We start from the raw sequence: 57,671 nt of genomic DNA on the forward strand, positions 1-57,671 counted from the left end.
CAAATATGGATATACATTAGGATTTGCAGGATCTAAGTTTGACTTTGATGATGGCGGATCAAAAGAGGATGTATACTCATTAAGAGTAGGAGCACATAGAGTTAAAAATCTGAGTGATGAATATAAAGTATCATGGCTGTCAAGAATAGAACTTGGATATAACAGACATATTGCTAAGAGAAAACTTAACCTTCAAGAAACATTTGAAAATAAGGGAGAGTACAATACTTACTCTGTAGCACTTGACAACAGACTTACAAAGGTTATCTATACAGATCTGTCTAGACAGTTGGATGTATATGCTGATTTAGACTTAGAGTATGGAAAAATAGATGACTTTAAAGAAAGCGCTGGAAGCAAAGGCGGACTTGAAGTGCAGATTAAAGATAATGATTATCTAAGCGCACAGGCAGGAGCTGGAGTGAAGGCATCTCAAAGAATCTATGCAGGAAATGATATCTCAGTAAAAGTAACAGCAGATGTAAAATATGCATATGAATTTGGAGACAACTATGATGGAAACAAAGCAAGACTTAAAAATGGAGAGGAAGGATATTACAGCCTGATCACTCCAGAAGAAAGAGAAGGAAAACTAACAGGAAAAATTGGACTTACAGTAGAAAAAGCCAACCACATGGGAGTAACATTTGAAGTAGAAGCAGCAGATGAAAGCAATAAAGAAGATTCATCAATCAAATATGGAGTAAGATTCAATTACAAATTTTAATTAAATTGATTATTAAAATATTAGACTGCCTTTGAATGAGGGTAGTCTAATATTTTCAAAAGAAATTAAAAGGAAGAAAAAATAATGGATAAATTTAAAAATTATTTAAAAAGCTTTTTCTTATTTTGGATTATTGTAACACTGTCTATAGGAAGTTATCACTATTGGAAAGTAAATGGAAGATATCATAAACCAGAATGGTATCGAAATTATGAAATTCTAGAATTAAATGGAAGAAAATATGCAATAATAAATTATGATAAAAAAAGTGATAAGTTTTTAATAGTAGAAGCAATAATTCAGGATAATGAATTAATATTGGACATGAAAAAAAGAGTTTTCAGTGATTTGATAAATGTTCCAATATGTCATAAAAAATTTAAAGCAGTAAAGGCCATAAAATAACCTTGAGCTAATTTGGAAGATGGGAAATATGAGTGAAAAGATTAAAAGAATAGGAGGATCTTTTAGAAGCAGGAATAAAAATAAGATTATTTTAGGTATAAGAATCACTGATGAAGAATTTAAAATCATTTAAAAAGAGCTTAGAAAATTAAAAAATAAATTTAAAATAAATAGAGAATCATTAAAAGATAAAAATGTAGTAGAGATACAGAAAACTTTATTTAATCAAAAACTTAGAGAAAAAAAGTAATAAATGAAGTAGTTAAAAATTATGAGATAAATAATGTAGTGAAAGAATATATACCATTAAAAGAAAAAATAGAGGTGGAGTTATGAGAAAAATCCTAATAGGATGCTTTTTAATAATAACAGCAGCATCATATTCATCAACAGATGTATTTTCAACATTAAAACAACTTGAAGCTAATTTTCATCAACTAGAGGTTAAAGAAGGAACTGTGGATAATCAAAGGGAAGTAGCAATAGATAAAGCACTAATATCTTCAAGAGAAAAATATCAGGAGCTATTAGCAATAGAAAAATATATAACTGAAGTGGAACCATATAGATATTATCAAGAAGACTATAAAGAATTATTAAAAAAATGTAAAGAAGAAAAACAAAAAATAAAGAGGGAAATTGAAGAAAAAGAAGAAATAATAAATATTTATCAGGCAATTATGTAAAGGAAGGATATGGAAGGAAGAAAAGAAAAAAAGAAAAAATTACAAAAATATCGTTTATATGGATGTCATTTTATCAAAGAAGAATATATTTTTATACAAAAGAAAATAAAAAAATTAAGTCATATTAATGGTCAAAAAAGGAATAATACTCAAATATTAATAGAGTTATTTAAACTTGCATTAAGAGATGAAAATGAAATGAAAGGATAGAAATCATGAAAGAAACAGAATTTATAAGAGAATATAAAAGAGTTAGGGAATTAAAAAATTTGAAGATAGCTAAAGAAAGAGTAGAGATTTTTTGGGAAACATTATTAGATATTTTAAAAGAAGAAAAAAAAGTTATTTTTAAAGGCTGGGGAAGCTTTGAAGTAAAAGAAAGGAAAGCAAAGATATTTAATAATCCAAAAACAAAGAAAGCAGAAAGAATACCAGCATGTAAGAAAATAATATTTAAGCAGGGAAAACTTCTTAAGAAAAGATTTAATATAATAGAGGAAGAATAAAATTTTTTTATTCAAAAAGTCCATGGAGGAACTTGTATATACCCAGTTTAAAATTTCCTATAGTGAGTATGTAGTAAAAATAAGGTTATAAAGAAGCAAAATTATGTGATGAATGTTGTAAAAATAAATTTTTATATTTAATTGGAAAAATAGAAAACTTTATTAGAAAACAAACATTTATAGCAAATAATACTTTAAATTAGGTTAAATGAATTAATTCCCATTAAATATGAAAATATATAAGGATTTTACTAGAATAATTATAAAATGAAATATCTCTATAAAAGAAAAAAACAGAGAAGAAAGACATAAAGCAGTGTATGAAATTTTAGGGTTAAAAAGGTTAAATATAAATAATATGGAAATGTGGGTAGGGGAAGATTCTATGGAAAAGCATATAAAAAATTACATTATAAAAGAATCTTTTTATTCCAATGAGATTATTTTCAGAAAAGAAATATATAATGAAGAAACAAAAGAAGAAATTAGTCAATATTTTTCTAAAATAGGAGAATTTATTGTAGAAATAAAAAATAATAGAAAGATCTATTTAGAAAAATGAGAGAAAAATTAATTAAGAGGAGTGTTTAAATAAGAGAAAAGTTTGATAAAGTATATGAAAGTTTAAAAAAATAACAATGGAATTGAAATTCTTTTAATGGAAAAACGAAATGTAGAAAAAACTTTAAAAATTTTTTAAGTGAAGAAAATAAAGTATTTAGTATCACTACCAAAGGAGGAAAAAGGAACCTTATGGAACGAAAAAAGGGAAGGCCTTTAGGAAGTGGAAGTAAAAATAAAACTATTCTAGGGGTAAGAGTTACTGATAAAGAATTTGAAATAATTCAAAAAGGAATTAAAAAATTAAAAACTAAATTTAAAACCAATAGAGAAATAATTATATATTTATTTAAAAAATATAATAAATTCGAAATAAATGAAAGGATAATAGAAGATAATCTACTTCTTAAATTAATAAGTGAAGAATTGAGTAAAAATAAATATACAAAAGAAGAAAAAATGCTGTTAAAAAGGGTCTATAAAGAGATTCAAAAGAAAGGAATAACAAGTATTTTTTACATATAGCATAAAGTAAGGAAAAAGATATAAAAATAATACTAACAAAGGAAGAATTAAAAAATGGCTGTCAACTGGCAGCCATTTTTGTTAAAGATCTAATTTAAAATACAATACATTATCTAAAGGATTCTCATAATAAGCTTCAACTTCATGAAAACCAGATTTTTTATAAAGAGCAACAGCTCCGTGTAAATTTGAAAGAGTATCTAATACCATATGTTTATATTTTAATTCATGAGCATCTGTTATTATTTTATCTACTAATTTTTTTCCTATTTTGAGATGTCTGTATTCAGGTCTGACAAAAAGTCTTTTCATTTCGCAGCCATCTTCTCCAAATTTTCTTAAAGCTATACAACCAGCAGCTTTGTTGCCACAATATGCAATGTATAATCTTCCAGAGGGCATAGCATATTTTCCAGGAAGATTTTTGATTTCAGCATCATATCCCTGAAAAGCAAGGTTGACTCCAAGCATAGCAGTATACTCATTAAAAAGAAGTTTTACATTTTCTAAATCATCATAAGCCAATTTGATATCTATTTCCATTTTTTCCCTCCTGAATGTGTTTATGATATTTTAACGCAAAAGGATTTCAAAGTCTATAAGTTTAATGAAAAAATAGGTTTTTTATTTTTTTTATGATATAGTTTAATTATTATAGAAAACAGGAGGAAGAAATGAAGAGATTTGTTATTGAAGAGAATGTATTTGAAATGTTTCCCAATTTAGAAATAGGAGTATTGTCTTTTAAAAATGTTGATAACAGTGGAACTGGAAAAGCAGATATGCTGGAATCTGTATGTAAATCTCTTTGTGAAAGATTAGCTTCTGGTGATGAGGCAGAGGGGTATATAAAAGAATACAGCCTTGCTATGAAAAAATTTAAAACTAAAAAAGGAGCTAAAGCTTCAATTGATGCAATGGCTTCGAGAATTGCAAAGGGACATATATTAGGAACAATAAATCCTCTTGTAGATATATATAATGTAATATGTTTGAAAAATCTCGTTACATGTGGGGGAGAGGATCTGGACAAAATAGAAGGGGATATGGTATTGTGTTTTGCTAAAGGAGATGAGGAATTTATTCCTTTAGGCAAAGAGCAGAATAAGCCTCCTAAAGAAGATGAACTTATATATAGAGATGATAAGGGAGCAGTGGTGAGAGGGTGGCTCTGGAGAGAAGCTGACAGAACTAAAATAACTGAAAATACTAAAAATGCTCTTCTTTATATGGAATTAATAGATGAAAATAGAAAAGAGGAATTTAAAAAAATAGTCAGTGAATTAGAAGAGCTTGTGCTTCAAGAATTAGGAGGACAGTGTAAAGCGACTATAATAGATAAAAATAATCCTGTGTGTGAAATAGGATAATATAAAAAAAGCTTGACTTTATTTATGTTTCTGATATAATAATAAAGGAACTAAATAAAAGTTGGATAAAGAAGAAACGCCTGTTTCTCACCTTTTGGGTCTTAGGGCTTACATTAGGTATAAAAAAAGATTTAATAGAGTACGAGATTTTAATCCTCTATATTTCAATTTTAGGAGTAATAACAGGGCGTAGTATTGTCCTGTTTTTTTTATTGTGTAACTAAATGGAGGTGTTGAATTATTTCTGAAAAAATTAGAATCAACGAAAAAATTAAAGGGAGAGAATTTAGAATTATCTCTTCGACAGGTGAACAATTAGGAGTTATGTCAGCTAATGAAGCATTGGAATTAGCAAGACAGGAAGATTTAGATCTAGTTGAGATTTCACCTACTGCGAAGCCACCAGTATGTAAAATAATGGACTTCGGAAAATACAGATATGAACAAACAAGAAAAGCTAAAGAAGCTAAGAAAAATCAAAAACAAGTAGTAATAAAAGAAGTAAAAGTTACTGCTAGAATAGATACTCATGACTTAGAAACTAAAATGGGTCAAATTGAAAAATTCTTATCTAAAGAAAATAAAGTAAAAGTTACTTTAGTTTTATTTGGAAGAGAAAGAATGCATGCTACACTTGGTATAGATACTCTAAATGAGATTGCAGAAAAGTTTGCTGAAGTTGCAGATGCAGATAAAAAATATAACGAAAAGCAGAAACACATTATATTAACACCTAAAAAGAGTTAATAATTATATTAATATTTATATATTCGAGAGGAGGGTATTATTATGCCAAAAATGAAGACTCACAGAGGAGCAAAAAAGAGAATTAAAGTAACAGGGACTGGGAAATTTATAGTTAAACATTCTGGAAAAAGCCATATCTTAACTAAAAAAGATAGAAAAAGAAAAAATAGCCTAAAGAAAGATTTAGTAGTTACTGACACTTTAAAGAAACATATGCAAGGGTTACTACCATACGGAGTAGGAAGATAATAAACAATTCAAATTATTGAGATTTATATTTAGGAGGAAAAAACAATGAGAGTTAAGACTGGTATAGTTAGAAGAAGAAAGCATAAAAAAATATTACAAGCTGCAAAAGGATTCAGAGGAGCGTCTGGTGACGTTATAAAACAAGCTAAACAAGCTACAATGAAAGCAGCAGCTTACTCAACAAGAGATAGAAAAGTTAACAAAAGAAGAATGAGATCACTTTGGATCATCAGAATCAACTCAGCAGCTAGAATCAATGGATTAACTTATTCAACTTTAATCAATGGATTAAAAAGAGCTGGAATCGTATTAGACAGAAAAGTTTTAGCAGATATCGCTTTAAACAATGCAGCTGAATTCACTAAATTAGCTGAAACTGCAAAAGCTGCTCTATAATTAATAAAATTATGAGAGTATAAGGGAGTATTTTTGATACTCTCTTTTTTTATTTTTTGAAATTTTTTTATATCTATTTTTAGAAAGTATTTGACAACTTGTATTTTTTTATGTTAAGATTAAAACATGAATACGTATATAAGAATTATGTACGAATATACGAATAAAAATATAAGAAGGGGGATAAAATGATTTACTACATACCACCAATTAATCTATTAGGAAGAGGATGTCTTGCTGAGCTTAAACAGCCATTATCAACAATGGGATGTAAAAAAGCTTTAGTTGTAAGTGATAAGTTTCTTATGGGGAATGGAACTGTAAAAAAAGTTACTGATATATTAAAGGGAGCAGGAGTAGATTTTGTTGTTTATGATGAACCTAAACCAAATCCTACAGTAAAAAATGTGGAAGATGGATATAGAATATTAACTGATGAAAAATGTGACCTTGTTGTAAGTATTGGAGGAGGATCACCTCAAGACTGTGGAAAAGCTATTGCTGTACTTGCAACTAATGGAGGAAATATAAAAGATTATGAAGGAGTGAACAAAACTAAAAACAAATCACTTCCTATAATAGCTATAACTACTACAGCTGGAACATCTGCTGAAGTAACTATTAACTATGTAATAACAGATGAAGAGAGACATGTAAAAATGATTATGGTAGATACAAACTCTCTTGCAGCAATAACAGTAAATGATCCTGAGCTTATGATGAGCAAGCCAGCTCCTCTTACAGCAGCAACAGGAATGGATGCTTTAACTCATGCAATAGAAGCAGTAGTAGCTAAAGGAGCTATGGATGTTACTGATTGTACAGCTCTATATGCTATAAAAGAAATTTTTGATTATCTTCCAAGAGCAGTAAAAGATGGAAGTGATATAGAAGCAAGAGAGCAAATGTGCTACTCTTGTTTCTTAAATGGAATAGCATTCAGTAATGCTGGACTTGGAAATGTACATGCAATGGCACACCAACTTGGAGGATTGTATGACCTTCCTCATGGTGTATGTAATGCTATGCTTCTTCCAATAGTAGAAGAAGAAAATGCTAAAAATGCTCCTGAAAAATTCAGAGTAATAGCTCAAACTATTGGTTATGATGCAGCTGATAAAACTGATAAAGAATGTGTAGACTATGTAATTGGTAGAATAAAAGCACTTTCTGAAGAAGTTGGAATACCTAAATCACTAAAAGAAGTAGGAGTAGACAACCCAGACTTTGAACTATTAGCTGAAAATGCTATGAAGGATGCTTGTGCTGGAGCAAACCCAGTATTCTTTGATAAAGAAAAACTTGTAGAGTTATTCAAAAAAATATCTTAATAAAAATCTTTCCACCAAATAATATTTAAATTAAAAAACACTAGAGGAGAAAATTCCTTTAGTGTTTTTTATAATTCAGTGAAAATCTTAAGTATTTTTAACAGGAATTTTATCATTGGTGTAGAATAACACATCATACAGAATAATTACTTTTCTATAAAATGATTGAAAAAAATTAAAATATATGCAATAATATTTCTACATGTTGTGAATAAAACAACATGCTATACAATATGTTGTACTGAGGAGGAAAAATGATAAAAGTATTTGGTAAAGAAGGATGTAGTAAATGTGAGTCTTTAAAAAGGACTTTAGATAATAAAGGAATTGAATATGAATATATTCAGGATTTAAAAACTTTAATGACTGTAGCCAGTAAAAATAGAATTATGAGTGCTCCAGTTATTGAAAAAGATGGAGAATATTACACAATGGAAAAGCTTTTAGAGGTTATATAATGAGAGAAGTTATAAATAGAGCTGGAATAAGAGAAAATTTAGATATAACAAAAATAAGAGAGAAATTGGTAAGAGCCTGTGAAGGTCTGGAAGTTAATATGGTTGAGCTGGAAAGCTATATAGATTCAATATATCAGGAAAATATAACAACAAAAAAAATACAGGAATCTCTTATAAATCAAGCAGTTGCAATGACAAGTTTTGAAGAAAGCGACTGGACATATGTTGCTGGAAGGCTTCTCATGATGGAAACAGAAAGAGAAGTTTTTCATAAAAGAGGTTTTTCATATGGTGATTTTTATAAAACAATAAAAACTCTTACAGAAAAAGGAATATATGACAGCAGGCTTCAGGAATATACAAAAGATGAGATCAAAGAACTAGAAAAGGTTATTGATATATCAAGAGATATGATGTATGACTATGCAGGAGCTAACATGTTTGTGAATAGGTATCTTTTGAAATTCAAGGGGAATATCTATGAACTTCCACAAGAAGTATTTATGTGTATAGCCATGCTGTTGGCAATAAATGAAGAAGATAGAGTTGCAGTAGCCAAAAGATTCTATAATGCCCTGTCTCTGAAAAAAATATCTTTAGCTACACCTATTCTTGCAAATTTGAGAATACCAAAAGGAAATCTATCATCATGTTTTATCACTGCAATGGATGATAATATAGAATCTATCTTCTATAATATAGACACTATTGCTAAAATAAGCAAAAGCGGTGGAGGAGTAGGGCTTAATATTTCAAGAATCAGGGCTAAAGATTCTATGGTAAATGGATATTATAATGCAAGTGGTGGAGTAGTTCCATGGATAAAAATAGTAAACGATACTGCTGTAGCTGTAAATCAGCAGGGGAGAAGAGCAGGAGCTGTAACAGCAGCCCTTGATTCATGGCATCTGGATATTGAGCTGTTTTTAGAGCTTCAGACAGAAAATGGAGATCAGAGAGGAAAAGCTTATGACATATATCCTCAGGTTGTATTATCTGATTTGTTTATGAAAAGAGTGGAAGAAAATTTAGAGTGGACATTAATAGATCCATATGAAGTACGTAAAAAGTATGGAGTTGAATTATGTGAACTTTATGGAGAAAAATTTGAAGAGATTTATGAAAAGTTGGAAAAAGATACTTCTTTAGAGCTTAAAAAAGTGATAAAAGCTAGGGAATTATTTAAAGAAATAATGAAAGTGCAGATAGAAACAGGAATGCCATATATTTTTTTCAAGGATAGGGCAAATCTGATGAACCATAACAGCCATAAAGGAATGATAGGTAATGGAAATCTGTGTATGGAGAGTTTTTCTAATTTTTCTCCAAGTAAAAACTTTGCAGAAGAAACTGTAGAAGAAAAAGGAGTAAGAACTGTAAATCTAGGAGAAGTTCATACATGTAATTTGGTATCTCTGAATTTGGCTGAAATATTGAAAGAGGAACTTGAAAATATAGTTGATACTGCTGTAAGAATATTGGATAATACTATTGATTTAACTAAAACCCCTATAAAAGAATCGGATAAACATAATGTCTCATATAGAACTATAGGGGTAGGAACTATGGGGTTGGCAGATTATTTGGCAAGAGAATTTATGATTTATGATGAGTCTATGAATGATATAGATGAACTTTTTGAAGAGATTGCTCTATACAGCATAAAATCATCAGCATTACTGGCTAAAGATAGAGGAGAATATCCAGCCTTTAAAGGTTCTTTGTGGGATAAAGGATTGTTTTTCCAAAAAGATAGAGAATGGTATATGAAGAATTCAAAATATGCAGACAAATGGGGAGAAGTATTTGAATTGGTAAAAAAATATGGAATGCGTAATGGAGAACTTACTGCTATTGCCCCTAATACTTCAACATCTCTTCTTATGGGAGCGACAGCTTCAGTTAATCCAACATTTTCAAGATTTTATATAGAAAAAAACCAAAAGGGAGCAGTACCAAGAGTAGTAAAATATCTTAAAGACAGAGCATGGTTTTATCCAGAATTTAAAAATGTAAATCCACAGACATATGTAAAAATAATGAGTAGAATAGGAAAGTGGACTACTCAGGGAGTTTCTATGGAGTTAATTTTTGATTTGAATAAAAATATAAAGGCAAAGGATATTTATGATACTTTTATGACAGCATGGAAAAATGGCTGCAAATCAGTTTACTATATAAGAACAATTCAGAAGAATACTAATATAATGAATGAAAAAGAGGAGTGTGAAAGCTGTAGTGGATAGAAAAAAACTTTTTAATCCTCTGGGAGATGATTCTCTGTCTAAGAGAAGAGTGATAAAAGGAGACAGTACAAATATATTTAACCTGAATAATGTTAAATATCAATGGGCAAATCAACTTTATAGAACAATGATGGGAAACTTTTGGATACCAGAAAAAATAGATTTAACACAGGATAAAAATGACTATAAAAATCTGACAGATCAGGAAAAAGAAGCTTATGATGGAATTTTATCATTTTTAATATTTCTTGATAGTATTCAAACTAATAATATTCCAAATGTCTGTGATTATATAACAGCTCCTGAAATAAATTTGATACTTTCTATACAGACATTTCAGGAAGCTATACATTCCCAATCTTATCAATATATAATAGAATCTATACTTCCCAAGGAAATAAGAAATTCTATATATGATAAGTGGAGAGAAGACAAGATATTATTTGAAAGAAATAAATATATTGCTGAAATGTATCAAAAGTTTTTGGAAGAACCTAATGATAAGAATTTTTCAAAAGTTATAATAGCAGATTATCTTTTAGAAGCAATATACTTCTATAATGGATTTAATTTTTTCTATCTTTTAGCAAGCAGAAACAGAATGATGGGAACTTCAGATGTAATAAGGCTTATAAATAGAGATGAACTGTCTCATGTAGTTATTTTTCAGCATTTATTAAAAGAAATAAGAAATGAAAATCCAGATTTCTTTAATGATGAAGAAATTTATAGCATGTTTAGAAAAGCAGTGGAGCAGGAAATAAATTGGACTAACCATATAATAGGAAATCAGATTCTGGGAATAACAGAAGAAACAACTGAACAATATACAAAATGGTTGGCTAATGAGAGATTAAGAAGTATTGGGCTAAAGCCAATATATGAAGGATTTAATAAAAATCCATATAAGCATCTTACAAAATTTGCAGATACAGAGGGAGAAGGAAATGTTAAAGCAAACTTCTTTGAAGGTACTGTAACAAGTTACAATATGAGTTCGTCTATAGATGGATGGGATGAAATATAGATAAATAATTTTTGATTAAAAGGTTTCAATGAATGTTGAGACCTTTTTTATTTTGAAAAATAAAAAACATACAAGTTTATACTTGTTAAGACGTGTATGAAATACGGTTTTACATTTTTATGAATTTTTAATACTATATAGCTATAAGAAGAGGGATGAAATTTTAAAGCTATAGTTTTAAATAATTGGTACATTTTTAAGAAGATTTTTAAATTTTTGATTGATCTTGGAGGGATGAAAATGAAAGAAATGACTAACTTGGATATTATATTTGAAATGTATGAAAAACCTTATATGAAAAAAGAAAATAAAGAGAGAGGTTATCATGAAATAACTAATTTTGATATCATACTTTATGTATCTAAAAAACTTGAAGAGAGAACTAAGAAAATAAAAGAGACAAAAGAAAATAACTCTGATAAGGTAAAACAAGTTTTTGTTAATGGCAAATTGGAGACAATTAAATAATTTTATAAATTAGATCTAATATTGATATGATGTTAGATCTTTTTTATTGAATTTATAAAAAAAATATATAATTGAAAATACATAAATTGTATAAATCAAGAATAAAATCTCCAATTTAACTTAAGTTAGCGAGAAAAAAAGGTCTCAAATTCTTGCGTAATAATTTTTCAAAAAATACATAAATGAAATTAAAATTCTATTTGAATAAAATAATGGTTGACATACATCGTTTAAAGGAGTATAATCCTAACAATATCAAAAAGTTTTGTAACTCCTGTACTTAAAAAATAGTACTTTTTTTATTATGTGCATATATTAAGTATAGAAATTATAAAGAAGATAATAAAATTGTAAGGGGGAACTTATGAAAAAATATTTTGTTGGACTTTTTATGTTTTTATTTTCAGTGTTCAGCTTTGCTGCTGATTACCATATTGGAGTGGTAAGTGGAACAGTATCTCAATCGGAAGACAGTCTTCGTGGAGCTGAGGAACTAGTAAAAATGTATGGAGCAAGTGATAAAGGTGGAATGGTAACTCATGTTACTTATCCAGATAACTTCATGCAGGAAATGGAAACTACTATTTCTCAAATGGTAGGATTAGCAGATGATCCTCAAATGAAAGTTATAATAGTAGCAGAAGCTGTTCCAGGAACTGTTGAAGCTTTTAGAAGAATAAGAGAAAAAAGACCTGATATATTATTAATAGCTAATGCTCCACATGAAGATCCAGAGATCATCAGTGATGCAGCTGATTTGGTAACTAATCCAGATAATGTGGCAAGAGGATATCTAATAGTAAAAGCTGCTAAAGAAATGGGAGCTACTAAATTTATGCATATATCTTTCCCAAGACATTTAAGCTATGAGTTATTATCAAGAAGAAGAAATATAATGGCTGAAACTGCTAAAGATCTTGGAATGGAGTTTATTGATATGTCTGCTCCAGACCCAGTAAGTGATGTTGGAGTAGCAGGAGCTCAACAATATATATTAGAACAAGTACCTAACTGGTTAGAAAAATATGGTAAAGACACAGCATTCTTTGCAACAAATGATGCTCATACAGAGCCATTATTAAAAAGAGTAGCTGAGGTTGGAGGATACTTTGTAGAAGCAGACTTGCCATCTCCTACAATGGGATACCCTGGAGCTTTAGGAATAAAATTCTCTGAAGATGAAAAAGGGAACTGGCCAAAAATATTAAAGAAAGTTGAAGATACAGTAGTAGCAAAAGGTGGAGCTGGAAGAATGGGAACATGGGCTTATTCATATAACTTTATTTCAGTAATTGCTTTAGGAGAACATGCAAGAGCAGTTGTGGAAAAAGGTGTAGATGCTACTGACTTCGATTCTATCATGGATTCATTGAAGAAATTTACTCCAGGTGCTGGATGGAACGGAAGTAACTATACAGATGTTAATGGAGTAGAGAAAGAGAACTTCTACTTATTATATCAAGATACATATGTTTTAGGGAAAGGTTACATGAATATGACTAATGAAACTGTTCCTGAAAAATATTTCAAAATAAAATAATAAGGGAGGGGTAATCCCCCTCCTTTAATTTTCAAGGGGTGAAAATGTGGATAAAGTATTATTGAAAATAGAGGGGCTTTCAAAGTCTTTTGGAGAAAATGTAGTATTAAAAGATATAAATTTGGAGGTTAAACCTGGTGAAATAGTAGGACTGGTAGGAGAAAATGGTGCTGGAAAATCTACTTTGATGAAGGCTATTTTTGGTATGCCGGTTATTTCTGAAACAGGAGGATATGGAGGAAAAATAATCTTCGATGGTGAAGAAACAAATTTTAAATCTCCATTTGATGCTCTTGCTGTAGGGATAGGAATGGTTCATCAGGAATTTTCTTTAATACCTGGGTTCAAAGCAAATGAGAATATAGTTTTAAATAGAGAATCTACTGCTAATAGTTTTTTAGAAAATCTTTTTGGTGAAAGAATAAGAAGAATAGACTCGAAAAATATAGAGGAAAGAGCAGGTAATGCTATTTCTCAACTAGGTATTGAGATAGATCCTAATACTGTTATTAATGAAATGCCTGTAGCACATAAACAATTTACAGAGATAGCTCGTGAAATAGAGAGAGAAAAAACAAAACTTCTGGTATTGGATGAACCTACTGCTGTTTTAACAGAGGAAGAAGCAAAGGTACTGCTTGAAACTATGAGAAGATTATCTGAAAAAGGAATATCTATAATCTTTATTACGCATAGGCTGGAAGAAATAATGAATGTATGTGATACAGTAGTAGTTTTGAGAGATGGACTTTTAATCAATGCTGTAAATACAAAAGATACAAATGTAAACCAGATAACAGAATGGATGATAGGAAGAAAAATGGGAGAGTCTGAAGAGAAGGTTGAAACTTTGGATGAAACTAAAGAAACTATTCTTTCTGTAAAAAACTTCTGGGTAGATATGCCAGGAGAAATGGTAAAAGGTCTAAACCTTGATATTAAAAAAGGTGAGATATTAGGACTGGGAGGTATGGCTGGTCAGGGTAAAATAGGGATTGCCAATGGAGTAATGGGACTGTATGATGCAAGTGGAAAAATAGTATTTAAAGGTCAGGAGATAAAGTTAAATAATCCAAATAATCCATTGGAAAAAGGAATATTTTTTGTTTCAGAAGACAGAAAAGGAGTAGGACTCCTTCTTGAAAGTTCTATTGAAGAAAATATAGCCTATCCAGCTATGCAGATACAAAGAAAATTCTTTAAGAAAAGATTTGGAGGTTTATTCAATCTTGCAGATGAAGAAGCAATGAGGGAAAACGCTCAGGACTATATAAAGAAACTGGAAATAAGATGTATGAGTGAAAAACAGAAAGTTCAGGAGTTAAGTGGAGGAAATCAGCAGAAAGTATGTCTGGCAAAAGCGTTCACTATGGACCCTGAAGTTTTATTCGTATCAGAACCTACAAGAGGAATAGATGTAGGGGCTAAGAAATTAGTTTTAGATACTTTGAAGGAGTATAACTCAACTAAAGGGACAACTATAATAATAACATCTTCTGAAATAGAGGAACTAAGAAGTATATGTGACAGAATTGCAATAATAAATGAAGGAAAAGTTGCTGGAATACTACCACCTACAGCAGATATATTAGAGTTTGGAAAAATGATGGTAGGAGTGTCAAAGGAGGGAAACAATGAATAATATCAAGACTATGCTAAAGAATGCAGGGTGGCCTAGAATAATAATAACTCTGTTTCTTTTATCAATGTATATAGTTTCTCCCTTTATAGGAATAAATTTAAAATCAGCTTTAGGGGATACATTAGTAAGATTTGGAATGAATGCTATACTGGTTTTATCTCTTGTACCAATGATACAGTCTGGAACTGGATTGAACTTTGGAATGCCTTTGGGAGTAGAAGCTGGACTCTTGGGAGCAGTAATAAGTATAGAGATGGGGCTTAGCGGATTTGTAGGATTTGCAGGGGCAATAATAATATCAATTCCTTTTGCTATTTTATTTGGATGGATATATGGACATATCCTTAATAAAGTAAAAGGTGGAGAAATGATGATTGCTACATATATTGGATTCTCATCAGTTGCTGTCATGTGTATAATGTGGCTTGTTCTTCCATTTAAAAGTCAGGATATGATCTGGGCTTATGGAGGAGAAGGGCTTCGTACTACTATCAGTGTTGAAAGTCATTGGCATAGAATTCTTGACAAGGTTCTCCATATGCCAAGTGATATGCTTCCAGTAGGAGAAATAGTATTCTTTGGGATACTGGCTTTTGGAATGTGGATATTCTTTAGATCAAGAACTGGGTATGCGATGAAAGCTGTAGGAACTAATGATAAATTTGCAAAAGCAACTGGAATCAATATAGACAAAATAAGAATAGAGTCTGTTGTTATGTCCACAGTATTAGCAGCAATTGGAATTGTAGTGTATCAACAAAGTTTTGGATTTGTACAGTTATATCTTGCACCATTTTATATGGCATTCCCTGCTATAGCAGCAATACTTATAGGGGGAGCATCTGTAAATAAAGTTACTATTGTCAATGTTATAGTTGGAACATTTTTATTTCAAGGAATATTGACAATGACACCTACAGTTGTTAATAATATAATCCAGACAGATATGTCAGAAACGATAAGAATCATAGTATCTAATGGAATGATATTATATGCTTTGACAAGAAAGGAAGGTGCTGGAAGTGGAAAATAAAATCAAAAAATTCTTAGTAAATAATGTAGTTCCTATTTTTATGGTGATAATAATACTTCTGTCTATACCAATTTCTGGATTGAGTATAGAATATCTTATTCAGGAAATAATTCTGAGATTGTCTCGTAATCTTTTCCTTGTACTGTCTCTTTTGATACCTATAATAGCAGGAATGGGATTAAACTTTGGTATAGTACTGGGAGCAATGGCTGGACAGATAGCTCTTATATTTATAACTGATTGGAATGTAGTTGGGCTTCAGGGATTTTTTCTTGCAGTGATAATTACTCTTCCAATAGCAGCCTTTATGGGTTATATAGGTGGAGTTGTTTTAAATAGAGCAAAAGGTAGAGAAATGATTACTTCTATGATACTTGGATTTTTTATAAATGGAGTATATCAGCTTTTAGTTCTATATGGAATGGGAAAAGTTATCCCTATAAGAAATGAAGCTATACTTCTTTCAAGAGGACATGGAATAAGAAATGCAATAGATCTTAAAAATATAAGAAGAGCTTTAGATGATGGAATAGTTTTTAATATAGGACAATATTCTATTCCTGTATTAACTATCCTTGCTATAGTACTTTTATGCCTTTTTATAGTTTGGTTCAGAAAAACTAAACTTGGTCAGGATATGAGAGCAATAGGACAGGACATAGAAGTATCTAAATCTTCTGGAATTGCAGTTGACAGAACAAGGATATTAGCTATTGTTATTTCAACTATTCTTGCAGGGATAGGGCAACTAATATTTCTTCAAAATATTGGAACTATGAATACATATAACAGCCATGAGCAAATAGGAATGTTTGCTATTGCTGCTCTTTTAATAGGGGGAGCAACTGTATCTAAAGCCAGTATTCCAAATGCACTTAGTGGAGTAATCCTTTTTCATACTATGTTTGTTCTGGCTCCAAGAGCGGGAAAAGAACTTATTGGTTCAGCACAGATAGGAGAATATTTCAGAGTATTTGTATCTTATGGAATAATTGCTTTGGTTCTTATTCTTCATCAATGGAGAAGAGAGAAAGAAAAAGAGGCAGAAAGAAAAAGAATACTTGAAATGAATTCTAGTCAGGTAGGTGGTAACTAATGAAAATAGTTAGAAACTGGATAATTTTGATAGTTGTACTTGTAGGGATTGCTGCTGCTCTCTTTGTCAGTGGAAAACAGCATAAAGTTTTCATAGATAATAAAAAAGTTGGTGAATATGTAGCTGTAGATGTTTCATATTCTGTAAATGGAGAAAAAGCTAAAAAAATCAGAGTAAATAAAAAAGCTATGGTATATGTAAAAGGACCTAAACATAAATTAATTATTGAATTTAAAGACACTACTGGAAAAAATGTAACATTAGAAAATGAATTTAAACTTACACCAACTGAAGATGCAACTATTTATCTTCCTCTGTTGATAAACGGAGAAGAAAACTGGATAAAAAGCGACAATTAAATTAATCTTAAATCTAATAATAGAGCTCTCTTTCTTTAGAGAGCTTTTCATTTTTTTTAACTAAAAAATGTCAAAAAAAGTTATCTTTTTTTCAATTAGTATGGTATAATATATTGTTATTTAATTAAAAAAAATATGTCTTTTTTGAATTATGATAAATAATATTTAAAAAGATGTATTCTGACGCTGATATGGGGATAAGCAGAAAAATGATCACCAGTAATAGTGGTCAATATAACAGAGATGTATTAGGAAAATCAATGGGATTTTCTGCGGACTTTATTAACTCGGAGGAAAAAATGAGAAAAAAAATATTTGTATTATTAATTTTTCTTTTTTCTTTTACTGCTTTTTCAGGAACTACAATAAACGAAAGTGAGCTAAAAAATAAACAGTTTTATCTAAATAAAAGAATTGATTTTAGTGCAATACAAGGAAATGAAAGAAAAAAATTATTCATACAAACACTTGTACCAATAATTGAAAACATAGAAATGGAGATAAAAACTGAAAAAGAGCAGGTAAAGAAAATAATAGAAAAAGGTGTAAGAACCCAAGAAGAAAAGGATATTTTAAATAATGCTTTTGCAAAATACAAAGTAAAAAACATGAATACTGATGAACTTTTGAATAAAATGATAGTTCCACCTACTTCATTGATAATAGCTCAAGCTTCATTAGAAAGCGGGTGGGGGACCTCAAACGTAGCTAAAAAAGGAAATAACCTTTTTGGAATGAAGTCTTTTTCAAAAGAACAGGAGAAAAGTGTCAAGGTAGGAAAAGGAACTTATTATAAAAAGTATAATACTATTGATGATTCTGTAAAGGATTATATAATGACATTAGCAAGACATGGAGCTTATAAACAACTTAGAGCTGCAATAGTTAATGGCGAAAATTCATTAAAGTTGGTAAAACACTTGAATAATTATTCTGAAATAAGAGAAGAGTACGGAAGAAAACTTACTACTATAATAAAAGCAAATGATTTATTAGAGCATGATGCCTAGTTTAAAAAGATGAAAAAGAATATTAAATTATTTGATTTTCAAAATATAAGTGTTTGAAAATAAAACATTTTTTTTAAATTACACTTGACAAGATGCGAAAAATAATATAAACTTTAAGTAGTTAAAAAATTTTATGAATATTAGGAGGGATTTTAATGTACGTAATAGATAAAGACGCTTGTATAGGATGCGGAGCTTGTGAAGGAACTTGTCCAGTAGGAGCAATATCATCAACTGATGATGGAAAATATGGAATATCAGATTCATGTGTTGACTGTGGAGCTTGTGCAGGTGGATGTCCTGTTTCTGCTATAGCAGCTGAGTAATTAAGTTAAATTAGAAAGAGCCTATTCAAGGCTCTTTTTTTTGTCTTTTTGTAAAAAAAAATTAACTGACAGTTAACAAAAAAATAATTGTTTATTATTGAAACACTCTTGTTGAGTTTTTCTTAAAAACTATAGAGATAGAGAGTGGATATGATTAAGCTGGGTAGAGGCAGGAAAAGAATTATATTAAGCAGATAAGAAAAGAATATAAAAAAGAGAGTAATCAAAGCTAAAAATTCTATTTTGCTTCTAAATTACTCTCTCTTAATTATATATAGTTTAAAAATTATCTGGGTTTTAAATAAAGTTGTTAAAATTTATTGTCTATAGATTACAGCTAAGAATATCTTTAATTATTTGTTCTTTAGTAATACCATTTTCTTCCATAATTTCATTTACCTCATATCTATCAATAAATTCTTTTTTGAATCCATAATTTTTAACTTTCATATCTGTTGTTCCATAGAAAGATGCTATCTTTTCTCCAAATCCACCATTTAAAATACCATCTTCTAAAGTGATAACTATATCATGATTATTTTGAAGTTCTGTGAGCATTTCTTTATCAAGTCCTGTAATATATCTTGGATTAATTAATGTTGGTGTAAATCCAAGTTCTTTTTCTATTTCTCTTAAAACCTCTTCTCCTAATTGATAAAAATCCCCTAAAGCTAATATTGCTACTTTACTTCCTTTTACATCCATTTGATATTTGTTAATATTACTGTAATCAGTGTCAACATGTCTATTATCTGATATGACATCATTACTTGGAATACGAATAGCTACAGGATACTGAGTTTGTTCTATACTCCAGTCCAGCATGGCAAGATATTCATCTTTAGAAGTAGGTGCCAGATAAATAATATTAGGGATATTTGAAATCAATGGAATATCAAAAATACCTAAGTGTGTAACATCGTTCATGCTGTAAATAGATGCTCCATTTACCAGAATAGTTGCAGGATTATTATTGATACATAAATCTTGTGATATTTGATCATATGTTCTTTGAATAAAACTTGAATATGTAGCAAATACCGGCTTACAACCATTTTTAGCAATTCCTGAAATCATGGCAACAGCGTGTTCTTCAGCAATTCCAACATCAATAAACTGTTTTCCTGCTTCTTTTCTTTTTTCAGAAGTAAATCCAATATTAGTTGGAACTCCTGCAACAACAGCAGTTACTTTAGGATCTTTTTTCATTTTATTCAATAGATATTCTCCAGTTATTGAACCATAATCTTCACCAAAAGACAGAGATACCTTTCCTGTTTCTATATCAAATGGAAAGTTCCAGTGCCAGTTTTCTTTATTCTCTTCAGCAAATTTAAATCCTTTACCTTTTTGAGTATTGATATGAACTACAATTGGGTGATTGATATCTTTTACCTTTGTAAATACTTCAATTAGGTTTTCAATATTATTTCCTTCATTTTCATAGATATAGTCTAATCCCATTGCTTTAAAGAGATTGCATTCATGAGTTCCATTGCTTTCTCTTAGTTTTTTTAGATTCTTGTATAGTCCTCCATGATTTTCAGCAATAGACATATCATTGTCATTGACAACAACAATGAAGTTACTGTTTAGATCTCCAGCAAAATCCAGCCCTTCTAATGCTTCTCCACCACTCAAAGAACCGTCTCCAATTACTGCAACAATATTTTCATTGTCATTTTTTAAATCTCTTGCTTTTGCTAATCCTGAAGCCAGACTGACAGATGTTGAAGTGTGACCAACATTAAACATATCATGCTCACTTTCCTCAGGATTTGTATAACCTGAAACATCATGAAAATGTTCTTCATATAGATAAGCATCTTTCCTTCCTGTAAGCATTTTATGAGGATAGCTTTGATGAGATACATCAAATACAAATTTATCCACTGGAGAGTTGAAAACATAGTGCATAGCAATTATTGCCTCAACCATTCCAAGATTTGGTCCTATATGTCCTCCAGTTTTACTCAATCTATTAAGCAGAGCAGCTCTCATTTCATCTGCCAGTTTTTTTAATTCTTCAATATTCATTTCTTTTAAATCTTTTGGACTGTTTATTTTTTCTAAATACATATTTTTCTCCTTATATAGTAATTTTATTTATTTTGTTTCTTGATATATCAAGTCTAACATCTGGAGTGGACTCTAGGTCAAGAAGTAATTTTAATTTTTTTATTGTGATAAAAATCCCCCTCCAAATATTATCTGAAGGGGAAAGGGAAGTAATTATTTTAAATTTGTCTTAAAGAAATTACCTAATTTATCAAAAGGAATCATATCAACACGGTCATATAAGTCTACATGTCCAGCACCAGGAACAATAAGTAATTCTTTTGGTTCAGCTGCACGTCTGTATGCATCTTCACTAAATTCTTTTGAATGAGCCTGATCTCCAGTGATAAATAACATTGGACGAGGAGAGATAGTTTCAATATCATTAAATGGATAGAAGTTCATGAATTTTATATTACTTGTAAGTGTTGGGTGAGTAGTTGTTTCAGTAGTAGCCCCTTCTGGAGTAAATTCTCCACGTGAAGTACGGTAAAAATCATAAAATTCTTTTTCTATTGGAGATGAGTTTTCATCAATTTTATGTACAGTACCACTTGTGTACTCAGTTTTTCCTCCATTAAATTCTGCATAACGTTGTTCAGCAGCATCAGCAATAAACTGTTTACGCTGCTCTAATGTCAATGAATGATTAAGTCCATTACGATTAGCAGATCCCATGTCATACATACTTACTGTGGCAATAGCTTTCATACGAGGATCGATTTTTGCTGCACTGATAGCAAAGCTTCCACTTCCACAGATACCAAGAGCTCCAATCTTATTTGGGTCAACAAATGAATGAGTTCCTAAAAAATCAACTGCTGCACTGAAATCTTCAGCATAGATATCTGGTGATACAGCATTACGAGGCTGGCCCTCTCTTTCACCCCAGAAAGATAAATCTATTGCAAGAGTTACGAATCCTTGTTCTGCCAGTTTTTGAGCATATAGATTAGAAGATTGTTCTTTTACTGCTCCCATTGGATGTCCAATAATAATTGCCGAGTTTTTAGTATTTTGTTTCATATTCTTAGGAACAAAGAGATTACCTGTAACTCCCATTTTATATTGGTTTTGAAATGTAACTTTTTGTAGAGTTACTTTATCGCTTTTATAAAAATTATCTGCTCCATTAGATATATCAGCAGCAAAAACACTTCCTGCTCCAACAGTCATTAAAGTCATTCCAATCATTGCTCTTTTACAAATTGATAATAATGATGATTTTTTCATTTTTAACCTCCTTAAATTTTAATGTTTCTTATCTTGAATAAAGTATATAATAAAAAAACTAAGATAACAAATACTTATATTGGATATCTTAATATGCTTATTTACTATATTTAAATTTTGATTCAAAGGAGGTGTGGTAAAGAAAATAAAAAAGGCTCTGGCAAATAAATTGTTGCCAAAACCTTAATAATAGTTATAAAAATATTTTAAAATTCTAAATTTTCAAGCCATGTATTTACTTCTCTTTTTGGTGCCATATTCAGTTCCCGTATCTTATAATAGATGATACTTCTTACAATATTTATATATTCCATCGTTTTCAACACTATCACATACCACATCCGCCATTTTTTTTACTTCTGCTCCTGCATTCCCCATTGCAATTCCTATTCCAACAGATTTCAACATAGGAATATCGTTATTACCATCTCCAAAAGCTATTGCTTGTTCCTTTGTCAGATTAAAATGTTCTAATGTTTTCTGTATTCCTAATGCTTTACTGCCACTCAATGGAATAATATCAACAGCTCTGTCCCACCATGCTGTGATTTCTGCACCATCTACTTCCCTTAATAAGCTGGAATATTCTTCTTTTCTCCCACCTGACATAATCTGATAGATATCCTGTTTAGATAAATAATCAAAATCGACTTCTGTAGGAACTGGTTCATGAGCAATCTTAAAATAATCTTCTAAGTCTTGATCACTTCCGTTAGCACCTAACATATCAAGTGATGCAAGTGCAACTGGTCTGTCTATGCTTGAAGCATTTTTAATAATTTGGTGGACTGTTTTTGCTGGGATAGGATTCTTATATATTACATTTTTTTTAGTACAGCAATATGAACCATTAAATGCAATAATCGCATCAAAATCTATTCCTTCAAATTTGGGTATTGTCAATAAAGCCCTTCCAGTAGCAATACAAATTTTAATATGATTACTTTTCAGTTTCAATAATGTTTCTTTCATCTTAGGAGATAATTCTTTAGTCCCTAATTTAAGTAATGTTCCATCTATATCAAAAAAAATAATCTTTGTATCCTTAATATTCACTATATTCCCCTTTCAACTATTATCCTATTGAACATATTTCAACTTCATTTCCATGTTCTTTGATGATGTCGATTAAATCTTCAGCCTGCATCCATACTGTTGCTGTATTATCATTAGGATGGACACCAATTAAGCCGTTTCCTTTCAAAAAATAATCATCCAAAAACATCTTTATTTTTCTTTCCTCATCATTCAATATTCCCAGTGGTGTCACTGCTCCTGGTATCAAGTGCATGATTTTTTTCAGTTCATCTTCTGTAGCAAAACTTAGTGGTCTTGTTTGATTTTCTTTTCGAAATTCTTTTAAGTTTACTCTTTTATCACCTTTTACAGTAATTAGATAATAGTTTTTCTTTTTATCATCCCTGACAAATAAGTTCTTTGCATCTGCTTCAGGATATGGAATATCAATTTGTGATAATTCTTCCATATTAAAAACAGCTTGGTGCTCTGTTACTTCATATTGTATATTTTTATCATTTAGGAAATTATATAACTCTTGCTTATACATTATTAGTCACCTCTGCAAATTTTAATTTGTCGATTATACCTTTTCATTAAAGGTAAATTGAATAATCACATTATACTGTATTTGTTCATTTCAGGCAATGAAAAATTTGTCCATTCTGTATGCTTCATTCTACAGCAACTTTATAGTATGACCTGCATGATTAATATACAAAATTTAAATATTTTTCCCCATAGTGTAAGCTTCATTTAAGGTATCAGGAAAATTTTTAATAGTTCTAGCAGCATCAGTACCCAGTCCTTTTACTACACCTTTTAAACTTGTTTTTTCAAAACACTCTATCCAGCCTTGCAGCCCTTTAATAGCTCCATCCATAGAATTTTTACTGCTGTCTGCTGCTGTTGCTAAAAGGTAGATATCAGTAAATGAGTAATCTACTGGAAATAGAGGATTTGTTCTGTCCAATAAAGTTTTCATCTGTCCACACATTTCATAAAAATATATAGGAGTAGCAAATACTATCGCATCAGCATGAAGCATCTCTTCTACAATATTGCTAGCGTCGTCTTTTATAATACATTTTTTAGTAGATTGGCAAACTAGACACCCTTTACAAAAATTAATAGTTTTGTTGTAAAGATCTATTTTTTTTACCTGATGCCCTGATTCAAGTGCACCTTTTTCAAATTCAGATGCTAATATATCTGAATTTCCTCCTTTACGTGGGCTGGTAGAAATAATTAAAACATTTTTTTTCATATCTTTTCTCCTTTTACATTTTAATTTCTTTAATATTTAAATATTTTTGATAACTTTTGCTGGTACTCCCCCAGCAACTACATTAGCAGGAATATCTTTTGTAACCATTGCTCCTGCTGCAATTATTGCATTTTCTCCTATTCTGACCCCTGATACAATAGTCACATTAGCACCTAGCCAGACATTTTTTTCCAGAATAATCGGTGTTGGATATGTAGTACCTCTGTCTTTAGGAGCAAAGCCATGATCGAGAGTTGCCAGAGTTACATTATGACCTATGAGAACTCCATCTCCAATGAAGATGCCTCCTTGATCTTGAAAATGACAGCATGTATTTATAAAAACATTTTTCCCAATGTGAATATTTTTTCCACAGTCAGTATAAAATGGGGGAAATATAGAGAATGTGCTGTCAATTTCCCTTCCAGTTAGCTGAGTAAATATATCTCTGATTTCCTCTGGAGTATGATATGAACTATTTAGTTCAGCTGTTATTCTCATAGCTTCATGGCTCAGTTTAACCATAAAATCATAAATTTCTGTTCCAGTAGGAATTGGTTTCCCACTATTTACATGCTTTAAAAATTTTTCTATATCTATTTTCATCACCTTCCTCATGTTGAAATATATTTTACTTTTATTATAGAGCAGAAGGACTTTGATATCAAATACCTATATCAAATAAAGAGATATGCTTGACAAGCATATAAAAAGAGAACTATAATTAATGTAGAAGTATTAGAAAAGGAGGGAATATGGAACTAAGAGTTTTGCGTTATTTTTTAGCTGTAGCAAAGGAAGAAAGCATTACAGCAGCATCAGAAACTTTACATGTAACTCAGCCTACACTTTCTAGACAGCTTATGGAATTAGAAGAGGAATTTGGAAAAAAATTGTTTATACGTGGAAATAGAAAAATTACTCTGACAGATGAAGGAATACTTCTTCGTAAAAGAGCAGAGGAAATAGTTGAACTGGTAGAAAAAACAGAAACAGAAATTACAGCTTCTGATGAAATAATAAATGGTGATATCTATATAGGTGGAGGAGAAACAGATGCTATGCGTATTATTGCACATATAGTAAAAAAACTCCAAGAAAAATATCCACAGGTAAAATATCATCTGTTCAGTGGAAATGCAGATGATGTAACAGAAAGATTAGACAGGGGATTATTGGATTTTGGAGTTGTAATAGAACCTGCAAATATTCAGAAGTACGATTATCTAAAACTTCCAGCGACAGATACATGGGGAGTATTGATGAGAAAAGACAGTCCATTGGCACAAAATACAGTAATAAAACCAAAAGATTTACATAATATACCTCTTTTATGTTCAAGACAATCAATGGTTGGGAAAGGAATTTCTCAATGGATAGGAAAAGATTTTGAAAAGTTGAATATTGTAGCTACCTATAATCTTGTGTATAATGCTTCTCTTATGGTAGAGGAAGGAATTGGTTATGCACTGTCTCTTGATAAATTGGTAAATACTACAGGAAATAGTGCCTTATGTTTTAAACCACTGGAGCCAAAACTGGAAGTAGGGCTAAATATTGTCTGGAAAAAATCACAGGTATTTTCTAAAGCTGCAAAGAAATTTTTGGAAATGCTGGAATCGGAATTAAGTTAAAAAAAAGAATTTAAAATAGGAATAAGAATATAAATTAAGGCAAATAAATAAGAGATTAAATAAAACTAAAGTAAATTTTAAAAATTAGAAAGATTTGTGCAATTAGCAGCGAATATTTCTAATAAGAAAATTCTTAGGTTGTACTCCCTTATGAATTAGCCTTTTTTTATTTTTTGAAAATATAAAAAGCTATTGACTTAGAGTTAACTCGAAGTGCTAAACTTCTATTAAGATACTTTAAGGAGGGGATAAGAATGACTAAACAGAAAAAAATATTTTTAATAGGGATAAGTTTTTTATTTTTAACAGGAATACATTTAGAAGCAATATCAGCACTAGAAAACAAAAAGCCAATAATGATACAGGAGCAGGGAAGCTTTAGTGTAGGAGGAACAGTTATAAGTACTTCAGGAACATATAATACAAATACTCCATTGAAACCTGATGGGCAGACTTTACATGGAGATCATGCTTATGTATCATATCAGATTCCAGTAAATGCACATAAGAATCCATTGGTATTTCTTCATGGAGCTGGACAATCAGCTCAGACATGGGAAACAACTCCAGATGGGAGAGAAGGATTCGATAATATTTTTCTTCGTCGTGGTTTTGGGATATATTTAGTAGATCAGCCAAGAAGAGGAAGAGCTGGACGAAGTACAGTGGAAGGAACAGTTTCTAATGCAACAGATGATCAATTCTGGTTTGATACTTTTCGTATAGGGGAATATCCTCGTTACTTTGATAATGTACAATTTGCTAAGGGAGAAAAAGCTTTAGAAAATTTTTTCCGCCAAATGACTCCCAATACAGCTGCATATGATGAAGGTGTGATTTCAGATGCAATGGCTGCCTTATTTGAAAAGATAGGAAATGGAGTTTTAGTAACTCACTCACAGGGAGGAGGACCTGGATGGTGGACGGCTATCAAGAATTCAAATGTTAAAGGAATAATAGCATATGAGCCGGGAAGCGGATTTGTATTTCCAGAGGGAGAAGTTCCTGAACCATTACAAACAATAAGTCCTTTTGGAGCATTAAGTGCAGGAAGTATTCCAATGGAAGAATTTATAAAACTAACAAAAATACCAATTGTAATCTATTATGGAGATAATATAGCTCCTGCTCCATCTAAAGAGTGGACTAAAGATCACTGGAGGGTGCGTTATGAAATGGCAAAACTTTGGGCAGAAGCAGTAAATCGTCATGGTGGAGATGTAAAAGTGGTTCATCTTCCTGAAATTGGAATAAAAGGAAATACTCATTTTCCATTTTCAGATTTGAATAATATAGCAGTAGCAGACGAAATGTCAAAATGGTTAAAAGAAAAAGGATTGGATAAATAGGAGAGGTGTTGAACATGAAAGTATTATTAGTAAATGGAGGACCACATGTAAAAGGATGCACTTATACTGCCCTTGCAGAAGTGGAAAAAACTTTGAACAAAGAAGGAATAGAAACTGAAATATTCTGGGTAGGAGTGAAGCCAATAGCAAGCTGTATATCTTGTAGAACTTGTGCAGAAACTAAAAAGTGTGTATTCAATGATTGTGTAAATGAATTTTTAGACAAAGCTAAGGACTTTGATGGATTTATTTTTGGAACTCCAGTACATTATGCAGGAGCTACAGGAGCAATAACTTCATTTATGGACAGAGCATTTTTTACTGATTTTCTAAGCGGAAGAAAAACTTTCTGGCTAAAACCAGCAGCAGCAGTAATTTCTGCCAGAAGAGCAGGAACAACAGCTGCATTTGACCAGATGAATAAATATTTTACTATTTCAGAAATGCCGATAGTTTCATCAAGATATTGGAATATGGTACATGGAGCAGAGGCAGAAGATGTATTGCAAGATGAAGAAGGACTATATACTATGAGAGTATTAGCAAGAAATATGGCATGGATGCTGAAATGTAAAGAAGCAGGAATAAAGAATGGGGTAGAATTTCCAGAACAGGAAGAGCCTGTTTTTACAAATTTTATCCGTTAAATATTATTTCATAATTGATAAAATAAAAAGGGAGATGCTAATGAGAAAGATTTATACGGCAATACTATTAATAATGACAGCAGTATCTTTTACAGCTTTTGGAAATCAAAAAGTTGATGGTAAAAAAATATTGATTGCATATTTTTCTGTACCAGAAAATGAAAAAAATAATGGAATAGACGGAATCGGATCAGCCAGTATGCAGTTTGCAGATGGAAAGCTAGTTGGAAATACACAGCTAATGGCTATGATGATTCAGAAAAAAACAGGTGGAGATATATTTGAAATAAAAACAAAAGCTCCTTATCCAAGAGATCATAAAACTTTAGTAGATCAAGCTGATGGAGAGAGAGAAAGAGGATTTAAACCAGAGCTTGCTTCAAAGATAGATAATATTGATGAATATGATACTGTCTTTATTGGTTATCCAATCTGGTGGTATGGCTTCCCAATGCCTATGTATACTTTCTTTGAAGAAAATGATTTCTCTGGTAAAAAAGTTATTCCTTTCTCAACTCATGGAGGAAGTGGATTTACAGGTACTATTGAAGAAATGGCAAAATTACAGCCTAAAGCACAGGTAGAAGAAAATGGACTTACTATTTCAAGAAACAGAGTTTCTGGAATGGAGAGAGAAGTAAATACATGGCTTGAAAACTTAGGGTTCTAATTAGTATTATACATAAAAACTTATTTTAATAAAAAAGCATCACCCATGAGGTAATTTTACCTTGTGGGTGATTTTTTGTTTTGGTAGTTTATTTCTAGAAATTGTGATGAAAATAATAAACTTTTTAAAATAAAAAATTTTATTAAAAAATGCCTTGAAAAATACTGAAAGAATAAATTGATTAAGAGCGGTATCGTAAGAAGCTCAAAAAAATTTAAAATTAGTGCCTTTATTTCGTATTTTGTATTTTTAATATACAAAAATAGTATGTTGTGCTAATATATGAATCGTTATATTTATGAAAATTTTAAACAGCTTTAAAAAATATTAAAAAAAAGGTATTAGATATAAATAAGTCAGCATATATTATTATGAATTCGAAGGAGTGAAAAATGGAAAACAAAAGAAACACAAAAAATCAATCATTCTGTTGGCAGGAAAAAAAGATACTGCGATTATTGAGGTGTCTGCATGATGGAAAAGAACATGACAAGCTTAGAAATCTGTTTCTAACTCTTACTGAAATCTACAGTGATTTTAATGGGAGAGATATCAAATACTACACACAGACAATAATTAAATACAGCAGTTTAAGCAAGGATTGGATCCCGAAAGGATTAAAAACATTTGAAAACTTAAAAGTGATACAGCTGGTAGAAGAAAGGAATAAGGGAAAATTTAAAGGGAAAAGATTAATATTCACTCCTAAAAATATTGGAGAAATGGAGAAATTTTCCCATGCAGAAAAAAACAATAATGATAAGACTATTCCTGAAAAAACCATTCCTGAATTTTTAGAGCCATCAGAAGATACTCTTTATTTAGAAGATAATAAAAGAATAAAAGATATAAATAATACACACACAAGGGATTTTATCAAAGAGCTTTTAGATAGAATAGCAAAAGAGAGTGAAAATGAAGATGAAAAAGTGTGAATACCATGGAAAAGGAAAAAGGACTGGAAAAATTTAATTTTTTTACTGGAATAAAATTTAAACATATGGAAAAATAAAAAAAATTCTCATAAAAAAGAATAAAATAAAAAAAATCCTCAGTATAAAATTTATTGGGAATTTTCAAATTTAAGGGTAGTTTAAAAGAGTTCTCTTTTATATACAAATGCGAACACTTAGATTTTTAGTTGTAGCAAAATTTTCTTTAACCCATGATTTGTTTATATATACTTACATTGTAGATGATACATTATTTCGATAAAAAAGTCAATATCTTAATTTAAATAATAGTCTATAAAATTAATGAATTAACTATTATTCGCAAAAGTATATAAATGCGAACATTTACAAAGTGCAATTTTAAGTTCATAAAACATCTAAAAATCAAGGTTTGAAGATTTTTTTTGAATTTATGTAAGATTTAAATATGAATGAATATTTTTAGGAGGGAAAAGATGATAGAAAAGATTATGAAAGCAGTAAAGAGCAACAATAAAAAAAGAGGAAGAAATATTACAGTAGGAGCAGTAGTAGGAATGCTTCTATCTTGTACGGTTGTAATGGGGGAAAATGTAGCAGGATTAGAAATAATAACAGGAGAAAAAGGAATAGAATTTAGTAAAGATGGAGATAAATTTACACCGGGAAGCGCAACTGATCCATATTCTGATAATACTTGGACTAATAATACATATACAAATAACTCAATAATATCTGGAACAAGTGAAGATGGTGAAGGTTATGGAATATATGTGAAAGACTCAGAGGGAAAACTAGCAAATTTAGATGGAAATCTAAGAAATAATGGCGAAATAGCTGGTAAAGGTTCTACTAAGGGTTATGGAATATATGTGAAAGACTTAAATGGAAATCTAACAAATAATGGAAAAATAACTGGTGAGGGGACTAGTACTGGTGGTTATGGAATAAGTATACTAAACGCCTTAAATGGAAGTCTAACAAATAACGGGAAAATAACTAGTACTAATAATTCTGGGACTGGTACTAGGTTTGGAATACGTGTAGCAAACTTAAATGGTGAATTAACAAACAACGGTGAAATAACTGCTATTAATTCTGGTACTGGTAATAGTCATGGGGTATATATAGTTTCAAGTACAGAGCAAATGAATCTAACAAACAACGGTGAAATAACTGCTTCTGCTACTGGTGAAGGTTATGGAGTGTATGTGTATAATAACTTCAATGGAACTCTAACAAACAATGGAAAAATAACTGGTACTAGTTCTGGTTCTAACTTTGCTGCTGGAGTGCGTGAGGAGAATGCCTTCAATGGAACTCTAACAAATAATGGAGAAATAACTGGTATTGCTGTTAGTACTAGTGCTAATGGAATATATCCAGTGAAAGGCTTAAATGGAAATCTAACAAATAATGGAAAAATAATTGGTATTAGTACTAGTGGTGCTGGTTTTGGAATGACTATTGGAAAGTCAAAGGGTAGTGAACTAATAAATAATGGAATAATAGCTGGTACTAGTTCTAGTGCCAATGGTCATGGAATATATTTAGACTCTGCAACTGATTCAAGTATAGCAAATACAGGAGTTATATATGGTTCAACTAATGCTATATTTATTCAGCAGGAAACTATAAAAAGTATAGATAACTACGGACTTCTTGTAACTGGTAGAGATGTAATAAATGATAGAACAAAAATTGTTAATCTAAAAAACTATGGACTTGCTTTTAAAGTTGATGGAACTAAATATTCAGCTAGTACTGAGGTTGATAGCAATGATAATAGTGATTTTTCAAACTTTGGAACAATTTCTGGAGATGATAAATATACAGTAATAAATGCTAAAGCTATTGGAGAGAGTGCTACTGAGATAGAAGGAACTGATAGTATAACTTTAAAAGATGGATCTTTCTTATATCTTGACTCTAAGGATAGTGAACAAACTGAAAGAATTTCTTCAGATAAAAAATATGTTTTAAATGGAATAACAGATACTCTTAAAGTTTCTGGATGGTATAACAAATTAAATGACAGCATAGTTAATGCTTATGAAACAGCAGTTGTAATGGGTGAAGATAAATCAATGCTTACTTTGGACAATACAATAGTAAATGGAGGAATGAAAGAAGATACTACAGCTGTAAATATAACAGGAACTGGAAATGAATTTATTGCTAAAGGAAACTCTGTAATAAATACCAAAGCTGACGGTGTTGCTATAACAGTAGGTGGAAATAACAATGCTGTTGTTTTAGAAGGAAATGCAATAGTCAATGGAAAGATGGAAGCTAAAGGAAATGGGAATATTCTTGATCTTGATGGAACAGGAAAATATGGAATGAATATGCATTATGATATCTCTGGATTTGAAAAAATGGCTATAGACAATAATGTAACATTCTCTGAAGATATGAAAGTCACAGGAACTAAAACAGTGGCAGTAGAAGGAACAGGAGTATTAAATCTTAGATTGAAAAAGGCAGAAGGGGTACCACTAGCAGATGATTCAGCAAGTACAATACCAAAAGCAACTCACGCTTTCTCAAAAAATGGTGAAATGACAATAGAGGGAAGCTCTGAAGGGGAAGCAGGAACTTTGAATTTCATAACAAATGGAATAGGAAGAGAAATATTAGTTGATATGGAAGATATAGCTCTTAAAAATATGAAGATAAAAGCAAGCTCTATCATAGATACAGCTAGATTTGAAGGAAATGATATTCATTTAGGAGCAGGTTCAGATTTAGGTGAAATTGTAAATCCTAAAGTAAATAAATATAATTCTTTAAATAAGATATATAAAAGTATTTACAGTAGTAGAGAAGAAAATATTGATGGATTGAGAGATATATTAAGCATGACTTATCTTGGAAAAAATTATGACTTTAACAATGCAACAGATGAAGAACAACTTGCAAATCTTTTAACTTATCTAAATAGTATCTACAGTGGAACTCCTTACTCATATAGTTCAGAGTTATCAAGAAGATCAATAGGAATGTTCAGAGATATTATCACAGAAAATGAATTCAGACCAAACCTGAATAACTGGTTGATAATGGGTGGTTTAACTCATGCTGATGGTGGAACTAAAGATACATATTATGGAAGAAATTATCATGAATTTGATACTGGTTCATCAGAGACAAGCGCAGATATGAAACTTACTGGAGCATATATGCTGGCTAAATATGGATATTCAGAAAATACTTCTCTAGGTTTAACTCTTGGTGGAAACAAAAGTGAAGCTAAGCTAGATATGGCAAAAGTAAAAGGAAATAGTGGATACTTAGGTGCATTCGCTGAAAACTACAGAGGAAACCTAACATTAAAAGCAGGAGCTGGAGTACAATATTCAGAATATGATGCTGACAGAAGAACAACAGGAGACAGCTATAGTGATAAATATTCAGATATGGCTTATGATATTTATTTAAATGGAAGATATTCTAACCCAATGGGAGATAACTTCTTCTTAGAACCATACGGAACTCTATCATACACATATGTAGATCAAGATGGAGCAGATGAAGGAAACAAAACTCTAGCGATAGAAACTGATTCTAAATCATTTGACTATACAGTAGGAAAAGTTGGATTAGATCTTAAAAAAGTAATACCTCATGAAAAAGGTAAGAGCACTTTAACTGCTGGAGTAAGCTATACTAAAATATTTGATGGAGCAGATGAAGAAAATATCACTGGAAGATTTAAAGGTGGATCAGACTTTGATATCATTGTAGCTCACAAAAATGAACACAGTATAGGACTTAATGCTAAATATGCTCTTGAACTAGAAAGTGGAGTACTACTTGATGTAAAAGGAACTTACTCAGTGGAAAGAGATTCTCACAACGGTTCTGCTAAAAACAAAAATAAAGGTGAATGGATAGTTGGAGCAGGATTAGGATATAAGTTCTAATTAAATTAATGATGAAGGGCTGGTTAACTGTAACCAGTCTTTCGCTTAATGTTAAAAGGGGAAAGATATGACTGAAGGGGAATTCATAAAGTTCTATAAAAAAAGAAATAAGATTAAAAGTCACAGATTAGTGAAAGAAAAGATAGACTTATTCTGGAATGCACTATTTAAAGCTTTAGATGAAGATAAAAAAGTGGTATTACAGAGATGGGGAGTATTTGAAAAAAGAGAGATGAAATCTAGAAAAATAAAGGTACCAATGTGGGAAGAACCAACTTATACTAAACCTAAAGAATCAATAAAATTCAGAGCAGGACTAAATTTTGTAAAGATAGCTAATGGTGATACAGATGAATAAAAGAGAATTAGCAAAGGTATATGTAAAAATGAGCCCCAAAAACATATCAATAGTACAGGCTGTAAAAGAGATAGAAGAATTTCTTGAAACATTGAAAGAATCAATAGCCTTAGATAATGAGGTAGGATTTCCTAAAAGAGGAGTATTTGAAATCTTGACAAGACAACCAAGAGTAGTGGCTAATCCTGTTACAAGAGAAAGAATGACTGTATATCCAAAAAAGACAGTAAAATTCAGAGCATCTAAAAAAATAAAATAACTAAAAGGACTATCTGTTGTAACTAGATAGTCCTTTTTATATAATTAAAGTTCATTATTTAAAATTTTATTTGCCAGTTCTTCACGGTCAGCTTCGCACATATTTAATACTCCAGTATTTAAAGCATTTTCATAAAGATCAATCTTATAATTAATTGTTTTTAAAGTCTTTTGAAGTGCTGCAATCTGACTTTCTACAGTTGCTTTACGCTCTAAAAATAAAGCATGACGTCTTTGAACTGAAGCAAATCCTTCTTCACACCAATCAATGTACAGCTTAATATCTTTCAGCGACATTCCAGTAGCTTTAAGACATTCTATTGTATTTAACATTATAAAATTTTTGGTACTAAAGATACGTCTTCCATTTACATCTCTTTCTATAGGCAGTAAGCCTTCATTATCATAATAACGGAGTGTATGAGTAGTTGTATTTAATTTTTTTGCAGCTTCTCCAATACTTAGGTTTATCATGTTACCCCCTCCTTATAAACAAATTTATTTATCTATAATAAATTTGCTTGTATGGTATCATAAAAAAAACTTAGTGTCAATTAGAAAAAACTTGCTATAGACTTAACTCTAAGTGATATACTACTAATATTGAAATAAATATTTCTATAAAAATATTTGTGATAAGTTTGGAGCCCTTCTAGGCTCTTTTTTCATATTTAAACTGAAAAACAGGAATATTTTATAAAAAAAATTCAAGAATATGATATAATATAAAATTGAAGATAGAGAAAGAATAAAATTATTAATGAAGGAGAGACAGATGAAGGTAGATTTACATTTACATGATAATAAATATTCTTCAGATAGTCATGTGTCAATAGAGGAAATTATAAAAGAAGCCCGAATAAAAGGATTAGATGGAATTGCCCTTACAAACCATGAGAGTACTGATGTAAGAAAAGAGATTGAGGAATTGGTTCAGAAATATGATTTTCCAATTTTTCCCGGAGTAGAATATCTGACTAAAGATGGAGATATAGTTGCATTTGGAATTGATGAACTTCCAGAGGAACAGATGACAGCTCAGGAATTTATAGATTATGTAGCTAAAGCAGGAGGAACTTGCACTGCTGCTCATCCATACAGAACAAATAATAGAGGACTGGAAGATAAGCTTAACATAGTAAAAGGACTTACAGCCATTGAAGGATATAATGGAAGCACAAGTGAATATCATAATGGTCTGGCTGTAGCAACTGCAAAAAAACTTGGAATACAGGTTCTTGGATCAAGTGATGCTCATGTAAAGGAAAAAGTGGGGGTATTTGCTACTCTTCTTCCGTATAGAGTAAACAATGTAAAAGAACTTATAGAAGCTTTGAAAACTAATAAGTGTAAGCCGTTAGTATATAAAAACAATAAATATGAAGTAATAGAATAAATAAAAATAGGAGGAATTTATGAAAAAAACATCATTGTTATCTGCAATTTTTATGCTTGTTTTAAGTATTAATATATTTGCAGAGGGAAGTCTTAAAGTAGTAGCAGCATATGGAGGGAAAGAAAAAATATTTCAGCAGTTTACTAAGGATACTGGAATAAAGGTAGATTTTATAGATATGTCATCTGGAGAGGTTTTATCAAAGCTACAGGCTGAAAATGGAAAGCCATCAGCTGATGTATGGTTTGGTGGAGGACTGGACAGTTTTATTACTGCTAAAAATAAAGGACTTTTGGAAAAATATATTTCACCAGAAATGGCTGAAGTACCTTTGAAATATAGAGACAAAGATGGACATTGGTCAGGAGTTTCTTTAGTTCTTGTAGGATTTATGGTAAATAATGAAATATTAGCAGATAAAAAATTAGATGCCCCTAAAACTTGGGCAGATTTGACAAAGCCTGAATACAGAGATGAAGTTATCATGGCTAATCCTGCTATTTCAGGAACTAACTATGCATTGGTAGATAATCTTATCCAAGAACTTGGAGAAGATAAAGCATGGGAATATTTTGAAGCATTAAATAAAAATGTACCTTTCTTGGCTAAAAGAGGAGGAGAGCCTCCAATGAAAGTTACTACAGGAGAATTTGGTGTAGCTGTAATTCCTATGTCGGGAGAGTTTATATTAATGGAAGGAAAATATCCTGTAACAACTATTTATCCAGAGGATATGATTCCTTGGGTTCCAGCAGGTATGGCAATCTTTAAAAATGCAGAAAATTTGCCTGAAGCTAAAAAATTCGTAGACTGGGCATTATCAGAAAAAGGACAGATAGCTATCAGAGATGAAGATCCTAGAGCTATGGTTAGAAATGGTGTTAAGACGCCTGAAAGTATAAAGACTATTGACATGGACAAATTAATCAATATTGATATTGATAGATTGGGAAATGAGAGAGAAAAGGTTTTAAATGAATGGAATAAAAGATTTGGAAATAAAGCAAAATAATTATATATATAATTTTATATTATTTCTAGTTATTAGTGGGGTAGTACTTTTTTGTTTCTACCCCATTTATAAAATAATAGAAACGAGTTTTTTTGATAATAACACTTTCACATTAAAATTCTATAGAGGTATTTTCAGTGAAAATTATATTCTGCTGAAAAATACATTGATGACTTCAACTGTATCAGCTGGAGTATCTTCTATATGTGGAGCTGTTATAGCTTTTTATATGATTTTTTCAGGGAAAAGAATTAAAAGTTTTTTCTATTATTTGCTGATGCTTACTATGATATCACCTCCTTTTATTTTTGGTATATCATATATTATGCTCTTTGGGAGAAGAGGGCTCATTACATACAGAATTTTAGGATTACATACAAATCCCTATGGACTCCAAGGAATTATATTATTACAGATTATAGGAGAAATTTCTTTTGCTGCTTTTATGCTCTATGAAATATTTAAGAATATTGATTATAATCTGATTGCAGTATCAAGATCTTTGGGAGCTTCTCCATGGGAAACTGTAAAGAGAGTTGTTTTTCCCTTATCAGTTCCAGCACTTATAGGAACATTTTTTATTTTATTTACAAAGAATCTGGCAGATTTTGGAAGTGCTGTCATCATTGGTGGAAGACATAGCACACTGGCAACAGAAGCATATTTGACTGTAATTGGTGAAGGAAATATGCCCAAAGCAGCAGCTATGACACTGCTCCTTATTTTACCTGCACTTTTAGCATTCTGGCTCTACAGAAAAGTTTTAATTAAAAATCTAAATCTGGCTTCTGATATAAAAGGGAGCGGATTAAAAAATATATCATTTAAACTTCCATTTTGGGTAAAAACTATTTTAGGAATAACAGCATGGTTTTTCTTTTTAATTATGCTTTTACAATATTCAGCCATATTTTTTTCAGGATTCTATAATTATACTTCTAAAGGGATAGAATTTACTCTTGAATATTTAGAAAGATTTCAATTATCTGCTTTGAAAGTATTTTTAAGAAGTATAATATATGCTTTTATAGCTGGGATTCTCTCATCAGTTATAGGGATTTTAATCTCTTATTACAACAAAAACAGAGATAATAAATTTATGCAGATTATTGAATTTTTTGCCAGCCTTCCATATATTATTCCGGGGACATTTTTCGGATTGGGATATATACTGGCTTTTAATAGGGGAATACTTACTTTAACAGGAACAGCTGCTATAGTTATATTGAACTGTACTTTTAGGCAGATAAGTATAGGAGCAAAGGCTGGAGATTCGATTTTAACTAAACTTAATTCCAATATAGAAAAAGCAGCTAAAGATTTAGGAGCTCCTAAAATCAGAATATTATTAGATATAATATTTCCTGCATTGAGACCAGCTTTTCTAATTTCTTTTATCAACTGCTTTATTGCTACTATGACTACAATAGGGGCTATTATTTTCCTGATTTCTCCAGGAACTAATGTTGCTACAGTTGTACTCTTTACTCATGTAGCACAGGGAGAATATGGACTGGCTTCTATAACAGCACTGGCTATAACTATTGTTACTTTTTCTTTGAATATTGCAGTTTACAGATTTTTGAAAAAATAGAGTGAAAAGAGTGATGAAAAATGTATTTAAAAATTGAAAATATAAGAAAAATGTTTGATAAAACCAGAGGGATAAAGGATATAAATTTTTCAATAGAAAAAGGAGAATTGATATCTTTTTTAGGACCGAGCGGCTGTGGGAAAACAACTCTTTTAAATATAATAGGAGGATTTATTCAGCCTGAAACTGGAAAAATATATCTTGAAGGTGAAGAGATTACTAATTTTCCACCTGAAATAAGAAATATATCTACAGTTTTTCAAAATTATGCTCTTTTTCCTCATATGAATGTTATTGAAAATATAAAGTATGGACTTAAATATAAAAAAATATCTAAAAAAGAGCAGGAAGATTTAGCTCAGGAGTATCTAAAAATAGTAGGATTGGAAGGATATGAAAAAGTGTCTATTCATGAATTAAGTGGAGGGCAGCAGCAGAGAGTTGCTTTAGCCAGAGCCTTAGTTCTGCATCCTAAGCTTCTTTTATTGGATGAGCCTTTCAGCAATCTCGATGCAAAATTAAAGATAAATATGAGAGAGGAGCTGAAACAGCTTCAGAAAAAACTGAATATAAGTATGATATTTGTAACTCATGATCAAGAGGAAGCTTTGAGCCTTTCTGATAAAATAGTAGTTATGAATATGGGAGAGATCATACAAATTGGAACACCAGAGGAAATATATTATAATCCAGCAAATGATTATGTAGCTGATTTTATAGGAAAAGCAAATTTTATTATGAAAGATGGGAAAAAATCTCTGCTGCGTCCAGAGGATATTTCTATGAAAAAGTCAGAAAATGGTGACTGGATAATTGTTTCAAAAGAATTTATGGGAGCTCATACAATTTTTAAAATAAAAAAAGCTCAAGATGAATTGTATGCAAGTATTCAGGGAGAAGAAAGTAAAGATTTCAAGATAAATGAGAGAGTTGAAATCATGTATTAAAATTTGAGGAAATTAAAATAATATAAGTTAAGGAGGGAAGTTCTATGAATCCAAAGGAATTTTGCAGCTGTACAGATCATAAATGTCCTTTTAATCCAGTTAATCATGATAAAGGGTGCGATTTATGTATATCAAAATGTTTAAAATTAAATGAAATACCATCATGTTTTTTCAAAAAAATCTCAACTGAAAGACCAGAAAATGAAGATTATACATTTAAAGGATTTGCTGATTTTACAATGAAGCATTGGAAAAAAGATTAGATGGAGGGATAATTATGGAAAATAAGGTATTGGTTGTTTATTTTACTTGGAGTGGAACTTCAAAAATAACAGCAGAGATAATGAGAGAAGAATTGAATGCAGATATATTCCAGATTGAAGCAGTAAAAAAATATCCAGATAAATATATCCCTTGTGTGGCTCAAGCTGGTGTAGAAAAATTTAAAAAGGAAAGACCTCAGCTGAAAGCAGAAGCAGAAAATATTTCTGATTATGAGAAAATAGTATTGGTATTTCCTAACTGGTGGGGAACATTGCCAATGCCAGTATTTTCTTTCTTAGAGAAATATGATTTTACAGGAAAAACAATACTCCCTATCTGTATGCATGGTGGTGGTGGACTTACTAATACAATAAAGGATTTGAAAAAAGTGTGTCCTGCTGCAAATATCTTAGAGGGAACTCCAATAAAAAAACAAGATGCAGAATCAGAAGCAACAAAAGAGATTTTAAAAAGTTTTGCAGATATACTAAAATAATAAAAAACTGAGAACCTTTTATGAGGTTCTTTTTTTATATAAAAAAGATTGTTATAATTTCACCTGATCTGATAGAGAATTTATTATTTGGTTTAATTTTAAAATAAATTAAATAAGGAACTGAAAAACGTAATAAATATCACAGTATTTATTTGTAAATTAGTATAAAATTTAGAAAGTAATGCCTATTAAATAACAAAATGTATATATTTAGTAGACCAAAATATTTTGGAGTTAATTAAATTTTAAATAAAATAGAAAAGGGTGAGCTTATGGGTTATCAATTATTAACAACAGATCTTGATAAAGTTTTACTGTCTTTATCTGAAGAGTATGATGTTTATGCACCTAAATTATTTGAAGGAGATGGGTGTTTTTCAGATATTGATGTAGTTCGTTATGGAAAAATAAATTTTTTAAATGAAATAGTTTTTGATCAAAAATCAGACTACTCATTTAAAGAAATTCTTACTCCTATTTCAGAGACATTATTTTACTTTACAGAAGATGAAGCAATTGTACCAAAAGAAAGAAAAAAAGGAGCAGTAGTATTTTTAAGAGCTTGTGATTTAAACGCATTAAAAAGATTAGATGATATTTATTTACATAATGGAGCAGAAGATTTTTATTATAAGAGGCTTCGTGGAAATACAAAGTTTATATTAATGGAATGTAAGGAATCTTTTGAAACATGTTTTTGTGTGAGTATGGGAACAAATAAGGCAGATAATTATGATGCCTATATATCTGTTAAATACGGCAAGGCATACATAGACTGCAAATGGGATAAATTAACAGATCTTATTAAAAAAGAAAAAAATGAACAGACAGATGTTCAACCTGAATTTGTAAAAGAAAATAATGTAAAGGTGACAGTTCCGCAGGAAATAACAAACGAAGTATATGATTTTGATTTATGGAAAGAATATAATGAACGTTGCATAGCATGTGGAAGATGTAATTTTGTATGTCCTACATGCACATGTTTTACAATGCAGGATATTTTTTATAAGGATAATAAAAATACAGGTGAAAGACGTAGAGTATGGGCTTCATGCCATATAGATGGTTATACAGAAATGGCTGGAAACATAAGTTTCCGTAAAACAAAAGGAGAAAGAATGCGTTTTAAAGTTCTTCATAAAGTTCATGATTTTAAAAAGCGTTTTGGTTATAACATGTGTACTGGCTGTGGAAGATGTGATCAAGTATGTCCAGAATATATTTCCTTTTCAAATTGCATCAATAAACTGAATCAAAAAATAGAAGAGGTGAAATAATATGAAAAATGAATATATTCCTTTTTTATCTCAAATAACAAATGTTAAAAAACATACAGAAATAGAATATACATTTCAAATGGAATATAATAAAAAAGATGTAAAGCCAGGGCAGTTCTTTGAAATTTCTATTCCTAAATTTGGAGAGGCTCCTATATCAGTAAGTGGTATTGGAGAAAATACAATAGACTTTACTATTAGAAAAGTAGGAAAAGTAACAAATGAAGTATTTGAAAACTATGTTGGAAATAAACTTTTTTTAAGAGGACCTTATGGAAATGGATTTGATGTAAATAATTATAAAGGAAAGGAAATTATAATTATTGCAGGGGGAACAGGAGTTTCTCCAGTGAGAGGTGTTATAGATTACTTTGCACATCATAAAGAGGAAGCTAAGGCAGTAACATTAATTGCTGGATTCAAATCAACAGCAGACATTCTTTTTAAAGAGGATTTTAAATATTGGGAAAAAAATATGAATGTTATTCTTACTATTGATAAGGAAGAGGAAGGATATAATGGAAATACAGGTCTGGTAACAAAATATATTCCTGAATTAAAAATAAAAGATATAAATAATATTGTTTTTATTGTAGTAGGTCCTCCTATTATGATGAAATTTGCTGTCATAGAAATAAAAAAACTTGGAATATCTGATAAAGATATTTGGATTTCTCAGGAAAGAAAGATGTGTTGTGGAATTGGGAAATGTGGTCATTGTAGAATGGGAGATACTTATATATGTTTAGATGGTCCCGTATTTAATTATGTAGATGGTAAAAACTTAATTGATTAGGAGGGGACAGCATGGATATAAATACAAAAAAGTTAAAGAAGAATGCTTTTAGAGTTTCAAAAGTGAGAGAGATTACAGCTTCTCGTATTCGTGTACCTGGTGGATATTTAAAGGCTGAACTTCTTGAGAAAATACAGGAAATATCTCAAAAATATGGAAATGGAATTATTCATATTACCACTCGTCAGGGATTTGAAATAGAAGGTATTCATTATGAAGATATGGATAAAGTAAATGAATTGCTTCAGCCTATTATTGAAGTACTTGAAATCAATCAGACAATTCCAGGAACAGGGTATTCAGCTTCTGGAACAAGAAATGTAAGTGCGTGTATAGGAAATAATGTATGTCCTTTTGCAAATTATAATACAAGCGAGTTTGCTCAGAAAATAGATAAGGCTATTTTTCCAAATGATCTTCATTTTAAAGTTGGTTTAACTGGATGTTCCAATGACTGTGGAAAAGCAAGAATGCATGACTTTGGAATTATTGGAATGACAGAACCTCAATATGATCCAGATAGATGTGTTAACTGTCAGGCTTGTGTAAAAGGCTGTAAATCTCTTTCTGTAAATGCCTTGTCAGTTGAAAACTATAAAATTGTAAGAAATACAGAGAAATGTATAGGGTGTGGAGTATGTATTACTAAATGTCCAACAAGAGCTTTTACCAGAAGTAAAGAGAAATACTACAAACTTACACTTATGGGAAGAACAGGGAAGAAAAATCCACGTCTTGGAGAAGATTTTTTAATTTGGGTAGATGCAGATACAATTATAAAGGTAATATTAAATACTTATGATTATGTAAAAGAACACATAAGCAAAGATGCCCCTGGTGGAAAAGAACATATTGGATATATCATAGACAGAACAGGGTTTGAAGAATATAAAAAATGGGTATTAAAGGATATTGAACTAGGACCAAAAGCAATAAAAAAAGATCGTATTTACTGGAGTGGTATTCATTTTGATAAATTCTAATAAATTGGAGGAAAGAAAATGAAAAAAATACAGTCAACATGTAATTACTGTGCTATTGACTGCAATCTAGATTTCTATGTAGAAAATAATAGAATAGTAAAAGTAGTTCCAACAAAAGATTACCCAGTGAATGATGGATTTTGTTGTATTAAAGGATTATCTCTTGATAAACAACAGACTTCAGTGAAACCTTCACAACTTCCAAAGATTAAAATTAATGGAAAAATGACAACAGTAGAATGGGAATATGCTTTTAAATATGTTGCAGATAAATTAAAAGAGATACAAGAAAAATATGGAAAAGAAAGTATTGCTGGAATAAGTACAGGACAATTAACAATGGAAGAGTTTGCAATTTTTGGTCATGTGATGAGAAATTATCTGAAAACAAATGTTGATGGAAATACAAGATTATGTATGGCAACAGCAGTTGTAGCTCACAAACAAAGTTTTGGATTTGATGCTCCTCCATTTACACTGAAGGACTTAGAACTTTCAGATACTATTGTATTTATTGGAGCAAATCCTGTTGTAGCACATCCAATTCTTTGGGGACGTGTAATGAAAAATACTGATAAAAAAGTAATTGTTTTAGATCCTCGTAAATCAGAAACAGCAATGAATGCAGATTATTGGTATGGGTTAAAAGGAAAGTCAGATTTACAGCTTTTTTATACAGTAGCTAATTTGTTGATAGAAAAAGGTTATATAGACAAAAAATATATAGCAGATCATACAGAAGGATTTGAAGAATTTAAAGAATTTGTAAAAAAATATACTTTGGAAATAGCTATAAAGAAAACAGGACTTTCAAAAGAGCAGATATTAGAATTTGTTGAACTTATTCATAAAGGAAAAAGAGTTTCTTTCTGGTGGACTATGGGAGTAAATCAAGGATATGAAGCAGTAAGAACAGCTCAAGCCATTATAAATATAGCACTTATGACTGGAAATATCGGTCGTGAAGGGACAGGAGCTAATTCTATTACTGGGCAGTGTAATGCAATGGGATCAAGAGCATATAGTAATACAGCAGTTCTTTTTGGTGGAGGAGATTTTAATAATGAGAAAAGGAGACAGCAGGTAGCAGCAGCTTTAGAAGTGGATGAATCTGTTCTTGCTGAAAAACCTACCATTACATATAATCAAATTATTGAAGGAATTAACAACGGAGACATAAAGGGACTTTGGATACTTTGTACAAATCCTATGCACAGTTGGACAAATAATAAAACTTTTCAAACAGCAGTAGAAAAATTAGAATTATTTGTAGTACAGGATATTTATGATGATACAGACAGTGCTCAAGCTTGTAATGTATTTTTGCCTGTAGTTCCAGGAATAAAAAAAGAAGGTACATATATTAATCTAGAAAGACGGATTTCTGCAATGTGTCCATGTCTGGAAAAAGAAGAAAATGAAAAAAATGATTATGAAGTAATTTATGAAATAGGGAAAGCGCTTGGAATGGGAGAACTTCTGAAAAATTGGGAAACTCCAAAAGAAGCCTTTAAATTAATGCAGAAATGTTCTAAGGGAATGCCTTGCGATTTTACTGGAACTTCTTGGGAAAAATTAGAAAATTCTCATGGGGTTCAATGGCCTTTTAGAGAGGGAGAAGTTTTAGAAGAAGATGAAAGACGTCTTTATGAAGATGGAAATTATTTTACTCCAAGTAAAAAAGCAAAATTTATTTTTGAAGAAATAAGAGAAAATCCCCTTCCCCTTACAGATGAATTTCCGATTCTTTTAAATACAGGAAGAGGAACTGTTGGACAATGGCATACTCAAACAAGAACAAGAGAAGTACAATTTGTTGAAGATGTAGTTGCTGATAAAGCTTATGTCTATATGAATACAATTCTTGCTGAAGAAAATAATATAAAGGAAAATGATAAAATCAGAATTTATTCTATAAATGGAAAGGATGCAGTATTTTTTGTAAAAATTACAGAAAATGTGCAGTATGAAGAATTGTATGCCCCTATTCATTATATAGAATGCAATATGCTCACACCTTCCATTTATGATCCTTATTCAAAAGAGCCATCATATAAAGCAACACCAGTAAGATTCGAAAAACTGGAGGTGGAAGCAGATGTATAGAATCAGAATAGATAGAAAAAGATGTATTGGCTGCCTTACATGTGTTACAGCTTGTGTGGTAAGTCATGAAAGCAGCGATGCCAGAAATAGAGTAGTAATTGATAGTGAAACAAGACCTGCACCTATTTTCTGTAGGCATTGTGATCAGCCTGAATGTGTTTATACATGCATGACAGGAGCAATGAGAAAAAATTATGAAACTGGATATGTAACTTATAACAAAGAACAATGTGCAAGTTGTTATATGTGTATTATGGCATGTCCTTATGGAGTTTTAAAAAGCGACAGCATATATAATAAAGAGATTATGAAATGTGATATGTGTGCTAGTGTTGATGGAAATCCTAAATGTGTTGAAAAATGCCCTATGAAGGCAATTACACTAGAGGAGGTACAATTATGAAATTTGTAGTCATTGGGGCATCAGCAGCAGGAATCAGTGCAGCAGGTGAATTAAGAAGATTAGATAAAGATTCAGATATTATACTTATTTCAAGGGATGAGGCTGTTTATTCAAGATGTATTCTTCATCACTATATGGAAGGGATAAGAGATTTAAAACAGCTTTCTTTTATTGAAGAAGATTTTATGGAAAAGAATAATATAGAATGGAAAAAAGGGATAAGTGCAGTTGGGATTGATACAAAGGAAAAAACAGTATTACTTTCTACAGGAGAAAAAGTTTTTTTTGATAAACTCCTCATAGCAACTGGATCAAAAACATTCTTTCCACCAGTTTCAAATATAGATGCTGGAAATATTTTTGGACTTCACAATTTTGATGATTGTCTAAAAATAATGGCAACTGTAAAAAAAGCTGAAAATATTGCAATAATGGGAGGAGGCCTTATTGGAGTTGATGCTGTTACAGGTTTACTGGATACCAAAAAAAATCTTTCCATTATAGAAACGAAATCACATATGCTTCCCCTTCAATTAGATGAGATATCTTCAAAAAATTATGAAGAAGCATTTTCTAAAAATGGAGTAAATCAATATTATAATTTAGGAATCAAAGCAATAAATATAAATGAAGATAAAAATATAAAATCTATTATATTATCTGATGGAAGAGAACTTCCATGTGATATGCTTATTGTTACAGCTGGGGTTCGTGCCAATGTAGATTTTTTAAAGGATAGTGATCTAGTATTGGATAAATTTGGGCTTGTTACAGATGAATATGGAAGAACAAATATAGATAATATTTTTGGAGCTGGAGATGTTACTGGAAGAAATCCTATCTGGCCTGTAGCTGTAAAAGAAGGAATAATTGCAGCGAATAACATGGTAGGAATAAAAAAGAAACTTACAGATTTTTTTGCCAGCAAATCAACAATGAATTTTTTAGGTATTCCAACTATGTCACTGGGAATCAATGAGACTGATGATGAAAGTTATCAAACAGAAATTGAAATAGACAAAAAAGGAAACTATAAAAAAATAATACATAAAGATGGAAAAATCTATGGAGCTATATTACAAGGAGACCTGTCATATGCTGGAATATTGACACAACTTATTGCGAACAGGATAGATATCTCAAAGGTTAAAAAACCTATATTTAAAATAGATTATTCAGACTTCTTTAACGTAAAAGATAATTTTGAATTTACATACTAATTTTTAAGGAGAGAAGATGGAAAATAAATCATTGAGAGAAAAGATTCAAAATATACCTGTTCCCTTACTTCCAACAATGGTAGGAGCAGCAACTTTATCAAATGTTTTTACAGGGATGGGATATTCTCTCGTAAGACATGTAACAATGTTATCAGCAACAATCATCTTGTTTTTCTACATAATTAAAATAACAATGTACTTTGATACTTGTAAAAAAGAATACAGTAATGTTATACCTGCGAGTCTTTATGCAGGTTTTCCAATGATAATGATGCTGCTTGGAAGTTATTATTTTGACTATAATCAACTTTTGGGGAAAGGTTTATGGGCAGCAGGATTGATAATTGATGCAGTTCATATTTTGATATTTACATATAGAAATGTAATCAAAGGAGTAAAACTTGATACTTTTGTACCTAGTTGGTTTGTAACATATAATGGAATTTTAGTTTCAGCAGTTATTGGGATTCCTATGAAAGAACCTTTTATTTGTAAAATTATTGCAATATATGGAATAGTAGTTTTTGCTGTAATAATTCCTTTTATGGTATGGCGTCTTATAAAAAAATCAGTGGATGGACCAATGCTGCATACGAGAGCTATTGTAATGGCACCTTCAAGTCTTTCTCTTGTAAGCTATTTGAATTTTTTTGAAAAGCCGAATACAATTGTTGTATACTTGTTATATATAGCAGTTTTCTTATCATTAATATTTATAATTTACAATCTGCCTAAGTTTTTTTCAGTGCCTTTTACACCTGCTTTTGCAGGGCTCACATTCCCAATGGCTATCGGAGTGGTAGCTTCAGGAAAAATGAGTGGGTATTTATTAAATAATGGAATGATAGAATTTGGAAATTTTGTAAAGCAGGTACAAGGGATGCAGATTTATTTTACTACTGCAATTATAGGCATGGTATTATTTAATTTTTTTATCATGTTTAAAAATAGTTTTAAAAGAATATAATAAAAAAGAGAGGAATGGAAATGATTGAGTATAATGAAGCTATAAAAGTATTAGAAAAAAATATAGAACAGCAGAAAAAAACTGAAGAAATACATATTTTAGATTCTTATGGTTATATTGTTGCTGAAGATATATATTCATCTATTTCTGTTCCCTCTTTTCCAAAGTCAGCTATGGATGGGTATGCTGTGTGTAGTGAAGATATTATCAATGCTGAAAAAGATATCCCAGTAAAATTAAAAGTTGCTGGTAAAATAATTGCTGGAGATTCTCATATTATTCAAGGGAAAAAAGGGCAAGCAGTGAGGATAATGACAGGGGGAAGAATTCCAGATGGTTTTGATTGTGTAGTAAAGCAGGAAGATACAGATTATGGGAGAGATACAGTTAATATATTTACTTCTCTCACTCCCTATTCTAATTATTGTAAAATAGGAGAAGATATTCAAGAAGGACAGCTGGTTGTAAAAAAATATACAAGAATAGAAAGCTCGCATATTGGAGTGTTAGCAAGTATAGGAATTTCTCATGTAAAAATAATTGCTCCTATGAAAGTTTCTGTATTATGTACTGGAAGTGAATTAATAAATCCTGGAACAAAATTAGGTGAAGCTCAGATATATAACAGCTGTTCTTATGTTATTGCATCTAAATTAAAAAGAGCTGGAATAAAAATAGTTAATATTGAAAACTGTGATGATGATATAGAAAGTATAAAAAATAAAGTAAAAAATTTTTTAGAAGAGAGTGATCTTATTATTACAACAGGAGGGGTATCTGTAGGAGAAAAAGATCTTATTCCTCATGTAATGGAAGAACTAGGAACAATTGAGTTGTTCAGAAAAGTAAATATAAAACCGGGAACACCAGTTACTGCCAATAGATATAGAGATAAACTCATATTAAGTTTTTCTGGAAATCCCTTTGCAGCAATAGTGAATTTTGAATTATTTTTTTGGTATGCAGCAGCTAAATTTATGAATAATAATTATTTTAAGCCTCAAGTATTTGAGGTTGTTTTAAAAAATGATATTTTAAAAAAGAATAACCTTAAAAGATTTTTAAGAGGTTTTGAAGAAAATAATAGAGTTTTATGTAATACTAATAAGCAGATGTCTTCTGTTTTAAATGAAATGATGAGCTGTAATTGTTTGGTGGAGCAGCCAGAAGGAAAGGAACTTTTTTCTGGAGAAGTAGTAAAGTGTATAAAATTTAGATATTAATTATTTGAAAATAAGGAGTAGATATGAAATTATCAGTGGGTATTTTGGCTGGAGGTAAAAGCAGCCGTATGGGGCAGGATAAAGTTTTATTAAAATTGAAGCAGAAAAGTTTTTTAGATATCCTCATAAACGAATTTTCTGATTTTGATGAATTGATAATTTCATTAGACTATTTAAATAGATATAAAGAATTAAGTTGTAAAAAAGTAGAAGATAGTATAAAAGATATAGGTCCTATTGAAGGAATAAGACAAATACTGAAAGAATCTAAAAATAAATATAATTTTATATGTGCAGCAGATATGCCTTTTTTAAAAAAAGATATAGTTGAATATATAAGTACTTTTATCAGTTCTGATTTTGATTGCTATATAATTTGCGATAGAGAAAGAAAGCATCCTTTATGTGCTGTTTACTCAAAAGATATACTCCCTATAATAGATGAAATGATAGAAGATAAAAATTATAAATTACTTCAGTTGGTTTCAAGAGTAAGAACAAAATATATAAATTTAAAATATACTAACTTTGATAAAAAAGTGATTCAGAATATTAATACATATTCAGAGTATAAGAATGCAGTAAAGCCACTTATATTTTGTATAAGCGGGATAAAAAATAGCGGGAAAACAACTTTGATTACAAAACTTATAAATGAATTCCAAAATGATTTTCCTAAAATAGCAGTAATAAAACATGATGGACATGACTTTATAATAGATCATGAAGGAACAGATACAGATAAAATAACTAAGGCAGGAGCAATGAAAACAGTTATTTTTTCAAATAAAAAATATGCTTCTATTTGTAAGGGCAGTTTTAATATGGAAGAAGAATTAAATAATATGAAAGATATGGACATGATAATAGTAGAAGGAATGAAAAATTCATATTATCCTAAAATTGAAATATTGAGAGAAGGAATCTCAGATAAGCCTATATGTGATCATAAGACTTTGATAGCAGTAGCTACAGATGGAAAAGAAATAAAAAATATAGAAAAAGGAATTCCGAGTGTTGAATTAAATAATATTAAAGCTATATCACAGATTATTTTAAATTATTTTTTTGAAGGATATAGTCAAAATTTTGATTAAATAAATGAGGTGATAAATTTGCTTGATAAATATAGGAGAAAAATAGATTATCTAAGAATTTCTATTATTGATAAATGTAATCTGAAATGTATTTACTGTATGCCTGAAGAAAGCGTGGAAAGTATAGAAAAAGATGAGCTTTTAACTTTTGAAGAGATAGAAAGAATATGTATTGCAGCAGCTGAAATAGGAATCAAAAAAATAAAAATTACAGGGGGAGAACCTCTTATAAGAAAAGAAGTTGCAGGACTGGTAAAAAAAATAAAATTAATTAAAGGAATAGAAAATGTTACCTTGACAACAAATGGCATCCTATTGGAAAAAAATATTGAGGAGCTGGCTCAGGCAGGAATTGATGGAATAAATATTAGTTTAGATAGTTTGAAAGAGAAAAAATATCATGAAATAACAAGATGTGGGTATTTAAAAGATGTACTTTCAGGAATAGAGTCTGTTGTAAATAAAAAGATAAAATTAAAATTAAATTGTGTTATTATTAAAAATATAAATGAGGATGAAATAATTGAGATAGCAGGATTAGCCCAGAAATATCCAATAGATGTGAGATTTATTGAACTTATGCCAATTGGGTATGGGAAAGAGTTTTCTTCTGTATCTAATGAAGTGATAAAAGGTAAACTAGAAACTTATTTTGGAAAGTTAATATTATCTGAAACTACTCATGGAAATGGACCAGCAGAATATTTTGATATAAATGGTTTTAAAGGAAGTGTTGGATTTATAAGTGCTTTGTCACATATTTTTTGTGACAGCTGTAATCGTATCAGAATAACTTGTGATGGAAGTATTAAGCTGTGCTTGAATTATGATAATGGATTAAATGTAAAAGAAAAAATAAGAAGTGGAATATCTAATGATGAATTAAAAGATTATTTGTATCATTGTATAATAGAAAAACCTTTATATCATGGTTTTAATGAAAGTAAAAAAGATAGTACTGAGCATAGAAAAATGATACAGATAGGGGGATGAATTTTTAAAATATCTGTAAAACTACAGCTGGAAATATTATAAATTGAAATAAATATTAAATTTATATAGGATTTATGCTAAAATATATGTATTCTGTTTAGTGGAGGGAAATTCTATGCCTGAAATCCTATATAAATTAAAAGACATGGATATTTTTAAAAATGCCAGCAACTCTACTTTAAGCAAACTGATTAATGCTGGTAAAATAAAGAAATATAAAAAAAATGATATAATTTACTCTGATAAAAAAATAGTAGATTATATTTTTTTTATACTAGAAGGAAAAGCAATTATTTATAATATGACACATAATGGAAATAGAAAAATAATATTTATACTGGGATCAGGAAAATTACTTAGTTTTAATGTTATAAATGATAGACTTACATCAGTATTTTCTGAAGCTATTGAAAAAACTCAAATTTTATCAATAGAAAGAAGAGAGTTTTTAAAAATAATAAAACATGATTTTGAGTTTTTAAAGTCTATAATGAGTGAATATGAAAAATATATATGGCGTATGGGGCATCAGCTTAAAAATACAATAGGAAATATTTATATAGAAAGAAGAGTTGCTGCAAAATTATGGAAGTTAGGCAGAGATTTTGGTATAAAAACAGATGAAGGTATATTGATAGATATAGAAATGACAATAACCTTTATGGCAGATTTTATAGGAGCTCCCAGAGAATCGACTTCTCGTGCATGTAAGAAACTAATTAATGAGAAGCTTATTAAATTTGAAAATAAAAAATTTATTATATTAAATGCTGATAAATTAGCAGAATATTATAAAAGATAATGTTTCCTCTGTCATCACATGTTTAGTATAAATAAAAAATATAAAAAAAATTTAAAGTTGGAACTGGCGTTAAGCTGGATTCAACTTTTTTTATTTTCCTTTAGAAGCTTGATAATATGAACCGTTTCTAACAATAGAGCTGATAAAATTTATACATAAAATTTACAAATTGAACTAGAATAAATACTTATATTCGTCAGGTGTCCTATTTTTTTATGGAAAAATATATAAAATTTTTTAAATATTCTGAAATAGGACAAGAAAGAGATGTGTTTAAGATTTGTATGGCATATAGGAATAATTTTCTTTAATTCTATGAAAAAATAAAGAAAAATATAAATTATTTTTAAAATTAAAAAAATAATTTCAAAAAACTGAAAAACGAAAATAACGTGATCAAAAACAGCTTGACAATAATACTTCAAAGTTGTATACTTACTTCAAACAAAAATAAGAAAAATTTAATATTGAAGGGGGAGAATGTATGAGAAAGTTTAAAATGGTTCTTTCAACGTTGTTTGTACTAGGTTTGCTTTCTGGTTGTGGTGGAAGTAAAGAAGCTGCTCCAACAGAAGCTAAGAAAGAAGCAGTAAAAAGTAATATTGTAACAATAGCAAATGATGTAGAACTTTCTTCAATGGATACAGGATTAGCAACTGATGGTACTTCATTTGAAGCAATCGCATCAGTACTTGAAGGACTTTATCAGCTTGATGGTGCAGGAAATACTATTCCAGGTATGGCAGTGAAGGAAGAAATAAGTGAAGATGGAAAAGTACATACTTTTACACTTCGTGATGCAAAATGGAGTGATGGTCAGCCAGTAACAGCAAATGATTTTGTATTTGCATGGAGACGTCTTGCTAATCCAAAAACAGCATCTGAATATGCATATATGATTGGAGTAGCAGGTATAAAGAATGCTGAGGGAGTAATGTCTGGTGAAAAACCAATTACTGCACTTGGAGTAACAGCAGTGGATGATAAAACTTTAAAGGTAGAATTGGATTATCCAGTTCCATTCTTTGATCAGTTAGCAGCATTTCCACCATTTTATCCAATCCGTGAAGATTTTTATGATAAATATAAAGAGCAGTATGCACTTACTCCAGAGGCAATATTATCAAATGGAGCTTTCAAAATGACAGAATGGAACCAAGGTGCTAACTACACAATGGTAAAAAATGATCAATATTATGATGCAGATAAAGTAAAAATAGATGGATTGAATTTCCAAGTAGTAAAAGATGCTCAATCAGCAATGGTTGCTTTTGATCAGGGAAATGTAGATTATGTAAAATTAACTGGTGAAATGGTAGATCAATACAAAGAGTCACCTGAGCTTATAAATACTTTAGGAGGATATTTATGGTATATCTCTCCTAATCAAAAAGTGCCTGGACTTGAAAATGCTAATCTTCGTAGAGCATTGGCACTTTCATTTGATAAAGAGCAAATCGCTGAACATCTTTTAAAAGATGGTTCAATAGCTGCAAACTTTGCTGTTCCAGTAAAATTAGCAGTAGGACCTGATGGAAAAGATTTCCGTGAAACTACTCCTAGTTATTTGAATGTAGATAAAGCAAAAGCTAAAGAATATTATGAAAAAGCTAAGCAAGAACTTGGAAAAGATAAGTTTGCATATGAATTAGTATTTGAAGATACTGAAGCAAGTAAAAAAGTTGCTGAGTATTTAAAATCAGAAATAGAAACTAATCTTCCAGGAATGACTATTAATTTAAAACAACAGCCTAAAAAAGCTCGTTTACAATTAATGCAGAATGGTGTATATGAATTAGGGCTTACTCGTTGGGGACCAGACTATGCCGATCCTATGACTTATCTTGATATGTGGATTACAGGAGCATCATATAACTATGGTAGCTGGTCAAGTAAAGAGTATGATAAACTTATTTTTGACACTAGTAAAGGTGATCTAACTGGTAAACCAGCAGAAAGATGGGAAGCTCTGAAACAGGCTGAAAAAGTTTGTATGGATGCTGCTGCTATCTTACCTGTATACCAAACAGGTTCAGCAGTAATGATAAAGAAAGATTTAACAGGATTTGAATTCCACTCAGTGGGTGTACCTACAATATACAAGAATATTGTAAGAAAATAATTTGAAAGTATATTGTTTATACAGCACAATGCTGTTTTAGGTATTGTGCTGTATTTTTATTATATAAAATTCAATAAACAGAAGGTTAAATTGTTAGTGATAATATACTGCTTAAAAATTGTATTGGCAGAGTAACTTTTAAAGGAGTAAAGGGAAAATGATCAAATATATAATGAAACGTTTGGCTATTGCTGTAATAACCCTTATTGTTATAGTTTTCATACTGTATCTGATGCTTCAGTTGATGCCAGGGACACCGTTTAATGATGAAAAATTGACAGAGGCTCAAATGGCAATAGTAAAAGCTAAATATGGATTGGATAAACCATTTCTTGTTCAATTCTTTAATTACTTAAAACTTATGTTGCAGGGAGATTTTGGAGTAAGCTACAGTATTCAAAAGAATATGCCTGTGTCACAAATGCTTGATGCTCGTTTATGGATATCAATTCGTATAGGGCTGCAAGCAGTAGTAGTAGGAGTAGTTTTAGGATTAATATTAGGAATAACAGCAGCGTTGAAAAAAAACACATGGATAGATACATTCTCTTCATTATTGGCAGTTATAGGAGTATCTATTCCTTCATTTGTTTTCGCACTATTTTTCATTTTGCTGTTTGCAAAAAAATTAAATATACTTCCAGTATTGTATAATGTTCATCAACCATTTATTTCAAGTATAATGCCAACCATAGCACTTTCGGTTTTCACTATAGCGAATATAGCTCGTTTTACTCGGAGTGAAATGTCAGAAGTGCTGGGGAGTGAATATATGCAGCTGGCACAATCTAAAGGATTGAGCAGAGAGATATTAATATTTCGTCATGCATTGAGAAATACTTTGATACAGGTAGTAACAGTTTTAGCACCATTGGTAGTAGGACTAATGACAGGATCATTGGTAATAGAAAAAATGTTCTCAATACCAGGAATCGGACAGTTATTGACAATGGGAATACAAGTAAATGACTACAATGTAATTATGGCATGTGCATTTGTCTACAGTTTGATGTACATTGTTGTAATGCTGGTAGTAGACCTGTTGTATGGAGTAATAGATCCACGTATCAGACTGGTAAAAGGAGGAACAAATGAGTGATCAAAGAATAGTTTTTCAGGAGGATGATTTTAAACTTGCTCATCGTAAGGACCTGTACATAGATAAGGTCTATGAGAACCATTCTTTCTGGAGAGATTTTTTTATACGTTTAAAAGCTAATAGAGGAGCAGTGGTTGGGCTTATCTGTATATGTATAATAATTTTATTGTCAATAATAGCTCCAATGATATCTCATTTTCAAATAAATGGAAATAATCTTGCTCATCAGAGTCTGCCTCCAAAGGTTCCTTTTCTCCAAAATTTAGGGATAGCTAATGGATACATGAGAGGGAAGGATATGTATGCACTGAAAAAAGTAAAAGATGTATTCTATCTTTTTGGAACTGATACAATGGGAAGAGATATCTGGTTGAGAACATGGAGCGGAACTCGTATTTCATTGCTGGTAGCAGGAGCAGCTATAATTATAGACATGGCAGTTGGTATGACATATGGACTTATCTCTGGATATTTCGGGGGAAAAGTAGATATGGTTATGCAGCGTATTATAGAGATAATCAACTCTATTCCTACTTTGGTAATTGCTACACTTATGCTGGTAATTTTAAAACCTGGAATTGTTCCTATTTTATTTGTTCTTGTATTGACAGGTTGGATAGGAATGAGCCGTATTGCCCGTGCTCAGATGCTTAAATTAAAAGAGCAGGAATTTGTTCTGGCTTCAAAAACATTAGGTGCTTCAGATATGCATATAATATTTAAAGATATTCTGCCAAATATATTTGGGCAGCTTATTATAATGTCTATGTTTTCAATACCTAATGCAATATTTATGGAAACAACACTTTCTTTCGTAGGTCTGGGAATTCCAGCTCCAAATGTATCATTGGGAGTAATGATATCAGAAGGATTCAAGTCATTTATGATTTCACCATATATGACTATTATTCCAGCTGTGATATTAGCTATTCTTATGCTGAGTTTTAACTTACTTGCTGATGGATTAAAGGATGCCTTTGATCCTAAAATGAAAGAGATGTAGGAGAGGGAATATGGAAGAGAGAGAAAGAGTATTATCAATTCGTGATTTAGATATTTGTTTTCATACAGCTAATGGAGTTGTGAACGCCATACGTGGTGTTCGTTTAGACTTGTTTAAAGGAGAGACTATTGCTATAGTTGGAGAATCAGGGTCAGGAAAGTCTGTAACTGTAAAGGCTATAATGGGAATCTTGAGCGGCAATGGATTTATTAATAATGGAACAATTATATTTAATTATAAAAATGAAAAGGGAGAAAAGATAACAAGAGATATTATTAAATTAACTCCCAAGGAAATGCAGAAACATATTTGTGGAAAACGTATTGCAATGGTGTTTCAAGATCCTATGACATCTCTGAATCCCACTATGACCATTGGAAAACAGATTATGGAGGGAATGTGCTATCACTATAAAGTTTCTAAGAAGGATGCTTACCAAAAAGCAGTTGAACTGCTAGAAGAAGTAGGAATTACTGAGCCTGAAAAGCGTATGAAAAATTATCCTCACCAGTTGTCTGGAGGTATGCGTCAACGGGTGGTTATAGCTATAGCTCTGGCTTGTGATCCAGAAATATTAATATGTGATGAACCAACTACAGCCTTGGATGTTACTATTCAGGCAAAAATACTGGAGCTGATAAAAGAGCTACAGGTTAAGAAAAATATCTCTGTAATATATATAACACATGACCTTGGAGTAGTGGCAAAAGTAGCAGATTATGTAGCAGTTATGTATGCTGGAAAGATAATAGAAAAGGGAAGTGTAGATGAAATATTCTATGACCCTTGTCATCCATATACATGGGGGCTTCTGTCTTCTATGCCTGATATAGAAACAAATGAAGAGGTACTGTATACTATTCCAGGAACTCCTCCAAATCTATTGAATAAAGTGCCAGGAGATGCTTTTGCAGTTCGTAATGAATATGCTTTAAATATAGATTTTAGAGCAGAACCTCCAATGTTCAATGTGGGAGGAAAGCATCGTGTATCATCATGGCTTATTCATGAAAATGCACCTAAGGTAGAAATGCCATCATCTTTAAAACGTCGTATAGAAAAAATGATAAAGGGGGCTAAATAGTTATGGAAAGAACTCCTTTACTTGAGGTAAAAAATTTAAAACAATATTTTAAAGTAAGCAAAAAATTTACAGTAAAAGCTGTAGATGGAATATCATTTAATATTTATCCAGGAGAAACATATGGACTGGTTGGAGAATCAGGATCAGGAAAATCTACAACAGGACGTTCTATTATTCGTTTGTATGAACCGACAGATGGAGAGGTTAATTTCAAAGGAGTAAAAATCTCTGGAAAATTGTCACTGAATCAATTACAGCATCTTCGTACAAAAATGCAGATGATATTTCAAGACCCTATGGCTTGTTTAAATCCTAGAATGAAAGTAATAGATATTATTGCTCAGGGATTGGATATTCATAAACTCTATAAAAATGAAAAAGAGAGAGAGGAAAAAGTATATCATATTCTTGAACTGGTAGGGTTGTCTCATGAACATGCTATGAGATATCCACATCAATTTTCTGGAGGGCAGAGACAGCGTATAGGAATAGCGAGAGCTTTAATAATGAATCCTGAACTGATAATTGCAGACGAAGCTATCTCAGCACTGGATGTATCAATACAGGCTCAGGTAGTGAATCTGATGAAGGAGCTTCAAAAGAAAACAGGGGCAGCATATTTATTTATTGCTCATGATTTATCTATGGTAAAATATATTTCTGACAGAATAGGAGTGCTTCATTTAGGACATTTAGTGGAGACAGGAACAACTGAGGAAATATTCAG

The 57,671-nt window shown here is 30.6% G+C and carries 61 protein-coding genes (2 of these 61 only partly in view); 53 read left to right on the plus strand and 8 right to left on the minus strand.

The features are described 5' to 3' along the window. From C4N20_RS07790 to C4N20_RS07815, 7 genes are all read left to right on the plus strand, one after another. Window positions 1-727, plus strand: the 3' end of a protein-coding gene (locus C4N20_RS07790) for an autotransporter-associated N-terminal domain-containing protein (protein WP_005978758.1). Its footprint begins 9,302 nt before the window's first position; the window shows 727 of its 10,029 coding nt (coding positions 9,303-10,029); its start codon lies beyond the left edge, outside the window; the stop codon is at window positions 725-727. An 84-nt stretch (window positions 728-811) separates the two neighbouring features. After that, the gene (locus tag C4N20_RS07795) at window positions 812-1,132 is read left to right on the plus strand and encodes a hypothetical protein (RefSeq protein WP_005978759.1); all 321 of its coding nucleotides are present in this window, start codon (window positions 812-814) and stop codon (window positions 1,130-1,132) included. A gap of 332 nt (window positions 1,133-1,464) precedes the next feature. Beyond that, window positions 1,465-1,818, plus strand: coding sequence for a hypothetical protein (locus C4N20_RS07800; RefSeq protein WP_005978761.1), 354 nt, complete (start codon window positions 1,465-1,467; stop codon window positions 1,816-1,818). Between the two features lie 9 nt (window positions 1,819-1,827). Further along, window positions 1,828-2,028, plus strand: coding sequence for a hypothetical protein (locus tag C4N20_RS07805; protein WP_005978763.1), 201 nt, complete (start codon window positions 1,828-1,830; stop codon window positions 2,026-2,028). A 5-nt stretch (window positions 2,029-2,033) separates the two neighbouring features. Then, window positions 2,034-2,324, plus strand: a complete 291-nt coding sequence (locus C4N20_RS07810) for an HU family DNA-binding protein (protein WP_005978765.1) — start codon at window positions 2,034-2,036, stop codon at window positions 2,322-2,324. Between the two features lie 385 nt (window positions 2,325-2,709). Beyond that, window positions 2,710-2,886, plus strand: a complete 177-nt coding sequence (locus C4N20_RS16495; protein ID WP_167537213.1) for a hypothetical protein — start codon at window positions 2,710-2,712, stop codon at window positions 2,884-2,886. A gap of 191 nt (window positions 2,887-3,077) precedes the next feature. After that, window positions 3,078-3,410 carry a hypothetical protein gene (locus C4N20_RS07815; RefSeq protein WP_005978768.1) on the plus strand — a complete coding sequence of 111 codons (333 nt, stop codon included), beginning with the start codon at window positions 3,078-3,080 and terminating at the stop codon, window positions 3,408-3,410. 81 nt (window positions 3,411-3,491) lie between these two features. On the opposite strand, the gene C4N20_RS07820 is transcribed toward C4N20_RS07815, so the two are convergent. Next, window positions 3,492-3,953: a GNAT family N-acetyltransferase gene (locus C4N20_RS07820; RefSeq protein WP_005978770.1), complete on the minus strand. Its 462-nt coding sequence runs from the start codon at window positions 3,951-3,953 to the stop codon at window positions 3,492-3,494. A gap of 131 nt (window positions 3,954-4,084) precedes the next feature. On the opposite strand from C4N20_RS07820, the gene C4N20_RS07825 reads away from it, so the two are divergent. From C4N20_RS07825 to C4N20_RS07900, 16 genes are all read left to right on the plus strand, one after another. Further along, the gene (locus C4N20_RS07825) at window positions 4,085-4,780 is read left to right on the plus strand and encodes a B3/B4 domain-containing protein (protein ID WP_005978771.1); all 696 of its coding nucleotides are present in this window, start codon (window positions 4,085-4,087) and stop codon (window positions 4,778-4,780) included. Between the two features lie 237 nt (window positions 4,781-5,017). Beyond that, on the plus strand, window positions 5,018-5,527 hold the full coding sequence (infC, locus tag C4N20_RS07830) for a translation initiation factor IF-3 (protein WP_227371443.1): 510 nt from the start codon (window positions 5,018-5,020) through the stop codon (window positions 5,525-5,527). A 42-nt stretch (window positions 5,528-5,569) separates the two neighbouring features. Next, a complete protein-coding gene (rpmI, locus tag C4N20_RS07835; RefSeq protein WP_005949770.1) occupies window positions 5,570-5,776 on the plus strand; it encodes a 50S ribosomal protein L35 in 207 nt (68 codons plus the stop codon). Window positions 5,777-5,821: 45 nt separating this feature from the next. Beyond that, window positions 5,822-6,172: a 50S ribosomal protein L20 gene (rplT, locus tag C4N20_RS07840; protein WP_005978774.1), complete on the plus strand. Its 351-nt coding sequence runs from the start codon at window positions 5,822-5,824 to the stop codon at window positions 6,170-6,172. Between the two features lie 188 nt (window positions 6,173-6,360). Then, on the plus strand, window positions 6,361-7,503 hold the full coding sequence (locus C4N20_RS07845; RefSeq protein WP_005978776.1) for an iron-containing alcohol dehydrogenase: 1,143 nt from the start codon (window positions 6,361-6,363) through the stop codon (window positions 7,501-7,503). Between the two features lie 254 nt (window positions 7,504-7,757). Further along, window positions 7,758-7,961 carry a glutaredoxin family protein gene (locus tag C4N20_RS07850; RefSeq protein WP_005978778.1) on the plus strand — a complete coding sequence of 68 codons (204 nt, stop codon included), beginning with the start codon at window positions 7,758-7,760 and terminating at the stop codon, window positions 7,959-7,961. Further along, window positions 7,961-10,207, plus strand: a complete 2,247-nt coding sequence (locus C4N20_RS07855; RefSeq protein WP_005978781.1) for a ribonucleoside-diphosphate reductase subunit alpha — start codon at window positions 7,961-7,963, stop codon at window positions 10,205-10,207. The genes C4N20_RS07850 and C4N20_RS07855 overlap by 1 nt, the downstream gene beginning before the upstream one ends. Beyond that, the gene (locus C4N20_RS07860; protein ID WP_005978783.1) at window positions 10,200-11,234 is read left to right on the plus strand and encodes a ribonucleotide-diphosphate reductase subunit beta; all 1,035 of its coding nucleotides are present in this window, start codon (window positions 10,200-10,202) and stop codon (window positions 11,232-11,234) included. Before C4N20_RS07855 ends, C4N20_RS07860 begins: the two co-directional genes overlap by 8 nt. A gap of 240 nt (window positions 11,235-11,474) precedes the next feature. After that, window positions 11,475-11,702 carry a hypothetical protein gene (locus C4N20_RS07865; RefSeq protein WP_005978785.1) on the plus strand — a complete coding sequence of 76 codons (228 nt, stop codon included), beginning with the start codon at window positions 11,475-11,477 and terminating at the stop codon, window positions 11,700-11,702. A gap of 364 nt (window positions 11,703-12,066) precedes the next feature. Then, window positions 12,067-13,242, plus strand: a complete 1,176-nt coding sequence (locus tag C4N20_RS07870) for a DUF3798 domain-containing protein (protein ID WP_005978787.1) — start codon at window positions 12,067-12,069, stop codon at window positions 13,240-13,242. Window positions 13,243-13,288: 46 nt separating this feature from the next. Further along, entirely contained in the window at window positions 13,289-14,884 is a 1,596-nt protein-coding gene (locus tag C4N20_RS07875) for a sugar ABC transporter ATP-binding protein (RefSeq protein ID WP_005978789.1), read from the plus strand. A 10-nt stretch (window positions 14,885-14,894) separates the two neighbouring features. Then, window positions 14,895-15,917, plus strand: coding sequence for an ABC transporter permease subunit (locus tag C4N20_RS07880; protein WP_172453943.1), 1,023 nt, complete (start codon window positions 14,895-14,897; stop codon window positions 15,915-15,917). Further along, window positions 15,907-17,013 carry an ABC transporter permease gene (locus C4N20_RS07885; RefSeq protein ID WP_005978793.1) on the plus strand — a complete coding sequence of 369 codons (1,107 nt, stop codon included), beginning with the start codon at window positions 15,907-15,909 and terminating at the stop codon, window positions 17,011-17,013. Before C4N20_RS07880 ends, C4N20_RS07885 begins: the two co-directional genes overlap by 11 nt. After that, window positions 17,013-17,372 carry a DUF6672 family protein gene (locus C4N20_RS07890; RefSeq protein WP_005978795.1) on the plus strand — a complete coding sequence of 120 codons (360 nt, stop codon included), beginning with the start codon at window positions 17,013-17,015 and terminating at the stop codon, window positions 17,370-17,372. The genes C4N20_RS07885 and C4N20_RS07890 overlap by 1 nt, the downstream gene beginning before the upstream one ends. A 299-nt stretch (window positions 17,373-17,671) precedes the next feature. Then, entirely contained in the window at window positions 17,672-18,382 is a 711-nt protein-coding gene (locus tag C4N20_RS07895; protein ID WP_040490789.1) for a glucosaminidase domain-containing protein, read from the plus strand. A gap of 155 nt (window positions 18,383-18,537) precedes the next feature. Beyond that, entirely contained in the window at window positions 18,538-18,708 is a 171-nt protein-coding gene (locus tag C4N20_RS07900; protein ID WP_005978798.1) for a DUF362 domain-containing protein, read from the plus strand. A 324-nt stretch (window positions 18,709-19,032) separates the two neighbouring features. Here C4N20_RS07900 and C4N20_RS07905 read toward each other — a convergent pair whose 3' ends face one another. The 6 genes from C4N20_RS07905 to C4N20_RS07930 form a co-directional block, all read right to left on the minus strand. Continuing rightward, window positions 19,033-20,787 carry a 1-deoxy-D-xylulose-5-phosphate synthase gene (locus tag C4N20_RS07905; protein WP_005978800.1) on the minus strand — a complete coding sequence of 585 codons (1,755 nt, stop codon included), beginning with the start codon at window positions 20,785-20,787 and terminating at the stop codon, window positions 19,033-19,035. A 153-nt stretch (window positions 20,788-20,940) separates the two neighbouring features. Next, entirely contained in the window at window positions 20,941-21,999 is a 1,059-nt protein-coding gene (locus C4N20_RS07910) for an alpha/beta hydrolase (RefSeq protein WP_005978803.1), read from the minus strand. Window positions 22,000-22,272: 273 nt separating this feature from the next. Next, window positions 22,273-23,055 (minus strand): Cof-type HAD-IIB family hydrolase, encoded by a 783-nt coding sequence (locus C4N20_RS07915; RefSeq protein WP_005978805.1) that lies wholly within the window; start codon window positions 23,053-23,055, stop codon window positions 22,273-22,275. Between the two features lie 19 nt (window positions 23,056-23,074). Then, entirely contained in the window at window positions 23,075-23,566 is a 492-nt protein-coding gene (locus C4N20_RS07920) for a prolyl-tRNA synthetase associated domain-containing protein (RefSeq protein WP_005978807.1), read from the minus strand. Window positions 23,567-23,740: 174 nt separating this feature from the next. Beyond that, window positions 23,741-24,283, minus strand: a complete 543-nt coding sequence (locus C4N20_RS07925) for a flavodoxin family protein (RefSeq protein ID WP_005978809.1) — start codon at window positions 24,281-24,283, stop codon at window positions 23,741-23,743. Between the two features lie 36 nt (window positions 24,284-24,319). Beyond that, complete coding sequence (locus C4N20_RS07930) at window positions 24,320-24,889, minus strand: DapH/DapD/GlmU-related protein (RefSeq protein ID WP_005978811.1); 570 nt, start codon at window positions 24,887-24,889, stop codon at window positions 24,320-24,322. Between the two features lie 149 nt (window positions 24,890-25,038). On the opposite strand from C4N20_RS07930, the gene C4N20_RS07935 reads away from it, so the two are divergent. The 8 genes from C4N20_RS07935 to C4N20_RS07970 all read left to right on the plus strand — a co-directional run bounded on the left by C4N20_RS07935 (window position 25,039) and on the right by C4N20_RS07970 (window position 34,058). After that, window positions 25,039-25,917 carry a LysR family transcriptional regulator gene (locus C4N20_RS07935; protein WP_005978813.1) on the plus strand — a complete coding sequence of 293 codons (879 nt, stop codon included), beginning with the start codon at window positions 25,039-25,041 and terminating at the stop codon, window positions 25,915-25,917. A gap of 254 nt (window positions 25,918-26,171) precedes the next feature. Next, window positions 26,172-27,266, plus strand: coding sequence for an alpha/beta hydrolase (locus C4N20_RS07940; RefSeq protein WP_005978816.1), 1,095 nt, complete (start codon window positions 26,172-26,174; stop codon window positions 27,264-27,266). 14 nt (window positions 27,267-27,280) lie between these two features. Further along, window positions 27,281-27,913, plus strand: coding sequence for a flavodoxin family protein (locus tag C4N20_RS07945; RefSeq protein WP_005978818.1), 633 nt, complete (start codon window positions 27,281-27,283; stop codon window positions 27,911-27,913). Between the two features lie 40 nt (window positions 27,914-27,953). After that, on the plus strand, window positions 27,954-28,583 hold the full coding sequence (locus C4N20_RS07950) for a flavodoxin (protein ID WP_005978820.1): 630 nt from the start codon (window positions 27,954-27,956) through the stop codon (window positions 28,581-28,583). Window positions 28,584-28,975: 392 nt separating this feature from the next. Then, complete coding sequence (locus C4N20_RS07955) at window positions 28,976-29,518, plus strand: hypothetical protein (RefSeq protein ID WP_005978822.1); 543 nt, start codon at window positions 28,976-28,978, stop codon at window positions 29,516-29,518. A 473-nt stretch (window positions 29,519-29,991) separates the two neighbouring features. Then, window positions 29,992-33,441, plus strand: a complete 3,450-nt coding sequence (locus tag C4N20_RS07960) for an autotransporter outer membrane beta-barrel domain-containing protein (protein ID WP_106878568.1) — start codon at window positions 29,992-29,994, stop codon at window positions 33,439-33,441. Between the two features lie 67 nt (window positions 33,442-33,508). Continuing rightward, window positions 33,509-33,799, plus strand: a complete 291-nt coding sequence (locus C4N20_RS07965; protein WP_005978826.1) for an HU family DNA-binding protein — start codon at window positions 33,509-33,511, stop codon at window positions 33,797-33,799. After that, on the plus strand, window positions 33,792-34,058 hold the full coding sequence (locus C4N20_RS07970; RefSeq protein ID WP_005978828.1) for an HU family DNA-binding protein: 267 nt from the start codon (window positions 33,792-33,794) through the stop codon (window positions 34,056-34,058). The genes C4N20_RS07965 and C4N20_RS07970 overlap by 8 nt, the downstream gene beginning before the upstream one ends. 44 nt (window positions 34,059-34,102) lie before the next feature. Here C4N20_RS07970 and C4N20_RS07975 read toward each other — a convergent pair whose 3' ends face one another. Continuing rightward, window positions 34,103-34,531, minus strand: coding sequence for a MerR family transcriptional regulator (locus tag C4N20_RS07975; protein ID WP_005978830.1), 429 nt, complete (start codon window positions 34,529-34,531; stop codon window positions 34,103-34,105). Window positions 34,532-34,832: 301 nt separating this feature from the next. Here C4N20_RS07975 and C4N20_RS07980 point away from each other — a divergent pair, with 301 nt between their 5' ends. From C4N20_RS07980 to C4N20_RS08085, 22 genes are all read left to right on the plus strand, one after another. Then, a complete protein-coding gene (locus C4N20_RS07980; protein ID WP_005978832.1) occupies window positions 34,833-35,453 on the plus strand; it encodes a PHP domain-containing protein in 621 nt (206 codons plus the stop codon). A gap of 19 nt (window positions 35,454-35,472) precedes the next feature. Then, a complete protein-coding gene (locus C4N20_RS07985) occupies window positions 35,473-36,465 on the plus strand; it encodes an ABC transporter substrate-binding protein (protein WP_005978834.1) in 993 nt (330 codons plus the stop codon). Continuing rightward, window positions 36,428-38,059, plus strand: a complete 1,632-nt coding sequence (locus C4N20_RS07990) for an ABC transporter permease (protein WP_005978836.1) — start codon at window positions 36,428-36,430, stop codon at window positions 38,057-38,059. The genes C4N20_RS07985 and C4N20_RS07990 overlap by 38 nt, the downstream gene beginning before the upstream one ends. A gap of 20 nt (window positions 38,060-38,079) precedes the next feature. Further along, complete coding sequence (locus C4N20_RS07995) at window positions 38,080-39,006, plus strand: ABC transporter ATP-binding protein (protein ID WP_005978838.1); 927 nt, start codon at window positions 38,080-38,082, stop codon at window positions 39,004-39,006. A gap of 44 nt (window positions 39,007-39,050) precedes the next feature. Further along, complete coding sequence (locus C4N20_RS08000; protein ID WP_005978840.1) at window positions 39,051-39,269, plus strand: DUF6485 family protein; 219 nt, start codon at window positions 39,051-39,053, stop codon at window positions 39,267-39,269. A 14-nt stretch (window positions 39,270-39,283) separates the two neighbouring features. Then, window positions 39,284-39,766, plus strand: a complete 483-nt coding sequence (locus tag C4N20_RS08005) for a flavodoxin (protein ID WP_005978842.1) — start codon at window positions 39,284-39,286, stop codon at window positions 39,764-39,766. A 272-nt stretch (window positions 39,767-40,038) separates the two neighbouring features. After that, window positions 40,039-41,046 (plus strand): anaerobic sulfite reductase subunit AsrA, encoded by a 1,008-nt coding sequence (asrA, locus tag C4N20_RS08010; protein WP_005978844.1) that lies wholly within the window; start codon window positions 40,039-40,041, stop codon window positions 41,044-41,046. A 1-nt stretch (window position 41,047) separates the two neighbouring features. After that, a complete protein-coding gene (gene asrB, locus C4N20_RS08015) occupies window positions 41,048-41,842 on the plus strand; it encodes an anaerobic sulfite reductase subunit AsrB (RefSeq protein ID WP_005978846.1) in 795 nt (264 codons plus the stop codon). An 11-nt stretch (window positions 41,843-41,853) separates the two neighbouring features. Beyond that, the gene (asrC, locus tag C4N20_RS08020) at window positions 41,854-42,825 is read left to right on the plus strand and encodes a sulfite reductase subunit C (protein WP_005978848.1); all 972 of its coding nucleotides are present in this window, start codon (window positions 41,854-41,856) and stop codon (window positions 42,823-42,825) included. A gap of 18 nt (window positions 42,826-42,843) precedes the next feature. After that, window positions 42,844-44,931, plus strand: coding sequence for a molybdopterin oxidoreductase family protein (locus C4N20_RS08025; RefSeq protein ID WP_005978850.1), 2,088 nt, complete (start codon window positions 42,844-42,846; stop codon window positions 44,929-44,931). Further along, window positions 44,924-45,334 (plus strand): 4Fe-4S dicluster domain-containing protein, encoded by a 411-nt coding sequence (locus tag C4N20_RS08030; RefSeq protein ID WP_005978852.1) that lies wholly within the window; start codon window positions 44,924-44,926, stop codon window positions 45,332-45,334. The genes C4N20_RS08025 and C4N20_RS08030 overlap by 8 nt, the downstream gene beginning before the upstream one ends. Further along, window positions 45,331-46,554, plus strand: a complete 1,224-nt coding sequence (locus C4N20_RS08035; RefSeq protein WP_005978854.1) for an NAD(P)/FAD-dependent oxidoreductase — start codon at window positions 45,331-45,333, stop codon at window positions 46,552-46,554. The genes C4N20_RS08030 and C4N20_RS08035 overlap by 4 nt, the downstream gene beginning before the upstream one ends. 16 nt (window positions 46,555-46,570) lie before the next feature. Continuing rightward, window positions 46,571-47,521 carry a TDT family transporter gene (locus tag C4N20_RS08040; protein WP_005978856.1) on the plus strand — a complete coding sequence of 317 codons (951 nt, stop codon included), beginning with the start codon at window positions 46,571-46,573 and terminating at the stop codon, window positions 47,519-47,521. Window positions 47,522-47,541: 20 nt separating this feature from the next. Beyond that, window positions 47,542-48,744 (plus strand): molybdopterin molybdotransferase MoeA, encoded by a 1,203-nt coding sequence (locus C4N20_RS08045; RefSeq protein WP_005978858.1) that lies wholly within the window; start codon window positions 47,542-47,544, stop codon window positions 48,742-48,744. Window positions 48,745-48,767: 23 nt separating this feature from the next. Then, on the plus strand, window positions 48,768-49,841 hold the full coding sequence (gene mobB / locus C4N20_RS08050; RefSeq protein ID WP_005978860.1) for a molybdopterin-guanine dinucleotide biosynthesis protein B: 1,074 nt from the start codon (window positions 48,768-48,770) through the stop codon (window positions 49,839-49,841). Window positions 49,842-49,850: 9 nt separating this feature from the next. Continuing rightward, a complete protein-coding gene (moaA, locus tag C4N20_RS08055) occupies window positions 49,851-50,834 on the plus strand; it encodes a GTP 3',8-cyclase MoaA (protein ID WP_390621147.1) in 984 nt (327 codons plus the stop codon). A 115-nt stretch (window positions 50,835-50,949) separates the two neighbouring features. Continuing rightward, window positions 50,950-51,636 carry a Crp/Fnr family transcriptional regulator gene (locus tag C4N20_RS08060; RefSeq protein ID WP_005978864.1) on the plus strand — a complete coding sequence of 229 codons (687 nt, stop codon included), beginning with the start codon at window positions 50,950-50,952 and terminating at the stop codon, window positions 51,634-51,636. A gap of 484 nt (window positions 51,637-52,120) precedes the next feature. After that, the gene (locus C4N20_RS08065; RefSeq protein WP_005978866.1) at window positions 52,121-53,758 is read left to right on the plus strand and encodes a peptide ABC transporter substrate-binding protein; all 1,638 of its coding nucleotides are present in this window, start codon (window positions 52,121-52,123) and stop codon (window positions 53,756-53,758) included. A gap of 157 nt (window positions 53,759-53,915) precedes the next feature. After that, window positions 53,916-54,857 carry an ABC transporter permease gene (locus C4N20_RS08070; protein WP_005978868.1) on the plus strand — a complete coding sequence of 314 codons (942 nt, stop codon included), beginning with the start codon at window positions 53,916-53,918 and terminating at the stop codon, window positions 54,855-54,857. Beyond that, window positions 54,850-55,860 carry an ABC transporter permease gene (locus C4N20_RS08075; RefSeq protein WP_005978869.1) on the plus strand — a complete coding sequence of 337 codons (1,011 nt, stop codon included), beginning with the start codon at window positions 54,850-54,852 and terminating at the stop codon, window positions 55,858-55,860. The genes C4N20_RS08070 and C4N20_RS08075 overlap by 8 nt, the downstream gene beginning before the upstream one ends. Window positions 55,861-55,870: 10 nt before the next feature. Beyond that, the gene (locus tag C4N20_RS08080) at window positions 55,871-56,944 is read left to right on the plus strand and encodes an ABC transporter ATP-binding protein (protein WP_005978871.1); all 1,074 of its coding nucleotides are present in this window, start codon (window positions 55,871-55,873) and stop codon (window positions 56,942-56,944) included. A gap of 2 nt (window positions 56,945-56,946) precedes the next feature. After that, window positions 56,947-57,671: the 5' portion of an ABC transporter ATP-binding protein gene (locus tag C4N20_RS08085; RefSeq protein WP_005978873.1), read on the plus strand. The gene runs 202 nt beyond the window's last position; the window shows 725 of its 927 coding nt (coding positions 1-725); the start codon lies at window positions 56,947-56,949; its stop codon lies beyond the right edge, outside the window.

The sequence above is a fragment of the Fusobacterium ulcerans genome (genome assembly GCF_003019675.1).
Taxonomy (GTDB): Bacteria; Fusobacteriota; Fusobacteriia; order Fusobacteriales; family Fusobacteriaceae; genus Fusobacterium_A; species Fusobacterium_A ulcerans.

Excerpts from the sequence above, each read along its gene's own strand:
- C4N20_RS07795 (WP_005978759.1), top strand. The coding sequence starts at position 812 with ATGGATAAATTTAAAAATTATTTAAAAAGCTTTTTCTTATTTTGGATT.
- C4N20_RS07800 (WP_005978761.1), top strand. The coding sequence starts at position 1,465 with ATGAGAAAAATCCTAATAGGATGCTTTTTAATAATAACAGCAGCATCA.
- C4N20_RS07805 (WP_005978763.1), top strand. The coding sequence starts at position 1,828 with ATGGAAGGAAGAAAAGAAAAAAAGAAAAAATTACAAAAATATCGTTTA.
- C4N20_RS07810 (WP_005978765.1), top strand. The coding sequence starts at position 2,034 with ATGAAAGAAACAGAATTTATAAGAGAATATAAAAGAGTTAGGGAATTA.
- C4N20_RS16495 (WP_167537213.1), top strand. The coding sequence starts at position 2,710 with ATGGAAAAGCATATAAAAAATTACATTATAAAAGAATCTTTTTATTCC.
- C4N20_RS07815 (WP_005978768.1), top strand. The coding sequence starts at position 3,078 with ATGGAACGAAAAAAGGGAAGGCCTTTAGGAAGTGGAAGTAAAAATAAA.
- C4N20_RS07820 (WP_005978770.1), bottom strand. The coding sequence starts at position 3,953 with ATGGAAATAGATATCAAATTGGCTTATGATGATTTAGAAAATGTAAAA.
- C4N20_RS07825 (WP_005978771.1), top strand. The coding sequence starts at position 4,085 with ATGAAGAGATTTGTTATTGAAGAGAATGTATTTGAAATGTTTCCCAAT.
- rpmI (WP_005949770.1), top strand. The coding sequence starts at position 5,570 with ATGCCAAAAATGAAGACTCACAGAGGAGCAAAAAAGAGAATTAAAGTA.
- rplT (WP_005978774.1), top strand. The coding sequence starts at position 5,822 with ATGAGAGTTAAGACTGGTATAGTTAGAAGAAGAAAGCATAAAAAAATA.
- C4N20_RS07845 (WP_005978776.1), top strand. The coding sequence starts at position 6,361 with ATGATTTACTACATACCACCAATTAATCTATTAGGAAGAGGATGTCTT.
- C4N20_RS07850 (WP_005978778.1), top strand. The coding sequence starts at position 7,758 with ATGATAAAAGTATTTGGTAAAGAAGGATGTAGTAAATGTGAGTCTTTA.
- C4N20_RS07855 (WP_005978781.1), top strand. The coding sequence starts at position 7,961 with ATGAGAGAAGTTATAAATAGAGCTGGAATAAGAGAAAATTTAGATATA.
- C4N20_RS07865 (WP_005978785.1), top strand. The coding sequence starts at position 11,475 with ATGAAAGAAATGACTAACTTGGATATTATATTTGAAATGTATGAAAAA.
- C4N20_RS07870 (WP_005978787.1), top strand. The coding sequence starts at position 12,067 with ATGAAAAAATATTTTGTTGGACTTTTTATGTTTTTATTTTCAGTGTTC.
- C4N20_RS07880 (WP_172453943.1), top strand. The coding sequence starts at position 14,895 with ATGCTAAAGAATGCAGGGTGGCCTAGAATAATAATAACTCTGTTTCTT.
- C4N20_RS07890 (WP_005978795.1), top strand. The coding sequence starts at position 17,013 with ATGAAAATAGTTAGAAACTGGATAATTTTGATAGTTGTACTTGTAGGG.
- C4N20_RS07895 (WP_040490789.1), top strand. The coding sequence starts at position 17,672 with ATGAGAAAAAAAATATTTGTATTATTAATTTTTCTTTTTTCTTTTACT.
- C4N20_RS07900 (WP_005978798.1), top strand. The coding sequence starts at position 18,538 with ATGTACGTAATAGATAAAGACGCTTGTATAGGATGCGGAGCTTGTGAA.
- C4N20_RS07905 (WP_005978800.1), bottom strand. The coding sequence starts at position 20,787 with ATGTATTTAGAAAAAATAAACAGTCCAAAAGATTTAAAAGAAATGAAT.
- C4N20_RS07910 (WP_005978803.1), bottom strand. The coding sequence starts at position 21,999 with ATGAAAAAATCATCATTATTATCAATTTGTAAAAGAGCAATGATTGGA.
- C4N20_RS07920 (WP_005978807.1), bottom strand. The coding sequence starts at position 23,566 with ATGTATAAGCAAGAGTTATATAATTTCCTAAATGATAAAAATATACAA.
- C4N20_RS07925 (WP_005978809.1), bottom strand. The coding sequence starts at position 24,283 with ATGAAAAAAAATGTTTTAATTATTTCTACCAGCCCACGTAAAGGAGGA.
- C4N20_RS07930 (WP_005978811.1), bottom strand. The coding sequence starts at position 24,889 with ATGAAAATAGATATAGAAAAATTTTTAAAGCATGTAAATAGTGGGAAA.
- C4N20_RS07935 (WP_005978813.1), top strand. The coding sequence starts at position 25,039 with ATGGAACTAAGAGTTTTGCGTTATTTTTTAGCTGTAGCAAAGGAAGAA.
- C4N20_RS07940 (WP_005978816.1), top strand. The coding sequence starts at position 26,172 with ATGACTAAACAGAAAAAAATATTTTTAATAGGGATAAGTTTTTTATTT.
- C4N20_RS07945 (WP_005978818.1), top strand. The coding sequence starts at position 27,281 with ATGAAAGTATTATTAGTAAATGGAGGACCACATGTAAAAGGATGCACT.
- C4N20_RS07950 (WP_005978820.1), top strand. The coding sequence starts at position 27,954 with ATGAGAAAGATTTATACGGCAATACTATTAATAATGACAGCAGTATCT.
- C4N20_RS07955 (WP_005978822.1), top strand. The coding sequence starts at position 28,976 with ATGGAAAACAAAAGAAACACAAAAAATCAATCATTCTGTTGGCAGGAA.
- C4N20_RS07960 (WP_106878568.1), top strand. The coding sequence starts at position 29,992 with ATGATAGAAAAGATTATGAAAGCAGTAAAGAGCAACAATAAAAAAAGA.
- C4N20_RS07965 (WP_005978826.1), top strand. The coding sequence starts at position 33,509 with ATGACTGAAGGGGAATTCATAAAGTTCTATAAAAAAAGAAATAAGATT.
- C4N20_RS07970 (WP_005978828.1), top strand. The coding sequence starts at position 33,792 with ATGAATAAAAGAGAATTAGCAAAGGTATATGTAAAAATGAGCCCCAAA.
- C4N20_RS07975 (WP_005978830.1), bottom strand. The coding sequence starts at position 34,531 with ATGATAAACCTAAGTATTGGAGAAGCTGCAAAAAAATTAAATACAACT.
- C4N20_RS07980 (WP_005978832.1), top strand. The coding sequence starts at position 34,833 with ATGAAGGTAGATTTACATTTACATGATAATAAATATTCTTCAGATAGT.
- C4N20_RS07985 (WP_005978834.1), top strand. The coding sequence starts at position 35,473 with ATGAAAAAAACATCATTGTTATCTGCAATTTTTATGCTTGTTTTAAGT.
- C4N20_RS07990 (WP_005978836.1), top strand. The coding sequence starts at position 36,428 with ATGAATGGAATAAAAGATTTGGAAATAAAGCAAAATAATTATATATAT.
- C4N20_RS07995 (WP_005978838.1), top strand. The coding sequence starts at position 38,080 with ATGTATTTAAAAATTGAAAATATAAGAAAAATGTTTGATAAAACCAGA.
- C4N20_RS08000 (WP_005978840.1), top strand. The coding sequence starts at position 39,051 with ATGAATCCAAAGGAATTTTGCAGCTGTACAGATCATAAATGTCCTTTT.
- C4N20_RS08005 (WP_005978842.1), top strand. The coding sequence starts at position 39,284 with ATGGAAAATAAGGTATTGGTTGTTTATTTTACTTGGAGTGGAACTTCA.
- asrA (WP_005978844.1), top strand. The coding sequence starts at position 40,039 with ATGGGTTATCAATTATTAACAACAGATCTTGATAAAGTTTTACTGTCT.
- asrB (WP_005978846.1), top strand. The coding sequence starts at position 41,048 with ATGAAAAATGAATATATTCCTTTTTTATCTCAAATAACAAATGTTAAA.
- asrC (WP_005978848.1), top strand. The coding sequence starts at position 41,854 with ATGGATATAAATACAAAAAAGTTAAAGAAGAATGCTTTTAGAGTTTCA.
- C4N20_RS08025 (WP_005978850.1), top strand. The coding sequence starts at position 42,844 with ATGAAAAAAATACAGTCAACATGTAATTACTGTGCTATTGACTGCAAT.
- C4N20_RS08030 (WP_005978852.1), top strand. The coding sequence starts at position 44,924 with ATGTATAGAATCAGAATAGATAGAAAAAGATGTATTGGCTGCCTTACA.
- C4N20_RS08035 (WP_005978854.1), top strand. The coding sequence starts at position 45,331 with ATGAAATTTGTAGTCATTGGGGCATCAGCAGCAGGAATCAGTGCAGCA.
- C4N20_RS08040 (WP_005978856.1), top strand. The coding sequence starts at position 46,571 with ATGGAAAATAAATCATTGAGAGAAAAGATTCAAAATATACCTGTTCCC.
- C4N20_RS08045 (WP_005978858.1), top strand. The coding sequence starts at position 47,542 with ATGATTGAGTATAATGAAGCTATAAAAGTATTAGAAAAAAATATAGAA.
- mobB (WP_005978860.1), top strand. The coding sequence starts at position 48,768 with ATGAAATTATCAGTGGGTATTTTGGCTGGAGGTAAAAGCAGCCGTATG.
- C4N20_RS08060 (WP_005978864.1), top strand. The coding sequence starts at position 50,950 with ATGCCTGAAATCCTATATAAATTAAAAGACATGGATATTTTTAAAAAT.
- C4N20_RS08065 (WP_005978866.1), top strand. The coding sequence starts at position 52,121 with ATGAGAAAGTTTAAAATGGTTCTTTCAACGTTGTTTGTACTAGGTTTG.
- C4N20_RS08070 (WP_005978868.1), top strand. The coding sequence starts at position 53,916 with ATGATCAAATATATAATGAAACGTTTGGCTATTGCTGTAATAACCCTT.
- C4N20_RS08075 (WP_005978869.1), top strand. The coding sequence starts at position 54,850 with ATGAGTGATCAAAGAATAGTTTTTCAGGAGGATGATTTTAAACTTGCT.
- C4N20_RS08080 (WP_005978871.1), top strand. The coding sequence starts at position 55,871 with ATGGAAGAGAGAGAAAGAGTATTATCAATTCGTGATTTAGATATTTGT.